Here is a 57,671-nt window from a genome sequence, read left to right as displayed (position 1 = left end):
GTTCGGGGGTGACGGCGCGGATGCGCTCGGGCCATTGCTCGATGTCCTCGACGCTCCGACCGGTGGCGAGCGCACTGCCATAGATCTGGGCCATGTTCTGCTGGGCATCGCGCGCAAAGATCAGGCCGCGGCGAAAGCGCGCCTTGGCGCGGTCGAGCTCGTCGACGCTGATGCCGTCGGTAATCAGCCGGGTCAGTTCGGCGTCCATCGCGGCTTCGACTTCGGCCAGGGTGTGCTCGCCCTGTGGCGCGCCATAGATGGAAAAGCCGCTGGGGTCATAGGCGCCGCCATCATAGCCGGCGCCGGCCTGGGCGGCGGTGCCGGATTTGACCACCACCTCCTGATAGAACCGGCTGCGACTGCTGCCACCAAGAATCTCGGCGAGCAGATCAAGCGCTTCGGCTTCGCCGGGCTCGGCGGTGCGGTAGGTCGGCACGACCCAGGCGCACAGGAAGCTGGGCAGACCGACGCGCGGATCGTGCAGGGTGACGCTGGCGCTGGTGTTGCGCTCGGGTTCGGACGGACGGACGCGCGGCGGCAGATCGGGGCCACGCTCGACCTGGCCATAGCTTTGCTCGGCCAGGGTCTTGACGGTGGCCGGCTCCACATCGCCGGCGACGACCAGCACCGCATTGTTGGGCGCGTAGTACTGCTCGTAGAAGCTGGCCGCGTCGGCGCGGTTGAGCTGCTCCATTTCGTGCATCCAGCCAATGGTGGGAATGCCATAGGGGTGGTTCTGGTAAAGCGTGGCGGTGAACTCTTCGGTGAGCAGCGACTGGGCGCTGCTCTCGACGCGCTGGCGCCGTTCTTCGAGCACCACATCGCGCTCGGCGCCGATAACCGCATCGGTCAGCACCAGGCCACGCATGCGGTCGGCCTCAAAATCCATCATGCTGGCCAGCGCGTCGGGCGGCACGGTTTCAAAATAGGCGGTGACGTCGGCGGTGGTGAAGGCATTCAGATTGCCGCCCAGGGCGGTGACGGTGGCGTCGAGCTCGCCGGCCGGAAAGCGTTCGGTGCCCTTGAACATCAGATGTTCGAAGAAATGGGCAATGCCCGATTTACCCGCCGGTTCATCGGCGCTGCCGACCTTGTACCAGACCATGTGGGTGACCACCGGGGCGCGATGATCGGGGATCACCACGACCTCAAGCCCGTTATCGAGCACGAAGTGTTCGACGGCATTTTGTGGTGGCGGGGTGTCGAGCGCCAGTGCCGGCTGCAGCAGCAGTGCGGCGCCGCTGAACGCCAGGGCAAATTTGATGGTCATCGGCAGGTTCCCGGGATTGGATGGCGCAAGAGGTAGACCAGATGCCACCGAAACGGGAAGCACTTCTCTGTCAACGCGGCGAGGTAAGGGGAAGGATGCGGCGAGAGTACGGCAGCCGGTTGCCCAAAGGGGCGCCATCACCTACATACGGGCCCAAACCTGTTCTTGCCGAGGATCATGCTGCATGGCACGCCAATTCATCTATCACATGGACGGAATGTCCAAAGCCTATGCCGGCGGCAAGAAGGTTTTGGACAATATCCATCTCTCCTTCTACCCCGATGCCAAGATCGGTGTGCTCGGCCCCAATGGCTCGGGTAAATCGACCCTGCTCAAGATCATGGCCGGCATCGACAAGGAATTCCAGGGCGAAGCCTGGGTCGCGCAGGGCGCCAAGGTTGGCTATCTGAGCCAGGAGCCCGAGCTGGACCCGGCGCTGAACGTGCTGGGCAATGTGATGACCGGCGTCAAGGAGAAGAAGGACGTCGTCGATCGCTACAACGACCTGATGATGAACTATTCGGACGAGACCGCCGACGAGGCCAGCAAGCTGCAGGACCAGATCGACGCCGAGAATCTGTGGGATCTGGAAAGCCAGGTCGAAGTGGCCATGGAAGCGCTGGGCTGCCCGCCCGGTGATGCCGATGTCACCAAGCTGTCGGGTGGCGAGCGTCGCCGCGTGGCGCTATGCGCGCTGCTGCTGAGCAAGCCCGACCTGCTGCTGCTTGACGAACCCACCAACCATCTGGATGCCGAGACTACCGCCTGGCTGGAACGCCATCTGCGCGAGTTCGCCGGCGCCGTGCTGATCATCACCCATGATCGCTATTTCCTCGACAATGTGACGGGCTGGATTCTCGAGCTCGATCGCGGTCGTGGCGTGCCTTATGAAGGCAATTACTCGGCATACCTGACGGCCAAGGCCAAGCGCTATGCACAGGAAAAGAGTGAAGACGCGGCACGCGCCAAGGTGCTGGAGCGCGAGCGCGAATGGATGGGGCAATCGCCACAGGCGCGCCAGTCCAAGTCCAAGGCGCGCCTGAAGTCCTATGAAGAGCTGGTCAAGATCAACGAGGCCCGCACCCAGTCGGGCACGGCGCAGATCATTATTCCGGCCGGCGAGCGGCTGGGCCAGAACGTCATCGACATCGAGGGGGTCAGCAAGTCCTACGGCGATCGCCTGCTGATCGACAATCTCAGCTTCAAGGTGCCGCCGGGCGGCATTGTCGGGATCATCGGGCCCAATGGCGCGGGCAAGACCACGCTGTTCCGCATGATGACCGGGCAGGAAACCCCTGACAGCGGCACCATCACCGTCGCCGACACGGTCAAGCTGGGCTATGTCGACCAGAGCCGCGACACCCTCAACCCCAACAAGACGGTGTGGGAAGAGATCTCGGAAGGCGACGAAGTGCTGCTGCTGGGCAAGCGCGAAGTCAATTCGCGCGCCTATACCTCCTCGTTCAACTTCAAGGGCGGCGACCAGCAACAGAAGGTGGGCAATCTCTCGGGCGGGCAGCGCAACCGCGTGCACCTGGCCAAGATGCTGAAGAGCGGCGCCAATGTGCTGCTGCTTGACGAACCGACCAACGATCTGGACACCGAAACCCTCGCCGCGCTGGAAGAGGCGCTCGAGGAATTCGCCGGCTGCGCCGTGATCATCAGCCATGACCGGATGTTCCTCGACCGGCTGGCCACCCATATGCTGGCGTTTGAAGGCAACAGCCATGTGGAATGGTTCGAAGGCAATTTCGCCGACTATGAGGCCGACAAGATCCGGCGCCTGGGCGCGGACGCGGTCAATCCAAAGCGCGCGACATACAAGCCGCTGACGCGGTAGGATAACGGGCGGGCAATCAGCCCGCCCTTTTTGCTGTGGGGGCAGTATGAAATCTCTGGTGATGGGTTCGGCCCTGATTTGGGGGCTGTGGGCCGGCGTGGCGCAGGCTGAGCCGGCGCAGTGTTCGGTGAACGGCTTCGACACGTTCGAGTGTGATGTGGCGCGTGATGGCGGTGGGCTGACCTTTGCGCTGCCGGACGGACGGGTGTTTGCCTTTGCGCTGGTCGGCGCGAGCGAAGGCATGGGCTATCTAGGCGCCGCCGATGCACTTTATCCGCAGGAATTGGGCGCGATGACGCCGGCGGCAGGTGCGCCGGGCTGCTGGGTTGGCGGCAAGGACGGCTTTGCCTTCTGCGTGCAGGTTGCCCAGTAATGGACATGGATGTGCCAGAGGCCTTCGAGCCGTTTTCGCTTGAGGTCGGCGGCGCCACGCTGGCCGGGTTCGAGATCGGCGAGGGTCTGCCGGTGGTGTTTTTGCACGCCGGGGTCTGCGACAAGCGGATGTGGCTCAGCCAGATGCAGTCGGTGGCCGATGCGGGCTGGCACGCCATCGCCTATGACCGACGCGGTTATGGCGAGACGCAGAGCGCCGACGTCGCATTCCACCATGGCCGGGATCTCGAGGCGCTGCTGGAGGCCTTCGGGATTCACGCTGCGGTGCTGGTGGGCTGTTCGATGGGCGGCGGGCTGGCCATCGATTTCGCGCTGCGCCACCCCGGCCGGGTGATCGGGCTGGTGCTGATCGGCACCTCGGTGAGCGGGGCGCCATGGGATGCCACCGAAGCGGAATCGATGATCGAGGCGGCTGAAGAGGATGCCTTCGAGCGCGGTGACAACGACATGCTCAACAGGGTGCAGGCGCATGAATGGCTCGATGGGCCACGGGCGCAAAGCGGCCGGGTAAGCGGGGCGGCACGGGCGCTGTTTCTGGACATGAACGCGCTGGCGCTGAACAAGCCGGCCCTGACGCAGGAACAACCCATGGCCGACGCCTGGCACCGCGTTGCCGAACTGGCGGCCCCCAGCCTGCTGCTGGTGGGGGATCAGGATTTCACCGCGATCATCGACCGGCACGAACAGCTGAGCGAAGAAATGCCGAACGCCTTTGCGGCGGTTCTGGAAAATGTGGCGCATATTCCCAGCATCGAACGCCCCATTCTGGTCAACGCGATGCTGTTGCAGTTTCTCGATGCCATCGCGGGCGGTGGCGATGACGAAAATGACGAGGAATCAGAGGGTTAAAGACCAAGAATCGCGGCCATTCGCAGCAAATTCAAACCCTGATTCAACATATTGAGGCGCCGATTCAACTAGCGGCAGAGTTGAATCGGCTTTTTTGGATAAGATATTGATTTAAAAGCAGGATCAGACGGCGATAACGCCGTCGAGATGCTTGGCCAGCTGTGCGGTGGGCGTGTTGGTCAGGTCCTTGTCCAGTTCGGCCAAAATGGTCTTTCTGACATTGGGCGAGATGGCCTTGCGAATGTCACCCAGGGCAATGGGGGCGGCCACAATGATCAGCCGGTCAAAGGCGCCATCCTGGTGTTGACGATCGATATGCTCGGCCAGCGACTTGACGAATTCGGTCTCGCGGTGCTCCACCGGATCGGTCCGCGGTTCCATGGCACTGCGACCTGAGCCTGTGGACGCGAAGCTGCGACCGGGCCGGTCAGACACCAGGTCCTGCGCCTGCAGTGGAGTGATGGCCCATTCAAGTCCCTTAACCTGCTGCAGTCCCTTGCCCGGACCGGTGTTTTCCAGGACGCGTGCTTGTGCGCCATTCGCGATCAAAATCCAGGTGATCGTCTTCTTCATGGTGGACTCCTGCTGCTGGTTCGTCAGATTGGCACAGTGCCCGACGACGCTGCGGATAGCGCCCTCGTCCTGTGAAGGTCGGCTGCATTCAATTGCTTTGCAAGATGGCAGAATCACAAAGTCTGCTTGGCCAGCACAGAGATGCGCTGATATCAGGGGCAAGCATCGCGCCTGATGCGGAGTTCCGTCCATGTCATTACCCGAATCCGCCCCACAGGCCATTGGGCCGGCGCCCATTGCCGCCCCGGCGACCCTATCGATCCATGATGGCCGCAACGGGGCGCTGGCTGCGTTGGCGACCTATACGCTGTGGGGTTTTCTGCCGCTGCTGTTCTGGCAGGTCGAGGCTGCAGGCGCGCTGATGATCGTGGCCGAGCGCACGGTCTGGTCGTTGCTGCTGCTGGGTGTCATCCTGCTGTTCAGAAGTGGCTACGGCCCGGTGCTGGCGCTGTTCCGCGATCGGCGCCGGGCGCTGGGGACGCTGCTCTCGGCAGTGCTGCTGGCGGGCAATTGGCTGCTTTATGTGTGGGCGGTGGAAACGGGCCAGGTGCTGGAAGTCAGCTTTGGCTATTTCATCAATCCGATGGTCAGCGTGGCGATGGGCATGGTGCTGCTGGGGGAGCGGCAGAACCGGCTGCAGACCGTGGCAATCGTGATGGCGTTGGTGGCCATTCTCATTCAGGCGATTGGACTGGGCAATGTGCCGTTCATCGCGCTGGGTCTGGCGCTGTCATTCGGCTTTTACGGCTATTTCCGCAAGACCGCGCAACTGGGTCCGGCCAGCGGGCTGTTCGTCGAAACGGCCATGCTGACTCCATTGGCGCTGGGGTTCATGATCTACACCTTCGCGACGACGGGGCCGGGCATTCATGCCGATCCCTATTATCTGACGCTGCTGATCCTGACCGGACCGGCGACGGCCATCCCGCTGCTGCTGTTCGCGTTTGCCGTGCGGCGGCTGCGGCTGACGACAATGGGGATGTTCCAGTATCTGGCGCCCTCAATCCAGTTCCTGTTGGCCATCTATGTGTTTGGCGAGCAGTTGAACGGCTTGCGGCTGGTCAGCTTCGCCCTGATCTGGCTGTCGCTGATGGTGTTCAGCTATGACAGTTTTACGCGGCGCAAGCGTTCCGTCGTGGCGCCGGTGGCCTGAAGGGAGGGCGCCGTAAGCCGGGCGGGATGGGCACTGACGGGCGTCGTTACAATTTGAATCAATTGCGCATGCGCATTTTCAGGGCCCGCAGCATCATGGCAGTGCATCGTGAGTGTCCAAGTTACGGCAGAAGCCGGGAGAATGAGCATGAGCGAGCTTGACGAGGGACAGCGGGCGTTTTCCAGCTTTCGTGCCTTAAATGGCGAGGCCAGCCATTCGGAACGCGAGCAGTTATTCCGCAATATGGCCGAGCTGTTCACCTATGTGTCAGATCGTTGCGATGACGAGCAGGTGGCCCAATATGACGAGGTCTTGTGCCAGCTTGCCGAATTCGTCGAGGTCGAGACGCGGGCCCATGTAGCCTCGCTGCTGGCCCAGCTCGACCGGGCGCCCGGGACAGTGGTGGTCAAGCTGGCCAATGACGATATCGAGGTCGCCAGGCCGCTGCTGCAGTTCTCCAATGTGCTGTCCGATGACGATCTGATCGACATCATTACCCACCAGAGTGACCTGCATCGCGAGGCGATTGCCAGCCGCTTTACCGTTGCGGGGCGGGTTGGCGAGGCCATTGTCGACCATGGCGAGACCGGTTCGGTGGTGCGTCTGGTGCGCAATGCCAAGGCCGAGCTGCCCAGGGCAACGCTGGAAAAGCTGGTTGAACGCGGGACCAAGGACGCCGATATTGCCGCCGACCTGCGGGGTCGCATCGACATCGACTGGCGTTCGCTGCGCGGCGAAATCGACGATGTGGCCAGCAAGGTGCTCGAAACACTGGGCCAGCCAAATCGCGGGGTTGATCCGGTCACCGCCGGCAAGGTCAATGCCGTCGTCTATAACCGCATGCGCAACCGTGCCGGCTTCTCCGCCAATGAGTGGAAGGTGGCCTATAATCAGGTCAAGGCGCTGAGCGATCGCAAGCAACTCGATGAACGGGCGCTGGCGCGTTTTGCCCGCTTTGGCTACGGCCACCACGCAGCAGCAGCGCTGACGGTTCGCCTGCAGGTCAAGCCGGAAGTGTTCGTCAAATGGCTGGCGGGGCAGGACTATGTTGCCGCGACCGTGGCGCTGAAGGCGGCAGGGCTGAGCCCCGATCTGTTCGAGGCCATTTTTGCCACCATGCCGTGGCGCGACATGCCGACGCCTGAGGATATCAAGATGGTGGCGAGTCGGTTTGCCGCCCTTGAGCAGGAAGAAGCCACCGGGATCTTCGAGCTGTGGCGGGCCCATTCGTTCCGCAAGCGGGCCGTGACTGAAGATCGCCTGGCCGCCAACGGCTGACGCTGGCGACAGTTTTGACGGCAATACGCCACCCTCGGGTCCATCCGGGGGTGGCGTTTTTTGTCGCTGGTCCCACGGGCGGGCAAGTTCTTGCTGGACCTGAAGATCAAAGTAGATATAAAGATGTCTTTATATGATGTGTGGAGATCGAATTGGCTGAATTGACCGAATTGGTGAGTGTGCTCAAGGCAGCGGGTGAGGGGACCCGCGTGCGCCTGTTGGCACTGCTGGCTGATGGCGATCACTCGGTCAAGGATCTCACCGAGATTCTGGGACAGAGCCAGCCGCGCGTTTCGCGCCATCTCAAGCTCCTGGCCGATGCTGGCCTGGTGCGGCGCAACGCCGAGGGGGCCTGGGCCTATTACGGCCTGATGCAGCAGGGCGATGGCGCCGAGCTGGCACAGTGGTTGATTGCCCGGCTTGATGACAGCGATACCGATCGGCGTTGCGACATCGCCCGACAGAGCGCCGTGCGGGCCCAGCAACAGGCACAGGCGAGCGAATATTTCGCCACGGTGGCCAGCAGCTGGGACTTGCTGAAGACGCTGCAGGTGCCCGAAGAGGCGGTGGAAGCAGCGGTGCTGGCAGCGCTGGGCGGCCGCAAAGTCGATACGCTGATCGATCTGGGCACCGGCACCGGGCGCATGCTCGAACTGCTGGCCGGATCGTACACGCGCGGCATCGGGCTGGATTCCAGCCGGGAAATGCTGGCGGTGGCCCGGGCGCGACTGGTCAGTTCCGGGATTGGCCATGCCCAGGTACGGCTGGGCGATATTGGTGATCTGGATGTGTCGATGGGGCCGGCTGAGGTGATCGTCATTCACCAGGTGCTGCATTATTTCGACGATCCGGGCCGTATGCTGGCACAGGCGCGCCGGCTGCTGGCGCCTGGTGGCGACATGCTGATCGTCGACTTTGCCCCGCATGAACTTGAGTTCTTGCGCAGCGAACATGCCCATCGCCGGCTCGGCCTGTCGCGGGCGCAGATGAGCAACTGGGCCGAAGCCGCCGGGCTGACGGTGCAGGCCGTCGCAGAATTTCCCAGTGAGAATAGTGAACGTGGTTTGACGGTCTGCCTGTGGCGCCTCAGCGACAAGATCAAAACGGAGCAGAATTGATGATCGACGATATTGCCCGCACCAGCCGGCTGACGGCAGACCAGCGTCCCGAGCTGCAGATTTCGTTCGAATTTTTTCCGCCCAAGACCGACGCGATGGAGGAAAAGTTCTGGGACAGCGTGCACAAGCTGGCCCCGCTCAAGCCGCGTTTTGTGTCGGTGACCTATGGCGCTGGCGGCACGACGCGCGAGCGGACGCTGCGCATGGTCAGTTCGATCAAGGCGCAGACGGGCGTGGATGCGGCGGCGCATCTGACCTGTGTCGGGGCGACGCGTGATGAGGTCGATGCAGTGGTGCGCGGCTATCAGGATGCCGGGATCAACCGCATCGTGGCGCTGCGTGGCGACCCGCCAGAGGGGGTTGGCCAGCCGTTCACGCCCCATCCCGAGGGCTATCAGAACGCTGCCGACCTGGTGGCGGGCATCAAGCGGATTGGCGATTTCGACATCTCGGTGGCCGCCTATCCGGAAAAGCATCCGCAAAGCGAGAGTTGGGCCGTCGAGATCGACAATCTCAAGCGCAAGCTCGATGCCGGGGCGGACCGCGCCATTACGCAGATGTTCTTCTCCAATAGTGACTATCTGCGCTATGTGGAGCGGGCGCGGGCGGCGGGTATTACCGCGCCGATCGTGCCGGGCATCCAGCCGATCCACAGTTTCAAGCAGATCGCCAGTTTTGCCGGTCGGTGCGGCACGTCGATCCCGGCCTGGCTGGCCGAGCGTTTCGCAGGGCTGGATGACGAGCCCGAAACCCATGCGCTGGTGGCGTCGGCGGTGGCGGCAGAGCAGGTCACCGAACTGCTCGACGCGGGGGTGACCGAATTTCACATCTATACCCACAACCGCTCGCCACTGGCGCTGGCCCTGGCGCGTATCCTGGGTCGGCGGACCGACCATGAGTACGGGCGCCTGCTGCCATTGCGGAGCGGTGCAGCCGGTTCTGACCATGGCACCGCGCAGCTTCAGCGACAGGCTGGATGAGCAGGTCGCGCGATTAACCTTGTGTTCACCATAATCTGGTGGCATCAGCGCTCGACCCTTAAGACTGGACGCCCAAACGGCGTCATTCAGCTTCGGTTCAGCTGACGGGTGGCAATGCTGGCATACGGGCCAGCTTCATAAAATGGCCATGAAAATCGCGCTTCTTCGCTGCCGGGGCGAAGCCAATACGGGACGTCACAGCATGAAGATTGATCGTCGCATTACCAATGGTCTGGCCTGGGCCGGGGCTGTTCTGGTCGTCGGGGTGCCGCTGGCCGATATCGTGTCGGGCCAGATGATGGGCGACCGGGCCGACGCGCGGCCGGCGCAGGTCGCCATGATGGAGCCGATTGCTGCAGTCGCCCCGGTGCCGGTGGCACTGAGCCAACGCCCTGCCGCGCCACAGCCCAAGCCCGCCGCCACCGCTGTGGCAGCGCAGCCGATCGCGCCGAGCAAGCCGGCGCCCAGTGTGGCGCCAGTGACCGCTGCGCCCGCTGTTGCCGCCGCGCCGGCCGCCACAACGCCGCCAAGAGCTACTGCCGCCGCGCCACAGGGTGATGTGGTGGACAACTATCTCAAGGCCGGCAAGCCATTGCCCAGCTACATCACCAATGGCGGCGCCGATGCGGTTGCCGTGGCGCAACCGCCTGTGGCCCCGGTGCAGACCACCGTGATCGATCCGGTGACTGTCGCCGCGTTGACGCCCGCCGAGACCGCGCCCGCCAGCATCGCGCCCATGCCGATGCCGCTCTCGATGCGGCCGCAGCCCGTGCTGATTGTCGAGGACACGGCGCGCACGCGGACCATTGACGTGGTGCCCGACGTCAACCCCCGCTCCAGTGCCGCGGTGACCTATAACGACCTGCAGGATTGGGAAAGCGGACCGCTGTCGGAATTTCTCGCCAGTCGGCAGGGTTCGGGGCAGGTCGCCGCCGACTATGATGCGGACGGGTTCTATCTCGATGAGGGTCCCAATGGGGCGCCGCGCCGGGGCCGGCTGATTGGTCCGGCTGACCCATGGTTCATTCCATTTGGCGATTGAGGTAGACCGGCCATGCGCGCAGGGCGGTGGACCGGGCGCGCCGGAGTGGCTATCGTTACTGTACGTATTGCGCGAAATTTCGCCCTGGCGCATCGTTCCCGAAAGGCACTGCTCCAGTGTTCATGTGCATGCGCAAGCCTGAAGAAAAATCCGAAATGTGGCAGCGACTCTCCGAGTTTGTCGGATCGTTCAGCCAGCGCACGGGCCTGGCTGGCTCGCTGGTCAATGCGCTTGATCCGGACAATTGGCTGCCTGGCGGACGGGACGCGGCGTTTACGCTGGCGCTGATCGCGCTGGCTGCCAAAATGGCCGTGGCTGACGGCGTCGTGACGGCCTCCGAGGAACGCGCTTTCCGCGCCACCGTCGAAATTGCGGCGGGCAATGAAGAAGCGGTGACACGGGTCTTCAATCTGGCCAAGCAGGATGTGGCCGGGTTTGACGCCTATGCGCGCAAGGTCAGCCGGTTTTTTGCCGACAGCCCGGAAACGCTTGAGCATGTGCTCGACAGCCTGTTCTTTATCGCCACGGCCGACAGCATGGTGCATCCAGCCGAGCTGGATTATCTCCGCTCGGTCAGCGAAATCTTCGGTTTTGACGAGGTGCGCTTCGAGCAGATGGCCAGCCAGCATGTGCAGCTGGAGGCCGGCGTCGACCCCTATGCGGTGCTGGGCCTGGCGCCCAATGCCCCCGATCAGGAGGTCAAGCGCGTCTATCGTCTGCTGGTGGCCGAGCATCATCCGGACCGCCTGATTGCCCGTGGCGTGCCCGAAGAGCTGATTGATGTGGCAACGGCGCGCATGAAGGCGATCAACCTGGCCTATCAGGCGGTGATCCGGCCGGTCCGGCAACCCCTGCTGGGTTCGGTGTAGCGCAGCGCTTGACGGCGTACCCGATAGCTCTCTACATCAGTCGGCCAGTTGACCGGGTGACCGCTGGCAGTGGGGTAACCTGCTGCTGGAGGAAAGTCCGGGCTCCATCGAAACACGGTGCCGGTTAATGGCCGGCGAGGGCGACCTCAGGGAAAGTGCCACAGAAAGGAAACCGCCCCGGCATGCCGGGGTAAGGGTGAAAGGGTGCGGTAAGAGCGCACCGGGTGTCCAGCAATGGAGACCGCACGGTAAACCCCACCGGGAGCAAGACCAAATAGGGATGACGCGGGACTTCGGTCCCAGCCGGTTTTGAGGCCAGATCATCCGGGTTGGTTGCACGAGGCGTCTGGCAACAGGCGTCGCAGATGAATGGTCACCACGTCGCGGCAACGCGGCCCTACAGAACCCGGCTTACAGGTCAACTGGCGTTTACCTTGCGGATTATTCATGTGCTGGCTGCATGGGCGGTAGCGGTACGGGCCCTTGCATCAGGGGGGGAGGGCCGATACACCGTGCGCTCCGCATTCCGCCGACCCTACGGCGGGCACCCGCCTATGGAGTTCAGTACGCGTGATGCCCCTGGCTACCCCATTCTATCTGATCGACGAGACCGCGCTGGCGGCCAATCTGGCGCGAATTGACGAGTTGCGGGCGGCATCGGGCGCCAAATGCGTGCTGGCGCTGAAGGCCTTTGCCACCTGGTCGACCTTTGCCCAGATCGCGCCGCACATGGATGGCAGCACCTCGTCCTCGCTGTATGAAGTACAGTTGGGCCGGGAGAAGTTTGGCGGGGAAACCCATGCCTATTCGGTGGCCTATGCCGATGGTGAAATCGATGCGGTGATCGCCAATGCCGACAAGATCATCTTCAATTCGGTCAACCAGCTGGAGCGCTTTGGCGACAAGGCGAGCCATCTGCCGATCGGCCTGCGGATCAATCCGGGCGTCAGCCATTCCCATTTCGACCTGGCCGATCCGGCGCGACCATTCAGCCGGCTGGGCGAGATCGATCTGGCGCGCATTGAAAGCGTGATGGACCGGGTGTCGGGCCTGATGCTGCACTGCAATTGCGAGAATGACTCAGTGGAGTCATTTTCGGCGCTGCTCGACGAGATCGAGGCGCGGGTGGGTGGACTGCTGGCAAGAGTGGATTGGGTCAGCCTGGGCGGCGGCATTCTTTTCACCCAGCCGGACTACCCACTTGCGGTGCTGGCGGCGCGGTTGAAGGCCTTTGCCGAGAAATTCGGTGTGCAGGTCTATCTCGAACCAGGCAATACCGTGGTCAGCAATACCACCACGCTGGAGGTCAGCGTGCTCGACATCATCGACAACGAGAAATCGATCGCCATTGTCGACAGCGCCGTTGAAGCCCATATGCTTGACCTGCTGGTCTATCGCGAGAGCGCAGCGATTGCGCCGGATGCGGGGCCGCATCGCTATGTGGTGGCGGGCAAATCATGTCTCGCCGGTGACGTGTTCGGCGAGTTTTCCTTCCCCGAACCGCTGGCGGTTGGCGATCGGATTTCGCTACTTGATGCGGGTGGCTACACCATGGTCAAGAAAAACTGGTTCAATGGCGTGGGAATGCCTACAATCGCCATTCGTCGCAAAAACGGCAGTATCGAGAGCATTCGCGCGTTCGACTATGCTGACTACGTCGCCAGCCTCTCCTGATAGAGCGCTGATCCATCCCCCTGAACAGGTGTTTCGTGTCAATTGAAAAAGAACGTTCTGATTATCGGTGCCGGAGGTGTGGCGCAGGTCGCCGCCTTTAAGTCAGCCATGCACAATGATGTGCTCGGCGACATCCATATTGCGTCGCGCACCATGAGCAAATGCGAGGCGATCATTGGCGCCATTCTGCACAAGAAGGTGCTCAAGCGCCCCGGCGTGCTGGCGGCCCATCAACTGGACGCGCTCGACGTCGCTGCCACCAAGGCGCTGATCGAGCATACCGGCAGCCAGATCGTCATCAATGCCGGCTCGGCCTTTCTCAATATGAGCGTGCTGGCTGCCTGTATCGAGACCGGTGCGGCCTATATCGACACCGCTATTCACGAAGAACCCGGCAAGATCTGCGAGACGCCGCCCTGGTATGGCAATTACGAGTGGAAGCACCGTGATACCTGCGAGCGCAAGGGCGTTACCGCCATTCTGGGCGCCGGGTTCGATCCGGGCGTGGTCAATGCCTATGCGGCCCTGGCGGCGCGGCACTATTTCGACTCCATCGCCAGCATCGATATTATCGACGTCAATGCGGGCAGCCATGGGCGGTATTTTGCCACCAATTTTGACCCCGAAATCAATTTCCGCGAATTCACCGGCACGGTGTGGAGCTGGCAGGATCGCCAGTGGACCGCCAATGCCATGTTCGAGGTGGACCGCACCGATGATCTGCCGGTCGTGGGCAGTCAAAAGACCTATCTGACCGGCCATGACGAGATTCACTCGCTTTCGGCCAATCTCGATGTGCCCGATATCCGCTTCTGGATGGGGTTTGGCGACCACTACATCAATGTGTTCACCGTGCTCAACAAGCTCGGCCTGCTCTCGGAACAACCGGTCATCACGGCCGAGGGCGTCGAGATCGTGCCGCTCAAGGTGGTCAAGGCGGTCTTGCCCGATCCGGTGTCACTGGCACCCCACTATAGCGGCAAGACCTTTATCGGCGATCTGATCGTGGGTCAGCGCGACGGCGAAACGGTCGAATTGCTGATCTACAATATCTGCGACCATGAAGAGACCTTTGCCGAAACCAATAGCCAGGCGATTTCCTATACGGCCGGGGTGCCGGTGGTGGCTGCGGCAATCCTGATCGCCAAGGGCATGTGGGACTGCCACCAGATGGCCAATATCGAAGAACTGCCGCCGCTGCCGTTCATCGAGCTGATCGGCCAGATGGGCTTGCCCACCCGCCTGCGCGACGCCAGGGGCGACCGGGCGTTCGATCCGGCCGAGTTCCGCAGTGAGCTGCAGCAGGCCAAGACCCGGGCGTAAGCGCGAGCGGCAATGAGATGGCGGCCGGGGGAGACCCCGGCTGTTTTTTTGGTTTCAGGCCAGGAGTTTTTCTTCGTCCAGAGGTTTGTCCGCAGAGTGGACGCGAACGCTACCGCGCGCCTTGCCGCTTGGCCGCATCTCGATATCAATGTCCCAGCCCAGGGCGGCGACGAATTTCATCAGGCGCTCGACGCTGAAGCCGGCAATCCGACCGCGCGTCAGGTTGGAGATTTTGGCCTGGTCGATCTCCAACACGTCAGCGGCCTCGACCTGCGTCATGTCACGCTCGGTGATGGCGCGCGATATCTGCCGCGCGATGAGAAGCTTGATACGTTCCTCGGGCGAGAGCTCAAGGCCCAGGTCCGCGAATACGTCACCTGTCCCAAAGGTAACGATGCCCTCTGTCTGCTTATCCTGACGGTTTTTCATGCTGGTTCTCCTGTATCCTTCGGCGCCGAAGTTCATCGTTGACGCGTTCGGCGTCCTTGAGGCGCTTGCGCACCAGATCCATTTCCTTGGCCGGCGTGGCGATGCCGGCCTTTGATTTCTTCTGAAAGCAGTGCAACACGAAAACTGCTTCGCTCAGGCGGACGGTATAGACCGCGCGGTAGGTATTGCCGTCAGCATTGGCAGCGACTTCCAGGACGCCTGCACCTCCGAAGCCGACAAGTGGCGTTGCATGTAGCGATTTTTCGCCGTGGTCGGCCTGGTGCAGGGCAAAACCAACCTCACGCAGGACATTGGTCGGGAAGGTTTTCAGGTCAGCAAGGCTGGATCCGACAAAGTGTGTGGGCTTCATGTGGAAATGCCCTCAAAACGCGTCTGACCAGAGGTGTCATTACTTTCCATCTCCAGACCAGCTCGGCGCCTGAGATACATTCAGGCCCCATTCGTACAATATGCCAGTTTTGGCATAAGCCTGCAATAGTTGATTTTGTCAGTGCCATGCTTCTCCCAAATTCCCCCACCAACCCCCACATGGGAAACAGAATCTTAAACGTCGTGATGCAATGTAGGGGCAAGTTTACGAACCGGCATGTTGCGCTGGTAGCGGAGTAGTGACCTTTATGGGCAAGCGTTCCATGCCCGAAACCAGTGAGCAGGCTGGCCCGCATCGCCCCGTCCTGCTGGGCGAGGTTCTGGCTACCTTTGCTCCGCTTGACGGCAAGCGCATTGTCGACGGCACCTTTGGCGCCGGGGGTTATTCGCGCGCCCTGCTGGAGGCGGGGGCCACCGTCATCGGCATTGACCGTGATCCCAGCGTGCGACCGTTTGCCGATGCGCTGGCTGCCGAATTCGGCGACCGCTTTATTTTCGTCCCCGGCACCTTTTCCGAACTGGACACGCTGGCCGCGGCGCATGCGCCGATTGACGGGGTGGTGCTCGATATCGGGGTGTCCTCGATGCAGCTCGACCAGGCCGAGCGCGGCTTTTCCTTCATGCGCGACGGGCCACTCGACATGCGGATGAGCGGGGCGGGCGAGAGCGCCGCCGATCTGGTCAATGGATTGGAAACCGAGCAATTGGCCAATCTGCTCTATGCCTTTGGCGAGGAGCGGAAATCGCGCCGCATTGCCCAGTTCATCACGGCGGCGCGCGAGACGGCACCGATCCAGAGCACGCTGGAGCTGGCGCGCATCATCGAAAAGGCCATTGGCCGCAAACCCGGCGACGCCCATCCGGCGACCCGCTCGTTCCAGGCGCTGCGCATTGCGGTCAATGCCGAGTTCGAGCAATTGGTCGGCGCGCTGTTTGCCGCCGAGCGCCTGCTGGGCGAGGGCGGCCGCCTGGCGGTGGTGAGCTTCCATTCGCTGGAAGACCGTATCGTCAAGCGCTTCCTTGATCCCGACAAGGGCGGCCCGGCCCAGTCGCGACACCTGCCGCAAGTGGTGGGCGAGCCGCGGCGCTGGGTCGAGGTGGCCAAGGCGCGCAAGTCCGGCGCGGCTGAACTGGGGCGCAATCCGCGCGCCCGCTCGGCCATCCTGCGCGCCGCGACGCGCTCGGCAATCGAGGCGCGGCCGGTGAGCCTGAGTGGTCTGAGCGTGCCCAAGGTGCGCGAAGCATGATCCGCAACCTCAACATCATTTTGATCTTTACCAGCGTGCTGATGCTGGCCGGGGTCTACACGCTCAAATTCGCCATTGAGAACACCGCCAATGAACGCGCGGCGCTGATTGCCCAGATCGACAGCCAGCAGGGCACTCTGTCCCTGCTGAAGGCCGACGAGGCGGTGCTCAGCCAGCCGGGCCATATCGCCCCGATCGTCGAGCGGCATGCGATGGCGCTGGATATTGCTCCGGTGCGCCAGGAGCAGTTCGGCTCGTTTGCCGATTTGCCGATGCGGCCGGCCAAGCCGAACAGCGCGGCGATGGATTCCCTGTTTACCGCGCTGGAGGCGGGTATCGACCCGATCGATGCGATCCTGGAACTGGAGGGGATCGAGTAATGGCCATCACCGCAGACGGACACGCCCCGACCATAGCACTGGATGGCGCCCGCAAGGTGCGCGGCAATCTCACCCAGGCGCGCATCCGCTGGATGATCCTGGCGCTGGTGCTGGGCTTTGGCCTGGTGGGCGGGCGGCTGGTGCAATTGGGGCTGGTTGAAACCGACTCCGCCATTGAAGGCCAGGCGCGTGATGTGATTACCGCGACGCGACCGCCGATCCTGGACCGCAATGGCCTGGAAATGGCCGTCGACATCCGCGTGCCATCGCTGTTTGCCGAGCCGCGTCGCATCATCGATGTGCCGGAAGCCGTACGCAAATTGCGCACCGTGCTGCCCGATCTGAGCGCGGACTGGCTGCGCGAGCGGCTGACCGGCGAGCAGGGCTTCGTCTGGGTGCAACGCGAACTCAGCCCGGCCATTCAGGAGCGGGTGATGCGGCTGGGCATTCCCGGCATTGACTTCATCACCGAGTCCAAGCGCTTCTATCCGGGCATGAATGAGGCCTCCCATATTCTGGGGTCGACCAATATCGACAATCGCGGCATTGCCGGCATCGAGCGGCACATGGATGGCGAAGACATTGCGCTGCTGCAGGATCTGGGGCTGGCGCGCGGCAATGCGCTCACTCCGGTGGATCTGAGCGTGGACATGCGCGTGCAACATGTGATGCACGAGCAACTGGTTGACGCCTTGCAGCGCTATTCAGCGATTGCGGCGGCGGGGGTGATGCTGGACATCCATACCGGGGAAGTCATCGCGCTGGCGTCGCTGCCCGATTTTGATCCCAACCAGCCGGCCACCGCGCTGGTCAAGGACAGTTTCAACCGGATCACGGCAGGCATTTTCGAGCCGGGCTCAATCTTCAAGACCGTCACCATGGCCGGCGCGCTCGACAGCGGCGCGGTCAGGATCACCGACAGTTTTGATGCGCGGTTCGGGATTCGGTTCGGCCGCTACACGATCGACGATTTTCATGGCAAGCACCGCATTCTGAGCCTGCCGGAAGTGTACAAATACTCCTCCAATATCGGCACGATCCGCGTCATGCAGGCCATGGGCAAGGACAATTTCCGCGCTTTCCTGACCCGTATCGGGTTGGACACCCGCGTGCCGTTCGAACTGCCGGAAATGCGGCTGCCGACGGTGCCCAAGGAACTGTCCGAGGTTGGCGCCGCCACGGCTTCGTTTGGCCATGGGCTGTCGGTGTCGCCGCTGCATATGGTCACGGCCTATGCGGCCTTTGTGAACGGCGGCAATTATATTGCTCCCACGCTCTACAAGCGTGACCTTGCGACGGCGCAGGCGCAGTATCGCCGCGTTATCAGCCCCCAAGCCAGCGATGAAGTCCGCTATCTGATGCGGCTGAACGCGCTCGAGGGCTCGGGCTCGCAAATGAACAAGGCGGCGCTGGGCTACCGCGTTGGCGGCAAGACCGGCACGGCCGAAAAAGTGGTCGATGGGCGCTATTCGTCCAGCAAGGTCACCAATTTCTTCGGCTCGGCTTTTCCTCTTGATAACCCCCGTTATGCGATGATCATCATGGTAGACGAGCCCAAGGCCGAAAATGCACAACAGGGCACCACCGCTGGCTGGAATGCCGGCACCGTTACTGGCCGTATCGTGCAGCGTGTCGCTCCCATGCTGGGCGTTGCTCCTGATTTTGCCGAAATTCTCGATGAAAACCTTGTTCCTCCCGCCATCCGATAGATCGATCCAGAAGGGTTTGTCCCCGTGTCAATAAGCGTAACGCAACTGCTCGAAGGCTCCGGCGCCCGCCCCAAAAAGGGTCTGGGTGCAGTCTTTGGCCTCAATTCGGACAGCCGGCGCATTGAGCCGGGTGACATCTTTTTTGCCCTGCCGGGCGCCAAGGTGCATGGCAACCAGTTTGTCGCCGAGGCCGTCCGGCGCGGCGCGCTGGCGATCATCAGCGATGTGGCTCCGGTGGGCGATCCTGGGGTGCCGGTCATTATCGTCAAGGATGTGCGGGCTTCCTATGCCAGGGCCGCCTCGCGCGTGTTTGAACCGCAGCCCGAAATTACCGTGGCGGTCACCGGCACCAATGGCAAGACCTCGGTGGCCTCGTTCGTGCGCCAGATTTGGAGCCATGCCGGGGTCCCCGGCGCCAGCATCGGCACGCTGGGCGTGGAGACGGCGACGCGACTGATCGAGGGCATGCACACCACGCCGGATTCGCGGACGCTGCACCAGTCGATGCGGGCGCTCAAGGCGCAGGGGATTGATCACGTGGCGATCGAAGCGTCGAGCCATGGACTTGACCAGCGCCGGCTCGACGGCATGCATTTTGAAGCGGTGGCCTTCACCAATCTGAGCCGGGATCATCTCGACTATCACGCCGATATGGATGCCTATCGCGATGCCAAGCTGCGGCTGTTCACCGATCTGCTGGTGGATAGCGGCCCGGCAGTGGTCAATGTTGATGACCCCGAATACGAGCCCTTCATGTTTGCCGCCCTCAGCGCGGGCGCAACCCTGCTGACCGTGGGCCGTGAAGGCGCCTATATCGAAGTGCTTTCAATCGAGCCCGAAGGCTATGGGCAGCGCGTCGAAGTGCGCCATGTCGGGGAAAAACTCAGCTTCCATCTGCCGCTGACCGGCGAATTTCAGGTGTCCAACGCCATTGTGGCGGCGGCGCTCGCCATGTCGACGGGCGTCGACAAATCCGATGCCTTCCCGGCCCTGAGCGAACTGGTGGGCGCCAAGGGGCGGCTTGAACTGGTGGCCGAGCATAATGGCGCGGCGATCTTTATCGATTATTCGCACAAGCCGGTGGCGCTGGAAGCCGCGCTGGCGGCGCTGCGACCCTATGCCAAAGGCAAGCTGCATGTGGTGTTCGGCGCTGGCGGCGACCGCGACAAGGGCAAGCGACCCATGATGGGCGAAGTTGCCGCGCGCATGGCCGATGTGGTCATCGTCACCGATGACAATCCACGCACTGAAGATGCCAATGCCATCCGGGCGGAAATCATGGCGACAGCCAAGGGCGCTACCGAGATCGGCGACCGCCGCGAGGCCATTACCACGGCGATCAAGGCGCTGAAGAAAGGTGATGTCCTACTGATTGCCGGCAAGGGCCACGAGGATTACCAGATCGTGGGCACCACCAAGCATCATTTCTCCGACCATGAGGTCGTGGCTGCGGCAATCAAGGGGTAGGATTATTGCCACGCGCTCGATTTGACACCCGCCCCCTGGCGGGGAGGGTTGGGGAGGGGAGCTCGCGCGCTCTGACCATGGTGCGTGACCGCCACCCCCTCGCAACCTCCCCCGTCGAGGGGGAGGTGCTGCATCGCGTGCCTGGACGGATCTGATGACGCAGCCCCTCTACACCATTGCCGAGATCCTTGCCGCCACGGGTGGGAGCACGGACCTTGTGCCGGCCACGCCTATCGGTTCGATCTCCATTGATTCCCGCGAATTGGGGCCCGACGCGCTGTTTGTCGCCATCAAGGGCGACCGGTTTGATGGGCATGATTTCGTTGAGCAGGCGCTGGCGAATGGCGCGGTCGCCGCGCTGGTGAGCCGGGGCCGTGGCGACAGGCGCATTGTGGTGGAAAATGCGCTGGACGGTTTGCGCGATCTGGCGCGGGCGGCCCGGGCGCGCAGCCGCGCCGTCATCGTGGGCGTGACGGGCAGCGTGGGCAAGACCACAACCAAGGAAGCCATCCGGGTGGTGTTCGAGGCGGCAGGGGAAACCCATGCCTCGATCAAGAGCTTCAACAATCACTGGGGCGTGCCGCTGATGCTGGCGCGACTGCCCGAGGGTGCCCAGTTCGGGGTGTTTGAAATGGGCATGAGCGGGCCCGAGGAAATCCGCCCGCTGGCGCAATTGGTGCGGCCGCATATTACCGTCATTACCACGGTGGCCGCGGCGCATCTGGAAGCCTTCGGCTCGCTTGATGGCATTGCCCGCGCCAAGGCGGAGATCTTTGCCGGGCTGGAGCCGGGCGGCACGGCGGTGATCAATGCCGATCACCCGCAATTGGCGGTGCTGCTCGAGGAGGCGCTGGCCGCCGGGGTGAGCAATATCGTCACCTATGGCGAGGCACGCGGCACCGACTGGCAGATCCTTGATGTCGAGACGGCCGCCGACAGGAGCTTTGCCACCATTATCCACAACGACGTGCGTCACGGCCTGGTGCTGAATGTACCGGGCCGCCACATGGTGGCAAATGCGACGGCGGCGCTGGCCGTGGCCTATCAGGCCGGGGTCGAGATCGCGGTTGCCCTGCGGGCGCTGGCCGGCTTCGGGCTGCAGGCGGGCAGGGGCCTGCGGCAGGTTCTGGGGCCGGTCGACAAGCCGCTGCTGCTGATTGATGAAAGCTACAATGCCAATACCGCTTCGATGAAAGCGGCGCTCGACGTCTTCACCACCCAGGTGGCGCCGCAGGGCCGAAAGGTGGTGGTGCTGGGCGATATGCTGGAGCTCGGTGCGCAGTCGGCAGCACTGCATGCCAGTCTGGCTGATGCGGTGCGCGCCTCGGGCGCCGAGCAGATCTATCTGGTGGGCGAGGCCATGGGCGCCCTGGCCGAGGCGTTGGGGCGCGACCGCGTGAGTGCACACACAGCAACGGCGTCGGAGATGGCGCCCATACTGCGCAATAACCTTGCCTATGGCGACGCAGTTATGGTCAAAGGGTCCAACGGCGTGGGGCTGTCGACCATCATTGACCACATTGTCAAACAGTTCGCTCTCAACTGATCCCAGCCAACCAGGACCCTGCCTTTCATGTTGTATTTTCTCGGCCAGCTGGGTGACACGCTAACGGCCTTCAACGTCTTCCGCTACATCACCTTCCGCACGGCTGGTGCGGTGATAACGGCGATGTTCTTCGTGTTCATGTTCGGTCCGGGCATGATTGCCCTGCTGCGTCTGAAGCAGCAGACCGGGCAGCCGATCCGCGAAGATGGTCCGGCCGGACACCTGCTGACCAAGAAGGGCACGCCCACCATGGGCGGCCTGATGATCCTGTCGGGCGCGGTGATTTCGACCCTGCTGTGGGCCAATCTGGGCAATGGTTATGTCTGGGTGGTGCTGTTCGTCACGCTGGGCTTTGGCGCCATCGGCTTTTACGACGACTATCTCAAGGTCAAGCGCATGAGCCACAAGGGCTTTGGCGGCGGCCAGCGACTGCTGCTGGAAGCGGTGATCGCGGCCATCGCGGCCTTTGCCATTTCCCAGCTCAACTCGGGCGTCTACAGCAATTCGCTGCTGTTCCCCTTCGTCAAGGACCTGGCGCTCAACCTGGGCTATTTCTACATTCTGTTCGGCGGCTTTGTGGTGGTGGCGGCGGGCAATTCGGTGAATCTGACCGACGGGCTGGATGGGCTGGCCATCGTGCCGGTCATGGTGGCTGCCGCCTGTTTTGCGCTGATCGCCTATCTCGTGGGTAGCGTGAATTTCTCCGATTACCTGCTGCTCAATTACGTGCCCGGCACTGGCGAGCTGGCGGTGGTGTGTGGCGCTCTGATCGGGGCGGGGCTGGGATTTTTGTGGTTCAACGCCCCGCCGGCGCAGATTTTCATGGGCGATACCGGTTCGCTCGCCCTGGGCGGCGCGCTTGGCTCAATTGCCGTGGCGACCAAACACGAAATCGTGCTGGCGATTGTTGGCGGGCTGTTCGTGCTCGAAACCGTGTCGGTGATCGTGCAGGTGGTGTCGTTCCGCCTGACCGGCAAGCGGGTGTTCCGCATGGCGCCAATTCATCATCATTTTGAGCATCTTGGCTGGACCGAGAGCCAGGTGGTGATCCGCTTCTGGATCATCAGTTTCGTGCTGGCGCTGATCGGGTTGAGCACGCTCAAGTTGCGTTAGGGCGCGCCCCGGCACGATTTCGATGCCTCGGAGTTGCAAAACGCAAGAACGATTGGGAAATCGGTAACCATCGGCCTGCTACAATTGAATGTAGTTTGTATCGAGTAGCCGGCTTTTCCCATGATGTTTTCCCGTGCCGAAAAAACCCCCTTGGCGGAGTGGTGGTGGTCGATTGACCGGGAACTGCTGGGTGCGCTGGTCCTGCTGATGACCTGCGGCATGGTGCTCAGCTTTGCCGCCAGCCCGCCGGTGGCCGAGCGTATTGGCCTGTCGGAATGGCATTTCGTGCTGCGCCACGCCATGTTCTGCATCGTCGCCCTGCCGGTCATGCTGGTCACTTCCCTGCTCAACCATCGTCAGGCGCGCCTAGCGGTCCTCGTGACCCTGGTGGTCAGCGTGGTGTTGATGTGGGCCACCTTGCGCTTCGGCACCGAGGTCAAGGGCGCGCGGCGCTGGATTTCCTTTGCCGGGCAATCCGTGCAGCCTTCCGAATTTGTCAAGCCGGCCTTCGCCGTGCTCAGCGCCTGGCTGTTTTCGGAATCGATGATCCACCGCAACGTGCCGGGCAAGATCCTGGCGACGGCCATGATGCTGATTATTGTGGTCGGGCTGTTGCTGCAGCCCGATATCGGGCAGACGGCGCTGGTGTTGGGCACCTGGGCCGTGCTGCTGTTTCTCAGCGGCATTTCCTGGTTCATCATTTTTGGCCTGGCGGGTGTGGCCGGGGCGCTGCTGTTTGGCGCCTATCTGTTCTTCCCGCATTTTTCCAGGCGCATCGACACCTTTCTCAATCCCGATGGCGGCGGCAATACCTACCAGATCGACCGGGCGCTGCAGTCCCTGCTCGAGGGCGGCTGGTTTGGCCGGGGCCCGGGTGAATCACAGGCCAAGAAGCTGATCCCCGACGCCCATTCGGACTATGTGTTTTCGGCGGCTGCGGGCGAGTTCGGGATATTGTTCTGCCTGGTGCTGGTCGCGTTGATCGCCTTTATCGTCATTCGCGCCATGCTGGGGGCGCAGCGGCAGAGCAGTCTGTTCGCCCGCCTTGCTGCCTCCACATTGGCCATTCAGTTTGCCATGCAGTCCGGCATCAATCTGGCGGTGAATTTGAACCTGATCCCCCCCAAGGGCATGACGCTGCCCTTTGTCTCTTATGGCGGTACCTCGATGATTGCGGTGGCCTTCGGCATGGGACTGATGCTGGCCTTTACCCGTATCAAGCCCGAAGAGCGCATGGCCACCGGCCTGCCCAGCTTCAGAAGTGCCATCGCGCCGCTGGCACCAGCAGAATGACCAAGTTCATGCTGATGGCCGGGGGCTCGGGCGGACATCTGTTTCCGGCCATGGCGCTGGCGCAGGAACTGATGCGGCGCGGCCATGCCGTGGAACTGATGACCGACCATCGGGTCGACAGCTATGGCGGCGATTTCCCGGCCGCGGCGATCCACGTCGTGCCATCGGCCACGCCCTCGCTGCGCAATCCGATCAAGTTCGTCACCGGCGGGATTACCATTCTGCGCGGCATTGCCGTGGCGTTCGGCCTGCTCAACAAGAGCAAGCCCGATTGCGTAATCGGCTTTGGCGGCTATCCGACCTTTCCGCCCTTCGTGGCCGCCAGCCTGCTGGGCATTCCGGGCATTCTGCACGAGCAGAACGCGGTGATGGGGCGGGCCAACCGGGCGCTGGCGCGGTTTGCCGATATGCTTGCGCTGAGCTTTGCCAACACCCGATTTGCCGATGGACAAGCGCTGGAGCAGGTGCTGACCGGCAATCCGGTGCGCGACCAGGTTCGGGCGGCCGCGCGTGCCCCCTATCCGGCACTGAGCAAGACCGGGCCAATCCGTATCGTGGTGTTCGGCGGCAGCCAGGGCGCCAAGGCGATCTCCGATATCGTGCCAGTGGCGATTGCCGGCCTGCCCGAGACGCTGCGACCCCGGCTGCAGATCGTGCAGCAGTGCCGCGCCGAGGATCTCGATCGCGTGGCCGAGGTCTATCGCCGCGCCAAGATCAATGTTGAACTGGCGGCGTTCTTTACCGACCTGCCCGAGCGCATGGCGCAGGCTCACCTAGTAATCGGGCGCTCGGGCGCCTCGACCATTGCCGAACTGACCGTGCTGGGGCGCCCGGCCATTCTGGTGCCCTTGCCGGGCGCCATTGATGCCGATCAGAAGAACAATGCCATGGTGATGGCGGCAGCCGGTGGCGGCTGGGTGGCCGAGCAGGCCACGCTGTCGCCGCAATCGCTTGGCAGTCGGCTCACGGAACTGTTAACGGATCCCGCATCACTCCGCACTGCCGCAGAAGCCGCCCGTTCACTGGGCCAACCGCGCGCGGTCGAGAAACTGGCGGATCTCGCCGAAATGCTCTCGGGCAAGAACCTATTGGAAGACGCGCGATGAAAATGCCTCGCAATATCGGCCCCGTCCACTTCATCGGCATTGGTGGCATCGGCATGAGCGGCATCGCCGAAATCTTGCACAATCAGGGCTATACCGTGCAGGGCTCGGATGCGGCGGTGAACCCCAATGTGCAGCGCCTGCGCGATATGGGCATCAGCGTGATGATCGGCCAGAGCGGCGACAATCTGGGCGCCGCCGAAGTGGTGGTGGTGTCCTCGGCGATCAAGCGCGACAATCCCGAACTGGTGGCGGCGCGCGCCCGACAGCTGCCGATTGTGCGCCGGGCCGAAATGCTGGCCGAAATCATGCGCTTCAAGACTGCCATTGCGATTGGCGGCACGCATGGCAAGACGACGACCACCACGCTGGTGGCGGCGCTGCTCGACGCCGGCAATCTTGATCCGACGGTGATCAATGGCGGCATCATCAACGCCTATGGCACCAATGCGCGGCTGGGTGCCGGGGAATGGATGGTGGTGGAAGCCGACGAGAGCGACGGCACCTTTGTCAAATTGCCCGCCGACGTCGCTGTCATCACCAATATTGATCCCGAGCATCTGGACCACTATGGCAGCTTTGAGGGCGTGCGGAAGGCGTTTCACCAGTTCGTCGAGAACGTGCCGTTTTATGGCTTTGCCGTGATGTGCCTCGATCACCCCGAAGTGCAGGCGCTGGTGGGTGAGATCAAGGATCGCCGGGTCATCACCTATGGGCAGAACCCGCAGGCCGATGTGCGGCTGGTGGATCTGGAAACCATTGATGGCGTCAGCCATTTCGCAGTGGAAATCCGCGACCGTATCCGCATGACGCAATTGCGGATCGACGGGCTGGAACTGCCGATGCCGGGGGTGCACAATGCGCTCAACGCCACGGCGGCCATCGCGGTGGCCGACCAGTTGCATGTGCCCGCCGAGGCCATTCGCCTGGGGCTCAAGGGCTTTACCGGCGTCAAGCGCCGCTTTACCCGTACGGGCGTGGTCGGCGGCATTACCATCATTGACGACTATGGCCATCACCCGGTGGAAATTGGCGCGGCACTCAAGGCCGCGCGCGAATCCACCCGGCGCGACGTGATCGCCGTGGTGCAGCCGCACCGCTATACGCGCCTGCGCGATCTGTTCGACGACTTCTCGGCCTGCTTTAACGACGCCGATACGGTCATCGTCGCTCCAGTCTATGCGGCGGGCGAACAGGCTATCGAAGGCGTCAGCCATGAAGAACTGGTCAGCCGCATTCTGGCGCGCGGACACCGCGATGCGCGGGTGATTGACCGGCCCGAGGCGCTGGCGCCGCTGCTGGCCAGCCGCGCCGCCGATGGCGACTATGTCGTGTGTCTAGGGGCAGGCAATATTACCCAGTGGGCGGCGGCGCTGCCGGGGGAACTGGCCGCGCTGCTCGGCGAGGACGTTCCGTGAGCTATCCCGACCTCATTGCGCAATTACAGCCCTGGATTGGCGAGGTGCGCGGTCGGTTGATCCCCAATCAGCCGCTGAGCGAGATCACCTGGTTCCGCGTTGGCGGGCCGGCGCAGCTGTTGTTCACGCCCGCCGATGAGGCCGATCTGGCGTTTTTCCTGAAGAACCTGCCCGCCGATATCCGCGTCACGGTGATTGGTCTGGGCTCGAACCTGCTGATCCGCGATGGCGGGCTGGATGGCGTGGTGATCCGGCTCTCGGGCAAGGGGTTCGGCCAGATCGAGCTCCTGGACAATCACCAGATCCGCGCCGGCGTGGCGGTGCCCGACGTCAGGGTGGCGACTGCGGCGGCCGAAGCGGGCATTGACGGGCTGAGCTTTTACCGGGGCATTCCCGGCGGCATTGGCGGGGCGCTGTACATGAATGCAGGCTGCTATGGCACCGAGACGCGCGACCGCATGGTTGAGCTGCGTGCCGTGACGCGGCAGGGCGAGATCATTACGCTGTCCAATGCCGAGATGGATTATCATTATCGCCACTCGAATGGACCGCGCGGCGCGGTATTTGTTTCGGCGGTGTATCAGGGCTTTGCCGGTGAGCCCGAGGAAATCCTCGGCCAGATGCGCGAGATTACCGAAAAGCGCGAAGCCAGCCAGCCGACCAAATCCAGGACGGGCGGCTCCACCTTCAAGAACCCCGAGGGCCATTCGAGCTGGAAGCTGATCGATGCGGCCGGGTGCCGCGGGCTGCGGGTGGGCGGCGCGCAGATGAGTGAACTGCACGCCAATTTCCTGCTCAATGTCGATGACGCCAGCGCGCACGACATTGAAACGCTGGGCGAGACGGTGCGCAACAAGGTTCGTGCGACCTCCGGCATTGCATTGCAGTGGGAAATCCGCCGCATGGGGCATTTCCTGCCGGGCAAGCAAGTACGCGAATTTCTGGATGGCGACGTCTTTACGGGGGCAGTGTGATGGTTTCGGACATCGCGCCCCCCACCCTCACTCCCTCCCCACAAGGGGGAGGGAAGCCTGCTCCGGGATTGCAACAAGCACCTGAGTCTGCGGCTCCCTCGTCTCCCTCCCCCTTGTGGGGAGGGATCAAGGGTGGGGGGTCTTTCTTGGCCAACACAGATCGGACGACCCCATGAGCAAGCACGTCGCCGTCCTGATGGGCGGCTGGTCCAATGAACGGCCGGTTTCGCTGAGTTCGGGCCGGGAGTGCGCTGCGGCGCTGCGCCGGGCGGGCTACGAGGTCACCGAAGTCGATGTCGGGCGTGACATCGCCAATGTGCTCAGCGAGCTGAAACCCGATGTGGCGTTCAATGCGCTGCATGGGCCGTTTGGCGAGAGCGGCATGATGCAGGGGGTGCTCGAACTGCTGGGCATTCCCTATACCCATTCGGGCGTGCTGGCCTCGGCCCTGGCCATGGACAAGCACCAGGCCAAGATCGTGATGAAGGCGGCAGGCGTGCCGGTAACCGATCACGTCATCGTGTCCAGAGGCGAAGCCGGGCGCGGCCATGTCATGGCGCCGCCCTATGTGATCAAGCCGATTGCCGACGGGTCGAGTTTTGGCGTGTTCATCGTCAAGTCCGGCACCAGTCATCCGCCGCAGGAAATCCTGCGCGAAGACTGGAATTCGGGCGAACAGCTGATGGTGGAGCGCTACATCCCGGGGCGCGAGCTGACCTGTTCGGTGATGGGCGATGTGGCGCTGGGCGTCACCGAAATCGTGATCGAGGCGGGCTTCTACAACTACGAAGCCAAATATGCCAAGGGCGGCTCGACCCACATCATTCCGGCGCAGCTGAAACCGAAAATTTACGACAAAGTGCAACAGTTGAGCCTTGCCGCCCATGCGGCACTCGGTTGCCGTGGCGTGACGCGCTGCGACTTCCGCTACAATGATGCGGCGGGCGAAGATGGCGAACTGGTCTGTCTGGAAATCAATACCCAGCCGGGCATGACCGAAACCTCGCTGGTGCCAGAGCAGGCTTTGCACGCCGGACACTCGTTTGAAGAACTGGTCGCCTGGATGGTGGAGGACGCGAGTTGCAACAGGTAAAGAGCGAGACGTTTCTCGCTGGAGCGCGGATTGTCGATCCCCGTGCATTGCCTGTGCCGGTCCGGTCGCCCCGCCGCAAACTGGCCAATAATCTCGGTCGGGTCTGGGTCTTGCACCACACGCTGATCAGGCGCGGGCTGCTCATTGCCGGATTGGTTGCCAGTGTCGCCACGCTGACCCAATTGCGCGAACCGATCGCCGGGGGGGCGATGGGCCTCGTCGGAGTGGTGCAGAACCGCTTCGCCGATGCCGGCATGGCGATTGGCGAGATTTCCATTACCGGCCAGACACTGACCAGTGAACAGGCCATTTTTGACGCCCTGGGCGTTGAACCGCACACGTCCACGGTCGGGTTCGACGTCGAGGCCGCCCGCCAGCGCATTGCCGAACTGCCCGCCATTGCCTCGGTCAGCGTGCGCAAGGGTTTTCCGGGCGACGTGCTGGTCTCGGTCACCGAAAAGCTGCCGGTGGCCCGCTGGCGCGTTGATGGCATCACCTTTGTGGTCGATGACAGCGGCGAGCAGATTGGCGAAGATCACGGCGCCTATGGCGACCTGCCGCTGGTGGTGGGGGATGGCGCCAATGACGACGCCCTGGTGATGATAAGGGCGCTCGACCAATATCCCACCCTCAAGGACGGTCTGGTGGCGCTGTCGCGCATCGCCGATCGGCGCTGGGACATGATCTATGATAGCGGCCTGCGCGTGCAATTGCCCGAATTGGGGGTTGCCGGTGCGCTGCGCCATCTCGTGAGTTACCAGGCCGATTATCAATTGCTGGACCGGGACGTGACCATTGTCGACCTGCGCGTCGCGGGCCTGGTGGCGGTGCGTCCGACCAAGACCGAAGAGGAACTGGCCAAGGACGAGGAAGAGCGGCAAGCCGCCATTCTCGAACGGGCCCGTTCGCCTGAGCCCTATCCGCTCCCGCCACGCAATCTACCCTCCGAAACCCTCCCCCAACCGAACATTCCGCAATGATGACCGATGCCATGACCTCCCGGTTGCGCCCCGTGCAACCCGGCAAGACGACGCTGGTGGCCGTGCTCGACATTGGCTCGACCAAGGTGTGCTGCGTGATTGCGCGGTTGACCCCGCGCCCCGAGGGCAAGGCGCTCAAGGGCCGGACGCACCAGGCGCAGGTGATCGGCTTTGGCTATGGCCCCTCGGCGGGCGTCAAGAGCGGCGTGGTCACCGATATCGAAAAGGCCGAGCAGACCATCCGCTCGGTGGTGGGCATGGCCGAGCGTTCTGCCGGGCTGACGCTGGAAACCGTGATCGTCAATGTCACGGCGGGCCGGCTGGGCTCGGAGACATTTTCGGCCGCCGTGTCGCTGGACGGGCAGGAGGTTGAAGAGGCCGATATCCGCCGCGTGCTGCGGGCGGTCAATGAACGCTCGGTGCGGCCGGAGCGCTCGATCATTCACGCGTTGCCGATCGGTTACGCGATTGACGGCCAGAAGGGCATTCGCGACCCCAAGGGGATGGTGGGCGACAAGCTGGGCGTCGACGTCGCCGTGGTCAGCTCGGAAACCCTGGCGATGCGCAATCTCGAGCTGGTACTGCATCGCTGCCATTTGCAGATCGAGGCGCTGATCGCCACCCCCTATGCCTCGGGTCTGGCCACGCTGGTGGATGACGAAGCCAAGCTGGGCGTGGCCTGCATCGATTTTGGTGGCGCCACCACCACGGTTTCGGTCTTCAATGAAGGTCATCTGGTCTATGTCGACGCCATTGCCATTGGCGGCCATCATCTGACACTCGACATTGCCCGCCAGCTCTCGGTCAGCGTGGCTGATGCCGAGCGGCTCAAGACCTTTTACGGCTCGGTGCTGCCCGGGCAGGCCGACGAGCGCGACCTGATCCCGATCCAGCCGGTGGGCGCCAGCCATGACGAGGCGCCGGGGCAGGTGGCCCGTTCGGTGCTGACCCGCATCATGCGGCCGCGCATCGAGGAAATTCTGACGGCCATTCGCGACCGCATGCAGGCTACCGGCATGATGGATGTCTGCGGACGGCGCTTTGTGATGACCGGCGGGGCCAGCGAAATGACCGGGCTGACCGAAGTGGCCCGCCGCACGCTGGCGCGCAATGTGCGCATGGGGCGGCCAATGGGCATTGCCGGCCTGCCTGAAATGGCCAAGGGCGCTGCCTTCGCCACCGTGGCGGGCATGCTGATCTATCCGCAGGTCTGCGCCAAGGAATATGCCGAACCACGCAACAGCCGCAAGCTGATCGGCACTGACGGCTACTTTGCCCGCGTCGGCAACTGGTTGCGCACCAGCTTCTAAAGCACTTTACCGTTTCGCTGAAACGGCGACCTGCTCCGGGTCTTTGGTTGGTCGCCTTTGCTGAAAACGTTCTAGCCACGCAGATCGCGGATGCCCCAGACCAGCAGCGTCGCGCCCAAGGCGCCGAAGGCCAGCCCGAACGCGGCCTCAATGCCACGCCAGAAGCGGCTATAGGTGCGCATCGCCATGCCGGTGGAGAACAACAGGCCGTAGGCGCCGTAGATGATCATCGCCGACAGCGCCACGAGTGGGCCGAAGGCCAGGACCTGAATTTTGCTCAGGCCCGCACCGAACAGAAACGTGGCCAGGGCCGACCACATCAGGACGGCCTTGGGGTTGGTCATCACCACGAAGAAGCCACGGCGCCAAGCCGCAAGATCATTCAGCGGCGCTGTGGTCCCGGTCACGGCGGTGGCCCCGCCGGAAAAGATGGTCCGCAGTGACTTGCCGGCGATGAACACCAGATACAACCCGCCGGCGAATTTGAGCGCGGTCAGCAGCAGCGGGAAGGCGGCGAACAGCGCGCCCAGCCCGAATGAGACTGCTGCGGCCCAGACCAGGGTGCCGGTGCCAATGCCGGTCACCACCAGCAATGCCGCCTTGCGCCCCTGTCCCAGAGCGACGGCTGCCACAGCCATCATATTGGGGCCCGGCGACGCCTGGGCGAGGGCGACGCCGATCCAGGCGGCAAGAAAGGCTTCGAGCATGGGGATGACTCAGGTGGGCGAGACGATCAGCCTAGCGCAGCCTCAATCCCCCGCCAATCGTCATGTGCGGCCTTACCCGCCAGCATAGGCCTTCTGCAAAGCTGCGACGTCGAGCTTGCGCATCTGCAGCATGGCTTGCGTGGCGCGTTGGGCGCCCGCCTTGTCGGGGCCAAGAACGGTGTCATACATCTGTCTGGGCACAACCTGCCAGGAAAGGCCAAAGCGGTCCTTGCACCAGCCGCACATGCTTTCCTCGCCACCATTGTCGACGAAGCTGCTCCAGAAATAGTCGATCTCGGCCTGATCGGCGCAGTCGATCATGAAGCTGACCGCCTCGGTGAAAGGATAGCGCCAGTCGGGGCCGCCATTGAGCAGCATGAATTTGTGCCCTTCCAGCTCGATGATGGCGGTAAAGGCGGGCCCATCAGGGCCCTGATGGGTAATTTCGAGCACCTTCGCCGACTTGAAAGTGCTGGTGTAAAACGTGATCGCCTCGTCAATGCGCTCATCGAACCACAGGCAAGGCATGATTTTGGTCATGGTCTTTCTCCGTGCTGCCGCCAGGCCCGATGCCTGGGTATCGGTCACACAGCCACGACGAGCCAGTAGAGGCCTGTTCGACATCCTCTGTGGCTGCGGACCCGTTTGGTTAATGGCGGCTCAATCGGTAACCGATTGGAGTCGCATTTTGCGATCACGTTAACACTGGTGAGACAATTGTTAGGGGCCGGTTAACGTTTGGGAGGGTAAATCTTTACCAACCACGCCACTATGAGGCCCTTCATGACTATCAACCTCACCATCCCCGATATCCAGGAGCTCAAGCCTCGCATCACCGTATTCGGTGTTGGCGGTGGTGGCGGCAATGCCGTCAACAACATGATTGAATCCGGGCTTGATGGCGTAGATTTCGTCGTCGCCAATACCGATGCGCAGGCCCTGGCCCTGTCCAAGGCGCAGCGCATCATCCAGCTCGGCGTCGGCGTTACCGAGGGCCTGGGCGCTGGCTCGCACCCCGAAGTTGGCCGCGCGGCCGCCGAAGAGAGCTGGGACGAGATCAATGATCACCTTTCCGGCTCGCACATGGTGTTCATCACCTGCGGCATGGGCGGTGGTACCGGTACCGGCGCTGCGCCCGTTGTGGCTCGGGCAGCGCGCGAACAAGGCATTCTGACCGTTGGCGTGGTCACCAAGCCGTTCAATTTCGAAGGCAACCGGCGGACGCGTCTGGCTGATGATGGCATTGATGAGCTGCATCGTCATGTTGATACGCTGATCGTCATCCCGAACCAGAACCTGTTCCGGGTCGCCAATGAGAAGACCACCTTTGCCGACGCATTCGCGATGGCCGACCAGGTGCTGTTCTCGGGCGTTGCCTGCATTACCGATCTGATGGTCAAGGAAGGCCTGATCAATCTCGACTTCGCCGACGTGCGCGCCGTGATGCGCGGCATGGGCAAGGCGATGATGGGTACCGGCGAAGCATCGGGCGAAGACCGGGCGCGCCACGCTGCCGAAGCTGCCATTGCCAATCCGCTGCTCGACGATGTGTCGATGCAGGGCGCACGGGGCCTGCTGATCTCCATCACCGGCGGCCCTGACCTGACCCTGTACGAAGTCGACGAAGCGGCCAGCCGTATCCGCGAGGAAGTCGATCCCGACTGCAATATCATCCTGGGCGCCACCTATGATCCGAGCCTGACCGGCACGATCCGCGTCTCCGTTGTCGCCACTGGCACCGACGCCACCATGGTGCAGGCGCTCGAACCCGCCAAGCCGCATGCTTCGCGTACGCCACTCGAAGTGCGCCGCCATGTGCCCGTCGAGCCGAGCCAGCCCAGCATTGCGCGTGCTGCTGTCGTCTCGCCAACTGCGGTGACCGAGCAGATCGAGCAGCAGGTCGAATCGGCCGTTGCCGAAGCCTTCTCGTTTGAAACCTTCACGCCAAGCGCGTCGGTTCAGGACGATGATGGCGTCATGGTCGAGCCCTATATCCCGGCGGCGTCTGTGGCACCGCAGGACGATGACGAGCTGACCATGGCTGACGACTCACCTGTACCCAGCGCTTATGTGCCTTCCCATGCCGTCCGTCCCGAGGGTCAGCGCCGTATGCCGCGCACCGAGGAACTGCCTGCTGTTGCGCGGCGGACACAGGACGCAGCGGAACGTGTGGATGCCGAGCCGCGCAATGCACGGGCTCTCTTCAAGCGTTTGGCCTCCAATGTTGGCCTGAATCTGGGTCAGCCTCATGTGGCTGACAGGCAGGAGGCGCCGCAATTCGCCGCTGATGACAATGCTGCCCGTAGCGCCATAGAGGCAGGCGGCACAAGGACTTCCCGCGTTGCCGCGCCAGCCGAAGGTGCCCATGGCGGCCTCGATGCGCATGGTCGCCAGCCGTCCTCGGCGCCGCAGAAAGAGAGCCTCGAGATTCCGGCATTCCTGCGCAAGCACGGTTAATTGGCTGGGCACAGATACTGAAACATTGCTCGGTGCGGCTTTCGCACCGAGTTTTTTTTGGCTAGTACAAACCTCGGGCGAATGGGCTGGGGTCGGAGTATTTCGAGTATGCAGAAATTGAATACGCGCCAGCGTACCCTCGCGGCCGCCATCGACTTCTCTGGCTACGGGGTACATAGCGGGCAACCGGTCAATCTGACGATCGGGCCAGCGCCGGCCGATAGTGGTTATGTCATTAGCCGCACGCTCGAAAACGGCACCACAACGGCGCCGGTCAAGGTGCATTTTTCGCGGGTCAGCCGCACCACGCTTTGCACCACGCTTGATCTGGGCGACAGCGTCAGCGTCGCCACCATTGAACATGTGACCTCGGCGCTCAGCGGCATGGGCGTCGACAATGCGCTGATTACCATTGATGGCAGCGAATGCCCCATTCTGGATGGCAGTGCGCGCCCCTATGCCGAGGCCATCCTCAAGGTGGGCCTGGAAATTCAGCCGGCGCAGCGCAAATTCCTCAAAATCATGCGGGCCGTGACGGTACGCAACAATGACGCCTTTGCGGCGCTCGAACCCTATAATGGCCGCTCGCTCGATCTCGAAATCGACTTTGACAGCAAGGTCATCGGTCGCCAGCGCATGATCTTCGACTGGACGCCGCGTCGCTATTACGACGATGTGTCGCGCGCCCGCACCTTTGGCTTTGCCCGTGACGCCAAGATCCTGCGTCAGGCCGGCTACGCGCTGGGCTCCAGCCTGGATAATTCCATCACCGTGCACGAGAATCGCGTGCTCAACCCCGGTGGGCTGCGCTACGAGGACGAGTTTGTGCGGCACAAGCTGCTGGATGCCATTGGCGATCTGTCGCTGGGTGGCCTGCCGATCTGGGGCCGGTTCCGCTCCTACAAGGGCGGTCACGGGTTGAACGCGCATGTGTTGGCCGGTCTCTTCTCCAGTGAGGCCAATTATGAGATAGTGGACGCAGAAGATCTGCCGCTCGAGTTTCAGGCATTTGATGAGCAGCCCGAAGGTTTGGCGGTCAATCACTATTTGCGGTCCGTGCGCTAGGCTCGACAGGGGCGCCGCGCGCCACAGTTTTGATCCAATTTCTCAATAGGCCGCAAGCAGTGCGGTTTTCCTATGAAAGACGGGGCAGTTCGTGACAGTTGATGTTTTCGGTGGTTTCACCAGCCGGGCCGCCCGGTTCCTGACGATTGCGCTGGTCGCGGTCGTGCTGGCTGGCTGCTCGCTGTTCGGGCCCAGCAAGGTCAAGGATGAGCCGATCATTCCGGCCCAGACGCTGTACCAGAAGGCGCTGGACGATATGGACCGGCAATATTACGCCACCGCCATCAAGTCCTTGCAGCAATTGGACCGGCAGCATCCGCGCGATCCGCTGACGGAAAAATCCAAGCTGATGCAGGTGTTCGCCAATTACCGCGCCAACAAGCTTGATGACGCCATTCTGGCGGCGGACCGCTATCTGGCGGTTTACCCCAATGGCAAGGACGCGCCCTATGTGATGTATCTCAAGGCAAATTCCTACTTTGCCCAGATCAAGGACATCACCCGCGACCAGCAACTTTCGGCCGATGCGATCGATACCTATCGGCTGCTGATTTCCAACTATCCCAAATCCGATTACGCCGAGGACGCCAGGGAAAAGCTGCTGGTGGCCTATGACCAGCTGGCCGGCAAGGAAATGTCGGTGGGACGCTACTATCTGGGCAATGGCCAGTACACCGCAGCGATCAACCGCTTCCGCGTCGTGGTGGAGACTTGGCAGACCTCGACCCATATCGAGGAGGCGTTGTACCGCCTGACCGAGGCCTATCTGCTGCTGGGCCTGACCAATGAGGCCATGACGTCGGCTGCCGTGCTGGGTCACAATTATCCGAACAGCAGCTGGTACCAGAAGGCGTTTGCCTTGCTGGGCAAGCAGGGTCTGGCGCCGACCGTCAATAGTGGCAGCTGGATGGCCGGGCTGCGCAAGTAGCCGCTGCAAGATTTTGTTGCTAGTTTGTTCTGGGGCGCTATGATGCGCCCCAGTTCGTTTGTGGAACGCAACGGACCCGGCATCACCGGCGGACCCGCGGCCATCGCCTTCCTGTGCGAAAGCGCGATTCGTGGTTTCGCGGGAGGGCTGCCGGGATGGTAACGTGCGGTGTAACGGGTTGGCAGGCGCTACCCCTCACGCAATCTGGGATGTAACTGCGCATGCTGAACGCGCTCTCGGTTCGCAACATCGTCCTGATCGACCAGCTTGATCTGGCCCTCGACGGCGGCATGACCGTGCTGACGGGGGAGACCGGGGCCGGCAAATCCATTCTGCTCGATGCCCTGACGCTGGCGCTGGGCGGGCGTGGTGACGCGTCACTGGTGCGCAGCGGCCAGCAGAGCGGGCAGGTGGTGGCGGTGCTGCAACTGGCGGCCGATCATCCGGCCCGCGCAGCCCTGCGCGACAATGCCATCCCCGATGACGAGGATATCATTCTGCGCCGCGTGCAGTTTGCCGATGGCCGCACCCGCGCCTTTATCAATGACCAGCCGGTGTCGGCGGCACTGCTGCAGCGTGTCGGCAGCCAGATCGTGGAAATTCACGGCCAGCACGATGATCGTGCTTTGGTCGATGCGGCGACCCATCGCGCCGCGCTGGATGCGTTTGGCGAGCTGGAGGCCGGCGTGGTGCAACTGCGCGATGCCTGGGAGGCGCTCAGCGAGGCCAGCGCAGCCGTGGCCGAGCAACAGGCCCAGGTCGCCGAGGCACTGGCCGCCGAGGACTATGCCCGCCATACGGTGGACGAACTGTCCAAGATCAAGCCGCAGCCGGGCGAAGAGGATGAGCTGGCGGCGCGGCGCACGCATTTGCAACAGGTGGAGCGTTCGGCATCCGATGTCGGCGAGATCGACGAGATGCTCAACGGTCCCAGCGCGCCGGCCCCGGCGCTGGCCAGCCTGATGCGGCGGCTGATGCGCAAGATCGATGGCGGCGCCAGCCTGTTCCAGCCGATTGTCGACAGCATCGACACCGCGCTGACCAGCCTTGATCACACCAGCGACACGCTCGAGGCGCTGAAGCGCGAGATGGCCTATGATCCGGCCGAGCTTGAAGATGTCGAGGAGCGGCTGTTCGCGCTGCGTGCGCTGGCCCGCAAGCACCAGACCAGCTGTGACGGACTGGCCGACGTGCTGGCCAAATACAGCGCCGATCTTGAAACCCTGCAGAGTGGCGAAGCGCGGCTGGTGGCGCTGGAAGCGGCGCAGGCCAAGGCGCTGGCGCGCTATCGCGCACTGGCCGAAACGCTGAGCGCCGGCCGCGCCAAGGCCGCCAAGGCGCTGGGCCAGGCGGTCGGGATGGAATTGCCCGAGCTCAAGCTGGGCGCGGCAAAGTTCATCGTCGACCACCAGATCGATACCAGCCGCATTGCCGCCACCGGCTTTGACCAGATCGCCTTTCACGTGCAGACCAATCCGGGCACTGCTGCCGGTCCCTTGCTCAAGGTGGCCTCGGGCGGCGAGCTCAGCCGGTTCCTGTTGGCGCTCAAGGTGGTGCTGGCTGACCGGGGCTCGGCGCCGGTGCTGATCTTTGACGAAATCGACACCGGGGTGGGCGGCGCGGTGGCCGATGCCATTGGCCGCCGTCTGGCGCGGCTGGCGGGCAAGGTGCAGGTGCTGGCCGTTACCCACGCGCCGCAGGTCGCCGCCCGCGCCCAGCGCCATCTGCTGATCGAAAAACAGATGGTCAAGGAAGGCGCCTTCATGCGTACCCACGTCAAGCCGCTCGACAGCGCCGCCCGCCAGGAAGAGGTGGCCCGCATGCTGGCCGGGGCGCAGGTGACCGACGAGGCGCGTGCGGCGGCAAGCAAGCTGCTGAGTGAAGTGGGGTAGGCCCCCACCTAACCTCCCCCTGAAGGGGGAGGGATAGATCGGGTGTGGGGCGGGATGGTGCCAGATCCACCGCCCGAATTCCTCCCCCTTCAGGGGGAGGCGAGGTGGGGGTATGCTCCTCAAACTGTTACAATGTTCTGCTTCCCGAGTATCCCCATGACCGACCTGTCCAACAAACCCGTCGATACCCTCAGCCCACCCGAGGCCCGGGCCGAGCTGGAGCGGCTGGCGGCGGCCATGGCCGAGGCCGATATCGCCTATCACCAGAAAGATGCGCCCGAGATCAGCGACGCCGATTATGACGCGCTGCGTCGCCGCAATGAGGCGATCGAGCAGCGGTTTCCGGCGCTGGTGCTGCCAGACGGCCCATCGGCAGCCGTGGGCGCTGCTCCGGCCGAGGGCTTTGCCAAGGTCAGGCACGGCATCCCCATGCTCAGCCTGGGCAATGCGTTCGATGACGCCGACGTCGCTGATTTCGTGGCGCGGGGGCGGAAGTTCTTCGAGAAGGAATTTGCGCGCGATCCCGATTTCAAACTCTATTTCACCGCCGAGCCCAAGATTGACGGGCTGTCGGCCTCGCTGCGCTACGAGAACGGCGTTTTCGTGCGCGGGGCGACGCGCGGCGATGGTACTGAAGGCGAGGACATCACCGAGAACCTCAAGACCATCAAGGACATCCCCAAAGAGCTCAAGGGCTCGGGCTGGCCAGCGGTGATCGAGATCCGCGGCGAGGTCTATATGAGCCACGCCGAGTTCCAGCGGCTCAAGGCGCAGTCGGCCAAGTTTGGCGGGCAGGATTACGTCAATCCGCGCAATACTGCGGCCGGTTCGCTGCGGCAGAAAAACCCCGAGATTACCGCCAGCCGGAATTTGAACTTCTTCGCCTATGCCTGGGGAATCTCGGAGAATGCAGCTGGCCAGCCGCAACCGCCGGCAGCGACCCAGGGCGAAGCGGTGGAGAAATTCAAGCAATGGGGGTTTGTCACCACGCCGCTGATGATCCGCACCGACAGCATTGAGGCGCTGCTGGCGCATTATCGTGCCATCGAAGCGCAGCGCGCCACGCTGGGTTATGACATTGATGGCGTGGTCTACAAGCTCGACGATCTGGCGCTGCAGCAGCGCTGGGGCTTCGTCGCCCGGGCGCCGCGCTGGGCGATTGCCCACAAATTTCCGGCCGAGCAGGCCACCACGATCTTGACCGGTATCGACATTCAGGTCGGCCGCACCGGCGCGCTGACGCCGGTGGCGCGGCTGGCGCCGGTGACGGTGGGCGGGGTGGTGGTGGAGAATGCCACGCTGCACAATGAGGATTACATCAAGGGGTTGGGCAATGATGGCGCGCCGATCCGCAATGGCGTCGATCTGCGCATTGGCGACACCGTCATCGTCCAGCGGGCTGGCGACGTCATTCCGCAGATCGTTGATGTGGTGCTGGACAAGCGCCCCGCCGATGCCAAACCCTTCGTGTTCCCCGAAACCTGCCCGGTGTGTGGCTCGCCAGCCATTCGCGAGGTCAATGAGAAGACCGGCAAGGTGGACTCCAAGCGCCGTTGCACCGGCGAGCTGGTCTGTCCGGCCCAGGCAATCGAAAAGCTCAAGCATTTCGTGGCGCGCGACGCCATGGATATCGACGGGTTGGGCGACCGGCAGGTGACCCAGTTCTACGAGGAGGGGCGCATCGCCCGACCGGCCGATATCTTCACGCTGAGGGCCCGCGACGAGCGGTCGGTGAAAAAGCTCAAGGATGTGGATGGCTTTGGCGCCACTTCGGTCAGGAAGCTGTTTGACGCGATCGAGGCCCGGCGGGAACCGGAGCTGGATCGTTTCATCTACGCGCTGGGTATCCGCCATGTCGGAGAGACCACGGCGGCACTGCTGGCCAAGACCTTCACCACCATGGAGGCCTTTCGCGACACCGCCTCGGCGGCGGCGCATGCCGAGGGCGACAAGCACGCCGTCTTTCCCCAGATCAACGGCATTGGCGATACGGTGCGCTCGTCGGTCATGGCGTTTTTTGCCAATGACCGCAACATTGAAGCACTGGACGATCTGCTGGCCGAGGTGCATCCCAAGCCTTATGTGGTCACAATTGCTGCCGATAGTGCGGTGGCAGGCAAGACGGTGGTGTTCACCGGTTCGCTGGAGCGGATGACCCGCTCGGAGGCCAAGGCGATGGCCGAACGGTTAGGCGCCAAGGTGGCCGGGTCGATCTCGGCGGCCACCGATATTCTGGTGGCGGGGCCGGGCGCCGGGTCCAAGCTGAAAAAGGCTGAAGAGCTCGGTGTCGAGGTGATCAGCGAAGATGAATGGTTCGAGCGCGTCGGCTAAGCGCCCAGACGCCGTCAGGGAGAACGGGATGCGATTATTGGGTGTTTTGGCAGCAGCCGTGTTGCTGCCGGTGACGGTGCAGGCCAGTGAGACGGGCGAGTTGCTGGCCAGCCATCTCTACGCGGGCAGCATCGGCGCGGGGCAGGCGGCGCTGGCCGCTGGCAAGGACGCGGGCGAGCCCGAAGCCTGCTTTGGCTGGGCCATGCTGGGTCTGGCAGGGGCGCTGGAAGGGCTGGCGCAGGATTTCTATCGCTATGGCGGTACGGCGCCCGACACGCCGGCAGCGGCAATGCTGCTGGGCATCGGCGAGGCAGAGCCGCCGGTAGTGCTCAATCCGGCGCCCGAAGCGCTGCGCTATCCGGCCCTGCGCACCGTGCTGGCCGATTTCCGCAGCGACCTCGCAGCGGCCCAGGCGGCGTTCGTCTGTGGTGGCGCCGATGGTGCCGATTATGTGCTGCCGATCGACCTGCTCAAGGCCAGGCTCGACTTCAATGGCGATGGCACCACGGCGCCGGAAGAAACCCTGGCCACGGTGCTGTTGCCCCTGCTCGGTCAGGATTTTGTACCGGACACAGCCATCGCGCCCATGGGCAAGACCAAGCGCAAGGGGCCGCCGGTGCAGGATGGCACGCTCGGCTTTGATCCGGCCGATGCCATCTGGCTGGCCGGCTACACCAAACTGGTGGGCGCACAGCTGGACTGGCTGATGGCCCATGATTTCGAGGATTTCTTCAACGCCTATCTGCATCGGGTATTTCCCCAGGCAGGTCTGCCCATGCAAGGCATGGATGGGGTGGGCAGCCTGGTCATGGATCCCGACAGCGATGCGTCGATCGCCGATATCATTGCGGGCATTCACACGCTGAATTTCTCGGTGATCGACAAAGCCCTGCTGGCCAGCATTCCCGATCAGCTCAAGCAGGTCACGGCGCTGTCGCGGCGCAACTGGGAGCTGATCCTGGCCGAGACCGATGATGACCGCGAGGTCATTCCCAATCCGGACCAGACCAGCCTGCTCGATGGCATGCCGGTGACGGCGGCGGGCGTTGCCGCCTGGCGGGAGACGCTCGACGTGCTCGACCAGATCATCGATGGCCAATTGCTGATTCCGCATTGGCGCTTTGCCCAGGGCTTTGATCTCAAGGCCTATTTCGACAGTGCCGAGCGCACCGATCTGGTGATGTTGTTGGCCGGACAGGACGCCCTGCCGTTTCTCAAGGACGGCCCGATTGCCGATGCGGAGAGCTTTGCTGCGGGCAATGCGGCGTTTGGCGACGCGTTCCCCAACTACGCCTTCTGGTTCAACTGAGTTTAATGCCGGGGCGGCTGGCGACACGCCGCCCTGTCAAACCTTCCCCATTTGGCTGTGTCTGTTGCGACAGGCCTCACTTAGGCCGCCCACCCGGAGATGACGAATGCGTCTTGTTGCCCTTATTGCCGGAATGGTGCTGGCCCTGACCGGTCTGGCTGCAGCCCAGACCTATGACACTCCAGAGGCCCTGCTCGAGGACTTCTATGCCCCCTATTTTACCGGCGAGTTCTACGACGATGAAGCCCCTTTCCGCTCAGCGGCTCTGCAGGCGCTCCATGACAATGACGCCGAAATCACCCCGCCGGGGGAAATGGGCGCCATCAGTTTCGATCCCTATGTCGACGGCCAGGATTTTGATCTCACCGAATTCCAGATCGGCACGCCCACCATTGTTGGCGCTGAGGCGATTGTGGATGTCAGCTTCCGCAATTTCGGCGAGCCGCGCAGCCTCACCTTTGAACTGGTGAACGAAAATGGCTGGAAGATCGACGACGTGGTCTCGGGCAATCCGGAAAACCAGTATCGCCTGAGCGAGATCTTTGCTGCCGCCGCCGGCAACTGAGCCTGCCAGATTGCCAAATGGTAATCGCCTGCCGCAGTTTGGCCATGGCACGATCACAGTCGCGCCATGGCCGGGCACTAGCGTTTTGCCATCATGTAGGGAGACGGGGCATGCAACAAACTGGAGCAATGCTGGTGCTGGCGGGGCTGCTGCTGAGCGGCCCGGCGCTGGGCGCCGAGCGCTATGGCGATCCCAAGGCGCTGGTGAGCGCCATCTATGCCGAATACCAGCCGGGGGCGCATGCCAGCGCCCCCAACAGCTTTTATTCGCAGCGTCTTCAGGGAATCTACGAGCAGGCGGTGGAAAACAACGTCTTTGCCGATGATGCCGCCGTCACCGGCGCGCCCTTCGTGGCGGCGCAGATGTTCAACCCGTTCCTGCCCGATGCCAGCGCGCTACTGTTCGACCTCAGCGTCGGCGAGGCCACCATCAGTGGCGACCGCGCCATCATCAATGTCAGCTACCACAATTTCGACCATCCACGCCTGCTGGCCATTGCCACGGTGCGCGAGGCGGATGGCTGGAAGGTCGACGATGTCGCGGCCCTGGGCCCCGACGACCACTGGCTGCTGAGCTGGGCGCTGACCTATGATCCGCTGGGATTCTAAAGCGCTGCCGTGGCCGCCTTGAGCCATGACCGCACCGGGCCGTCGAGCTTGGGGCCGATCTCGTCGTACACCCGCTGATGATACGCATTGAGCCAGTTGCGTTCGGCCGGGCTGAGCAGGGCGGGTTCGATCAGCCGGGTGTCGATGGGGGCCAGGGTGAGCGTTTCGAACTCCAGATAGTCGGGGAAATCGGTGCTCGCGCGCACCGTGATCAGATTTTCGATGCGGATGCCGTATTCGCCAGCCTTGTAATAGCCGGGCTCGTTGGAAAGCACATTGCCCTCCTCAAGCGGGGTGGGGTAGCGCGACGAAATGCCGATGGGGCCCTCGTGGACGCCCAGATAGGCGCCCACGCCGTGGCCGGTGCCGTGACTATAGGTGACGCCATCCTGCCAGAGGAACTGGCGCGCCAGAACATCAAGCTGGGCGCCGCTGGTGCCCTGGGGGAAGCGTGCGGTGGAGATGGCGATCATGCCCTTGAGCACGCGGGTGAAGCGGTCGCGCTGTTCGGGGGTCGATGAACCGGTCGAGAGGGTCCGGGTGATATCGGTGGTGCCCGATAGATATTGCGCGCCGCTATCGAGCAGCATGAGTTCGCCGGGCTTGAGGGTACGATCAGTCTTGGTTGTCACCCGGTAGTGCACAATGGCGCCATTGGGGCCGGCGCCGGAAATGGTGTCAAAACTGGCGTCAACGCAGCTCTCCTCCTGGCGCCGGAAGGCTTCAAGAGCGGTGACGATACCGATTTCGGTCAGTTCGCCCTGTGGGGCATTGGCGTCAAACCAGGCGAGGAATTTGGCCAGTGCGACGCCGTCCAGCATGTGCGCTTCGCGCATGCCGGCCAGTTCGGCCTCGTTCTTCCTGGCCTTCGGCAGCAGCACAGGGTCAGCCTTTTCGATCAGCCGGGCGCCAGCTTCGGTCAAGGTGGTGGCGATGGCCTGGGGCACGCTCGCGGGATCGATCAACACCGCTTTATCGACTGCGCCGAGTGCCGCCAGATCGCTGGTGAAGCTGGCCGTACTGGCGATTTTGGCGACGCCCGCAAGGGCCGTGGTGAGTTCATCGGTGATCCTGGCCGGATCGAGATAGAGCGTCGGCTGACCGGTCTGCGGCACGATGGCAAAGCCCAGCACAAAGGGGGTATTGGGCACGTCGCGACCGCGCATGTTGAGCAGCCAGCAGATCGATTCGGGCAGGGTCAGCACCGCGGCATCGGCCTTGTCAGAGCGCAAACTGGTCTGGATGGCGCTGATCTTGTCGCCTGCGGTCTGGCCGGCGCGGTTGTGGCCGAGAAACTCGATGGCGCTGACTGGAGCGCCGGGGCGGTCCGCCCAGACGGTGTCGACCAGATTGGCGTGGGGTACCACTTTGCAGTGATCGGCAAGCTGGCGGGTCAGGTTACGCACTTCGCCGGGCGTGTGCAGCCAGGGATCATAGGCCAGCGTGCCGCCCTTGGGCACGAAATCGGCCAGTTCGGTGCCATAGCCACCTTGCCCCCAGGCCCGCACCGAGACCAGCGCGGTATCGGTCTGGGTGGGCGCCTGCAGGGTGTAGCGGCTATCGACAAACAGCCCGGCGTTGTCGGGACCGACAATGGCGAAACCGGCCGAGCCGGTGAAGCCGGTGAGATAGGCCAGCCGCGCGTCGCCCGGCGGTACCGACTCGCCGCGATGGGCATCGGCGCGGGGAACCAGAAACGCATCGACCCCGGCCTTGGCCATGGCGTGCCGCAGGGCCGCCAGACGGGGGGCGACATTGGCGGGATCGGCCTTTTCCTCAAAGCTCTGGAACAGGGCGGGCGGGAAGGCGGCGAGGGTCATATAACGGTGTCCTTGGACGGGAGGTGCGCTGGGCTCATGGCTGACCTGACCGATCAGCCCATAGCATATCGCAGGAGAAGGCCTACCTTAGTGTCACAACACAGGAGAGCAACCATGGCCAATGAGAAGAATTTCTTCGCCCGCGCAGTAGACGCAATGATTGCCGGTCGCGAACTCACCGCGAAGCGCTATGTCGCCGAGTTTGAGCGCACCTATGGCAAGACCAACCGCCCGTTAACAAAGCGGTAATCGGTCCTGCCAAACTTGCAGGGCTGCTGTGCCGATATGGGTCTAACTGACACGCTCGGTTTGGCCTAGACAGCTCAGGACGATGGCAACAGACCACGCGTCCAAGTGCATGGAGATGACGATGACCGAGAGCATGAACGATTTTCGCAAGACACTGGGTTCGGTAATCGATGCCCGTGGTCGCGAATCGAACCGCCAGGTCAGCTATCGCATGCAGCATCAGCTGATCGGCGCCTTCACCAAGCGCCCATAAGGCCGCAAGATTTCATCGCAGAGTATGTCGATCCCCGGGGCCCGCTTCGGGGATTTTGCTTGTCTGGGATCTGTCGGCTCGCCTGGCTGTGGCGCTACCCATTGCGGAGCCACAACCACCGACCGTCACCCTCTCAGGGTCAAGCCCCCAGGGTCATGCGGTGGACGCTCACACCAAGGCCGTCAACGCCCGTTCGGGGACGCTGAATGGTTAACAGTCTGCTAACCAGTAAACCCTCTCGGGGGCGAGAAATCGAATGGCCTGCTACTTCATTTCCAGCATCAGCGTGGTCCATTCCTTGCGCTGCAGCGTCTGGGTCAGGGTCATGCCCTGACGGGCATAGGCGTTGATCACGCCACGCGCCTGATGCTCCAGAATCCCGGACAGAACAATGCTCGCGCCCTTTTGCGCCGCCTTGCCGACCGAGGGCGCCAGCGCCATTAGCGGGCCGGCCAGGATATTGGCGACGATCAGGTCATAGGGGCCGTTTTGCGTTATTGTGGACTGGGTTAGCCCCGTGGCCTCGACAGCAACGATCAGCGTGCCGACGCCGTTCTGCTCGGCATTGGCGATGGTGGTGGTGACCGAAATCGGATCGATATCGCTGGCAATCACCGGGGTTTTGGTGCGCTTGGCCAGGGCAATGGCCAGCACGCCGGTGCCGGTGCCGACATCGATCATGTGGCGCGGCTTGCGGCGCTTGAGCAGCAGGTTGATGGCCTCGAGGCACCCGGTGGTGGTCTCGTGGTGGCCAGTGCCAAAGGCCTGCGCCGCGTCGATCCGTATTGCCGTCAGCCCGCTGGGCACGGGTCCGGTTTCGTGGCTGCCATAGACATAAAAGCCGCCGGCCGTCACCGGGGCCAGGCCCTCCAGCGATCTGGCCACCCAGTTGATTTCGGGATCAATCCGGGACACTGAAAATTCCACTTCAATGCCAAGGGTTTGGCGTGCCAGCTCAACAAAGGCTGCAAGGTCGGGCGGGCTGTCACAGGCCGCCTCGAAGTACCATTGGCCGGTGTCTTCATTCTCGTGTGCCGAGGCGGTCAGCGCCAGATCGTCGCGCTCCATCACCGCATCGACCAGTTCATAGGCCTGATCCTTGGTGAGCGGGGCAGAGAGCTGATCGACGGACATGGCGGTTTCCTCAGGTTTCGCGCCTTGTTGCGCCATCGGCCCGCGGGCGTCAATGCGAACTTGTCCCCGGGTCCTCTTGGGTGCCTGAACAGAGGGGTAGTGGATCGCCGCTCACCCCTTGGTAACAAAACTCTCCAGCACCTTCTTGCGCCCGGCCTTTTCGAAATCGATGGTCAGCTTGTTGCCCTCGATGGCGGCGATGGCGCCGTAGCCGAATTTGAGGTGGAAGACGCGTTCGCCGAAGGTGAAGGCGGATTTGTCGTTGCCGATATCAACGGAGCGGGCGACCAGATCGCCGTCAATGGTCATTGGGCCGGCGCTCTTGCGACTAGCCTGCTGGGCGCGGGCGCGCTGCCAGCCGGGGGTTTCGTAGACGCTCTCGAAGGGGTCAGCCTTGTTGAAGCGGCTGGAGGCCCCCCCGCCATAGCCATAGCCGCCATAGGAGGAGCCGGTATCGGTGACTTCCACCGCGTCGGCGGGCAGTTCATCGAGAAAGCGGGATGGAATGGCCGATTGCCAGAGGCCATTGATGCGGCGGTTCTGCGCAACTGACAGCCGGGCGCGCTTGCGGGCGCGGGTAATGCCGACATAGGCGAGGCGCCGCTCTTCCTCGAGGCCAGCGCGGCCGCTTTCGTCCATGGTGCGCTGGCTGGGGAACAGGCCTTCTTCCCAGCCGGGCAGGAAGACCGTGTCAAATTCGAGGCCCTTGGCGGAATGCAGCGTCATGATCGAGACGGCGTCTTCGGCTTCTAAAGTATCGCGATCCATAACGAGCGAAATATGTTCGAGGAAGCTGCCCAGGGTGTCGAACTCCTCCATGGAACGCACAAGTTCCTTGAGGTTTTCAAGGCGCCCTGGCGAGTCGGGGGATTTGTCAGCCTGCCACATGGCGGTGTAGCCGCTTTCGTCCAGGATCTGCGCGGCGAGTTCCCAATGGGGAATGCCAGAGCGAATAGTCCGAAGTTCTTTTTCTTCCGGCATTTCCTCGCGTTGAAGCTGCGCCGACCAGTGGTCGAATTGGCCGATCAACTCGCGCAGGGTAGTGCGTTGCTTAGGCTTGAGCTCCTCGGTTTCGAGCAGCATGCGGGTTGCAGCGAGCAGCGATACCTCCGCCGAGCGCGAGGCGTTGTAGAGCATCTGCACGGTCGAATCGCCCAACCCACGCTTGGGTACGTTGACGATGCGTTCGAAGCTCAATCCGTCGGATGGATTTGAGACCACGCGCAGGTAAGCGATGGCGTCACGGATTTCCTTGCGCTCGTAGAATTTCGGTCCGCCGATGACGCGGTAATTGAGGCCCATCGTAATGAAGCGCTCTTCGAAGGAGCGCATCTGGTGCGCGGCACGGACGAGAATGGCCATAGAATTGAGAGCTTCGCCTGCCCGTTGGTAGTTCTCGATCTCGTCGCCTACGGTGCGCGCCTCTTCCTCGCTGTCCCACACGGAGGTGACTGAAAGAGGTTCGCCTTTTTCGCCAACATCAGTGTACAAAGTCTTGCCTAGGCGGCCTTCGTTGAAAGCGATGATGCTGGAGGCAGCCTTGAGGATATTGCCGGTCGAGCGGTAATTACGCTCGAGCTTGATCACCTTGGCGCCGGGAAAGTCCTTTTCAAAGCGCAGGATATTGTCGACCTCGGCGCCGCGCCAGCCATAGATCGACTGGTCGTCGTCGCCCACGACACATAAGTTGGCGGCAGAAGCCGGCTTGCCCTGCGCCAGCAGTCGCAGCCACAGATACTGCGCGACGCTTGTGTCCTGGTATTCGTCCACCAAAATGTATTTGAAGCGGTTATGATAGTCTGCCAGCACGTCGGGGTATTCGCGGAACAGGCGGATATTTTCGAGCAGTAGGTCGCCAAAATCGGCTGCGTTGAGTACTTTAAGGCGGGCTTGGTAGGCAGCATAGAGCGCCGCGCCGCGGCCGTTTGCGAAGCCTGCGCTTTCAGCGGGCGATACATCCTTTGGGAAAAGACCTCTATTTTTCCAACTATCAATCAGCGGCGCCAAGTGTTTCGCCTGCCAACGCTTTTCGTCGATGTTCTCGGCGTCGATCAGTTGTTTCATCAACCGGATTTGATCGTCGGTGCCGAGAATGGTGAAATCGGACTTGAGGTCGACAAGCGGGGCATGGCGACGCAGGATGCGCGCGCCGATGAAGTGAAAAGTGCCGAGCCATGGCATGCTCTCGACATCAGCACCGACAAGGCGACCGATGCGCTCCTTCATTTCCCGGGCTGCCTTGTTGGTGAATGTCACAGACAGGATTTCGGACGGCCAGGCGCGCTTGGTATTTAGGATATGAGCGATGCGGGTGGTCAAGACGCGCGTCTTGCCGGTCCCGGCGCCGGCCAGTACCAGGAGCGGCCCATCAAGGCTCTCGACCGCGTCGCGCTGTTCGGCATTCAGGCCCTCGAGATAGTCAGGCACCTGGCTGCGCTTGAACTGGCCGGTTATGGCCCCGGCTGTCGGGCGGGCGGGGGGGTGAGATTCACCGGACATAGAAGGCCTTTCCATCGCTGCGCGCCGGTCCGGGCGCTGCAGCGCGGCGATTGACGAATCTTGATTTGTTCTCCTGCGAATATAGGGACGGGCAGGGGACTTGTATAGAACGGGGGGCCGTCACCGATCTGTCATGTTGACGTCATGGAAGTGTAGCCCGGCCAGCTTATGGCACCCCCCTAGCATTCAACGGGGGATCATCCATGTCGCAGACCAAACTTCTCGTCGCACTGACGGCCACGCTGCTGGCCACCACGGCCAGTGCCGGCGCCGCCGAATACTTCAACCGCATTGCCAGCTTCCCGGTGGCGCTGAACAATCCGGACGCCGAAGAGACCTCGGCAGAGATCATCACCGTCTCGGAAGACGGCATGACGCTGATCTATTCCGACAGCCCAGGCGGCGGCATCGGCTTTATCGACATCACCGATCCCAAGGCACCGGCTGCCAAGGGCTTCCTGTCGCTGGACGGCGAGCCCACCACGGTCGTGGTCATCGGCGACAAGCTGTTTTCGGGCGTCAATACCTCCGAGAGCTTCGTCGAACCATCGGGCAATCTCTCCACCATCGACCTGGCCAGCCAGACGATCGAGGCCAGCTGCGAGATCGGCGGCCAGCCTGACTCTGTGGCGCGCAACGCCGACGGTAGCCTGATCGCCATCGCCATCGAGAACGAGCGCGACGAAGACCTCAATGACGGCGAAATTCCGCAGATGCCGGCCGGCTCGCTGGCGCTGCTCAATGTCGTCGACGGCGCCGTGGATTGCGACAGCCTCAAAATCGTCGACCTGACCGGTCTGGCCGAGATTGCTGGCGACGATCCCGAGCCGGAATATGTGTCGATCAACAGCCTCAACGAGGTCGTGGTGTCGCTGCAGGAAAACAATCACTTCGTCATCGTCGACGGCAATAGCGGCGAAGTGACTGCCCATTTCAGCGCTGGCGCGGTCGATCTCGAGAATATCGACGTGCTCGACAATGGCTCGCTGGACTTTACCGGTGCGCAGGCCGGCGTGTTGCGTGAACCCGACTCGGTCAAGTGGATCGACGACGAGCGTTTCGCCGTCGCCAATGAAGGCGACTACAATGGCGGCTCGCGCAGCTTCTCGATCTTCTCGAAAACCGGCGAAGTGCTCTATGAAAGCGGCGCCGATCTGGAAATGAAGGCGGCCCAGCTGGGCCATTATCCGGACAAGCGGTCCGATGCCAAGGGCGTGGAGCCCGAGGGCATGGACGTCGCGACCTTTGGCGAGAACACCTATATCTTTGTCGGTCTCGAACGCGCCTCGCTGGTCGGGGTCTACAAGGATACCGGTGCCGAGCCTGAATTCGTGCAGGCGCTGCCATCGGGCGTTGGTCCTGAAGGCGGGGTCGCCATACCGTCGCGCAATCTCTTCATCACGGCCAATGAGAACGACCTGGGCGCCGATGGCGCAGCCCGCTCCCATGTCATGATCTATGAGCTGGCCGAAGCCGAGGCTCCGAGCTATCCGCACATCATGAGCGACCTTGATGCCGATGGCCGCCCACTGGGCTGGGTCGCCATGTCGGGTCTGGTTGCCGATGCCGAAAAGCCCGGCATGCTGTTTGGCGTGTCCGACAGCTTCCTGGGCAATCAGCCGGCGATCTACACTATTGATGCGACCACCCAGCCGGCCCGTATCACGGCCAAGACGATTGTGACCCGCAATGGCAACCCTGCCCAGAAGCTCGATCTTGAAGGCATTGCCCTTGATGGCGAAGGCGGGTTCTGGCTGGCTTCGGAAGGCCGCAGCGACCGGTTGATCCCGCATGCGCTCTACCGCGTCGATGCGGATGGCGAAATCGCCAAGGAAGTGCCGTTCCCGGCTGAACTGCTGGCCGAGGAAATCCGCTTTGGCGCCGAAGGCGTCACCGTGGTCGGCACCGGCGACGAGACCACGCTGTGGATCGCCATGCAGCGCGAGTGGAAGAACGACGCCAAGGGCGTGGTCAAGCTGGTGTCCTACAATCCCGCTTCTGGCGAATGGGGTGCCGTCAACTATCCGCTTGAGGCCCCCGCCGAAGGCGGCTGGGTCGGCCTTTCGGAAATTACCGCGCATGGCGAGCTGGTCTATATCGTCGAACGTGACAACCAGATTGGCAGCAAGGCCGTGCTCAAGGCGCTCTATAGTGTGCCGGTTGCCGAACTGGTGCCGGGGGCCCTGGGTGGCGAACTGACCACGGTCACCAAGACGCTGGTACGCGACTTCGTGCCGGACCTGACCTCGACCGGCGGCTATGTGCTCGACAAGGTCGAAGGCTTTGCCATCGACGCCAGCGGCGAAGGCTTTGCCGTGACCGACAATGACGGCGTCGACGACAGCTCGGGCGAGACCATGTTCTGGTCGATCGGCGCGCTGTAACGTCTCGATCAAGGCACTAGCGGATGGCCGGTCCTGCGGGACCGGCCATTGGTCGTCGTGGATAGTGTGAATCCGAGGAAATGGCAGCGGGGTGGGTTCTGGCGTGTATTCAGTAGCGCGGCGGGGTTGCGCCCGGGCGGCGCTTGCCTACACTCTGGCGCTTCAATCCGGATGACCCACGCGCTGTGCTGAACCGCATCTACATCATTGTTGGCATGCTGGCGATCATCGTGCTCAGCAGCGCGTTTATCGCGCCCTATCTGATCCACTGGGCAGATTATCGCAGCCGCATGGAGGCGCTGGCGACTGGTGTTCTCGGCACGCCGGTGACCATTCGCGGCGAGATCGCGTTCGCCCTGCTGCCGCAGCCGCGGCTGAACTTCAGCGATGTGCTGGTGGGCTCGTCCGAAGAGCCGGCGGCAACGGTGGACAGCGTTGAGGTCGAGTTCTCGCTGATGGACTTTCTGCGCGACAATTACGATGTGACCCGGCTGGTGCTGCGCGGGCCGGTAATTGACTTCAGCATTGATGAAAGCGGCCTGTTCGGCAGTGGCGTCAGCGTGGCGGCGGCAGGGGGTGGCGTCGCCCTGGCCCAAGCCAGCATTGTCGATGGCACGATCCGCCTGATGGATCGGCGGCTGGATCGCAATTTCGTGGCCAGTGATATTGATGGTGAATTGCGACTGTCGAGCTTTGCAGGGCCGTTTCAGTTCCAAGGGAGCGGGGTCTATCGCAATGAGCGCTATGGGTTGCGGCTGAATTCGTCGCAGGTCGATAGCGCAGGAGTGACCCGGGTGTCGGCCTTCGTGCAGCCGGATAACGGGGCGTTTTCGCTGAGTACTGAAGGCCTGTTGACCCCCGGGATCGCGCCGAAATTCGATGGTACGATGACCTATCGGCAGACCCCGCCGATCGCTGACAAGGCCGACGACATCCGCGGTGATCTGGTGCTGGAGAGCAAGGTGGTCGGCTCGACCGATCGCATCGTGCTCACCGGCTATACGCTGCAGCCGGACCAGAACCGGGCGGGCACGCGCCTGACGGGCGCCGCGAGCATCCAACTGGGCGCGCGGCTGAGCTTTGACGCCGTGGTCTCGGGTGGGGTGTTTTCGTTGCCGCCGCGCGATGCCAAGGAAGATGCTAGCGCCAAGCCCTATGAGGCGGTGCGGCTGCTGGCGGAACTGCCCGCACCGCTGATCCCGGCCCTGCCGGGGCGGGTCGGGATCGATCTGGCCGAAGTGGGACTGCGCGGCTTCGCGCTGCGCGATGTGCGGCTGGACGCCAGCACAGATGGCCAGGTGTGGACAATCGAGCAGTTCATCGGCCAGCTGCCGGGTGAGACGATGGTGCGGGCAGCAGGCGAGTTGACCGGCGAGGCCGATCATCCGGCGTTCCGTGGCCAGTTCAGTCTGAGCAGCGCCCGGCTGGACGGTCTGGCCCACCTCTGGCGCAAGCCGGGTGAGGACAATGCGCTATTCAACCAGGCCGGGGCGCTGGCCGGCAAGGTGATGTTGACCGGCGATGCCCTGCGGGTGAGCGAAGGCCAGCTGACGCTGAACGGGGCGGCGCATGGCGTCGAGCTGCGGTTGGGGTTTGGTGAGGAGAAGCGGCTTGATGTGGTGGGGCAATTTGCCGATCTCGGCGCCCAGGGGAGCGCCGTGCTGGCGGCGCTGCTGCCCAATGGCATGGCCGAGCCGCGCTTTGGCATCAGCTTTCCCGAAGGCAGTTTTTCGCTGACCGGTCAGAATGCGCGGGTGCTGGGCCATGACGGCTCGGCGCTGGTGGCAGAGGGGCAGTGGAGTGCAACGGCGCTGAGCTTCACGCGGCTATCGGCAGGCGATTGGGGCGGGCTGGGATTTGACGCCACGCTGCAGGCCAGCGGCACAATGGCAGCCCCCGAATTATCCGGCTCCGGGCGGGTGCGGATCGATGCTGCCACGGCGCCAGCGCTGGCGGGGCTGTATGATCTGGCGGGTACGCCGCCGGAATGGCGGGAATTTCTGGCCCGTTCGGCACCGGCAGAGGTGCTGCTCGATCTGACGCCGGGTGAGGGCGGCGATGCACAGGTGCTGACTGTTGACGGCACGGCGGGCGCGGCCAAGCTGGATTTGCGGGCAGAACTTGATGGTGGTCTGGCCCGCCTGGCCGTCGCGCCCTTGCGACTGACGGCGACGCTGGAAACCGACGATTCAGTGGCGCTGAGCGAACAGCTTGGCCTGGGGCCGGTGCCGCTGTTCCAAGACGATGCCATGATGGTCAGCCTGAGGCTGGAAGGCGCGCCCGGCAACAGCCTGGACAGCCGGATCAATCTCAGCGCGGGCGATGAATTTGTCGGCTTTTCGGGCAATCTGGTCACCAGTGAGGCTGGCGAGGTGCAGGGTACCGGCTGGCTCGAAATCGCCTTGGCCGACGCCGGCGGATTGGCGCAGATCATTGGCGCGCCGGGGATCGGCCTGCCACCGGCCAGTGCCGAGGCCAAGCTGCACTTTGAAGGCGGGCGTCTGGCGCGGTTGACCGAAATTGCGGGACGCTCGGGCGAGAGCGCGTTCAGCGGTGCATTGAGCCTGACAGGCAGCAGCGACGGGGCTGCGGTGAGCGGCGCGATCGACCTTGGATCTGTCTCGGTGGAGGGGTTGGCAACGACATTGCTTGGCCGGGCGGGCATGGTCAGTGGTGATGGGGTTTGGCCGGAGGGGCCGATCAGCATTGGCGAAGAGGCGCGGACGACGCGGGGCACGGTGGCGGTGACAGCGCAAGCGGTGACCGCTGCTGGCAGCGAGCGATTGGGTGCTACCAGCTTTGAGCTGGTCTGGGACGAAACGCGACTGCGGCTGGCCCGGTTTGAGGCGGTACTGGGAGCGGGTACGGCCAATCTCGACCTGACGGTGTGCTGCGCGGGTCCCTTGAGCGACAAGACGGTGAGCGGGCGGCTGAGCCTTGCGGATGTCGCCATCGCAGCAGTCGCGCCGCCGGCGGTGACGCGGGCAATGGCGGGAACGCTGACCGGCGGTGTGCAGGTCAACGCGACGGGTGCCAGCCTGGCCGAAATGGCCAAGGTGCTGGCCGGCGAAGGCAATGTCACGCTGGCCGATTTTGTGGTGGCGCAGATGTCGCCCGCCGTGTTCCCCACGCTGGCCGGGTTGGAAGACGCCCTGAACATGAGTGCAGATGATCTGCGGGCGGTTATCGGGCTGGGGCTGGAGCAGGGCGATTTCGTTGCGCCCAAAGCCGCCGGGGCCTTCACCATTGCCGGGGGCGTGCTGCGCCTGACCAATTTCATTGTCGAGGGGGCGGGCGCCCGTCTGGCCGGCGATCTCAATCTCGATCTCGGCACGCTTGGCCTGAGTGGTGATTTTGCCCTGATGCCAAGCGGACTTGCCGATGACAATGGACTGATCAGGAGCGAGACCGCACGGATTTTCAACCGGATCAGCGGCACGTTGTTGGCGCCGGTATCGCGGCTTGATCTCGACGAAATCGTGGCCGCCATCCAGGTACGGGCCAATGAGCTGGAAGTGGATCGTCTCGAAGCCCTGCGGGCTGAGGACGCCGCGCGGCAGCGCGCTGCGGCTGAAGCGCGCAACCGGTTGATCGATGAACAACGGCAGCGCGCAGCGGCAGAGGCTGCACGCCTCGCAGAAGAGGCCGCGGCTGCGGAAGCGGCGCGGGCGGCCGCTGAAGCTGCAGCGCAACAGCCCAGCGAGGCGGACAGGCAGCGGCAGGAGCAAGAAGTGCAGCGACAGCAGCAGCCAGACCCGGGCGACAACCCGGTGATTGATGGGCCAATCGACCTGACGCTGCCGCCAGCGTCGCTATTTTAGGGGTGGGTTTCTGGGGCCGTCTTGGCCTGATACCAGCCGAGCACGGCCAAGCGCGCCGCGGATGACAGGTTGGTAGTCTGTCGATTGGCGTCGATGGAGCAGATCAGGGCGGTCATGGTTTGCCCGGTTTCGGCGGCCATCTGTTCAAGCGCCGCCCAGAACTCGGGCTCGAGTGCAATCGAGGTGCGGTGCCCGGCGATGGACAGGGATCGTTTGTCCATCAGCGGGGGTCAGGGCTTCTTGCGGAATGCGTCGAGGCTGACGACCTTTTCGCCGGACTTTTCCTCGTCGCCGCTGTCCTCGCCTGCGGCGGATTCAACTGCGTTGTCGTCGGCGTCTTCGACCTCATCGGCCCCCGGCGCAGTCTGCGGATCAAACTGCAGGCCGAACTGTACCGATGGATCAAAGAAGCCTTTGACCGCCGAAAAGGGGATCACCAGCGTTTCGGGGATGCCGTCAAATGACAGGCCGACCTCGAAACCAGTCTCGGTCACCCTGAGGTCCCAATACTGATTCTGGATGACGATGGTCATTTCCTTTTCATACTGGCCGAGCAATTTCTCGCTCAGGCGCACACCCGGCGCGCGGGTGAGGAAGGAAATGAAGAAGTGATGCTCGCCCGGCAGGCCGGTCTTGGCGACTTCAGCCAGTACCTTGCGCACGACGCCGCGCAGGGCTTCCTGAGCGAGAATATCGTAGCGCATGTGGTCTTCGGCCATGGTCACCCTTCCGGTGCAGAGAGATAGAATCCCGAACAGCCCATATCAGCCTTACGTTCCATGAGAATTCAAGGATTAAAGGTGCTAACTGCCCAGCAAATGAATGAAAGTGCAGGCTTCTGTTGCCAGGTGCCTGCGAACCCCGCCTGTCACCCGGCTAGGAGTGGAGGACTTAGTTTCCCAATGCTAGCACTGCTTACGCAGCGAGAGCGACTGGAGCCTTATGGTTGTCATTTGCAACTATAAGTTTCGGACCGATAACGGTGGTACCTCACCGAGCAAAAGCACACCTTTTACACCCTCGTCGATCCTGTTTCGCCCCCATTGGCTGCCCCTAAGGGGAGTAGATGGTGGAGGCGCCGGGTACTGCCCCCGGGTCCGAATGGTTTATTACGATGACAATTTATCGCCATAGCTCTTGTGAGCAGTTTCTATATAGGCGCGGTACGGACGGTATGCAAATGCGTGGTGGGTGTTTTTTGTGGCCAGCGCCGCCGTCTGGCAGGAAAATGGGCATATCGCGAGCGGGTTAACCCCGCATCGTGCTTGTGCAAGCAATTGCCCGTTGGTAGCTTTGACTCGATGGTTTCCACCTCTGCAAGCGCAAGGTGGATGAAAAGGGAACACGGTGCGGCGTATCCATCAGGAGCCAAGACCGTGGCTGCCCCCGCAACTGTAAACGGTTTGCGGCACGCAAGATGCCACTGACGCCATGTCGGGAAGGCGCGTGCCGATTATCCGTGAGCCAGGAGACCTGCCATCACCGCGAGCGCGTCCGCGCTCATTGATCACAGCATGCCGCACGGTGGGTGCGGAGAGGAGACATCATGCATATCGAACCAGGCATCGTCGACGGTGCCAAAATCACGCTGAGCTATGCCACTGCCGCCGGATCTTTCGGTCTGGCCGCAAAAATGGCGCTGGATACCATCCACAGGGACGGGGCAACCGCACTGGCCCTGCGCACCTTGGCCACCACGGCGCTGGTGTTCAGCTTCTTCGAGGTCTTTCCGCATCATGCCGTGGGCGTCTCGGAAGTCCATCTCATCCTGGGCTCCACCCTGTTCCTGATTTTTGGCGCTGGCGCGGCCGGGCTTGGTCTTGCCATGGGGTTACTGTTGCAGGGTCTGTTCTTTGCGCCCTTCGATCTGCCGCAATATGGGATGAACGTCACGACGCTGATCGTGCCGCTGTTTGCCATGACATTCCTGGCCAAACGCATCATCCCCGAGGCGACTGCCTACAAGGATGTGGGCTATGGTCAGGCGCTGATGCTGTCGAGCGCCTATCAGGGGGGCACCGTGGCATGGGTGGCCTTCTGGTCGCTCTATGGCGGCGGGCTTGGTGCGCAAAACCTGGCCGCTACCGCCAGCTTTGGCGCCGCCTATCTGCTCGTGATCGTACTTGAACCGTTGATCGATCTGGCAGTGCTTGGCCTGGCCAAACTCTCTGGTCGCCAGCGCGGGACATCGCTGTTGCAGGGGCGGTTGTTTCAGGCCGCCGTTTAGCCGCTTTTTGGCAGCCCCACCGGGGCTGCCATTCAATCTGGTATGGCCAGGTGGCTATGCGTTTGTCGCCAGCGCTGCATTGAAGGCTCGCATGACAATGGGCCATTTTTCGTCGGTGCAGTCTGTTCGAGGCGTAGCCGCGCGGCGTCGCGCCAGGGGCGAATTTAATATAGAATGGCGCGTGCAAATCCTGGTGAGGCTGGCATGGCAAACAACGCGACTGACAAACTGGTTCATGCGGCGGAGCGCTTTCTCGGCAAGGGCGAGACGGCGCTTGATGAGCGCGAGCGGCGGGTGCTGCAGCGGGCTCTGGGCCAACATACCCTGGCCGAGGATGCCAGCGAGTTGTTCGACGAGGGCGCTACCTTTGGGCAGCGACTGGCTGATGGCGTGGCCAGTTTCGGCGGCTCCTGGACATTTCTGATTATTTTCGGCGCGTCGCTGCTGACCTGGGTGGCCGCCAATCTGGCGTGGCGCGGCGAAGCGCCCGATCCCTATCCCTTCATCTTTCTCAACCTGGTGCTGTCGATGCTGGCAGCGGTGCAGGCGCCGGTGATCATGATGAGCCAGAACCGCCAGTCGGCCAAGGACCGCCTGGTCACCAGCCA

At 62.9% G+C, this 57,671-nt stretch carries 49 protein-coding genes, 2 other RNA genes and 1 riboswitch (2 of these 52 only partly in view); of the genes, 39 read left to right on the top strand and 12 right to left on the bottom strand.

Features of this window, described 5'->3' with window-relative positions:
* On the bottom strand, positions 1–1,270 hold the 5' portion of the coding sequence (locus ABFY71_RS06815; protein WP_347945259.1) for a M16 family metallopeptidase. Its footprint begins 86 nt before the window's first position; 1,270 of the gene's 1,356 nt are visible here — the first part of the coding sequence; the start codon lies at positions 1,268–1,270; its stop codon lies beyond the left edge, outside the window.
* Positions 1,271–1,454: 184 nt separating this feature from the next.
* Here ABFY71_RS06815 and ettA point away from each other — a divergent pair, with 184 nt between their 5' ends.
* From ettA to ABFY71_RS06800, 3 genes are read left to right on the top strand one after another with little or no spacing between them, the layout of a single operon-like run.
* Positions 1,455–3,110: an energy-dependent translational throttle protein EttA gene (gene ettA, locus ABFY71_RS06810; RefSeq protein ID WP_305582256.1), complete on the top strand. Its 1,656-nt coding sequence runs from the start codon at positions 1,455–1,457 to the stop codon at positions 3,108–3,110.
* A 46-nt stretch (positions 3,111–3,156) separates the two neighbouring features.
* The gene (locus ABFY71_RS06805; RefSeq protein ID WP_347945258.1) at positions 3,157–3,483 is read left to right on the top strand and encodes a hypothetical protein; all 327 of its coding nucleotides are present in this window, start codon (positions 3,157–3,159) and stop codon (positions 3,481–3,483) included.
* Positions 3,483–4,352, top strand: coding sequence for an alpha/beta fold hydrolase (locus tag ABFY71_RS06800; protein ID WP_347945257.1), 870 nt, complete (start codon positions 3,483–3,485; stop codon positions 4,350–4,352). Before ABFY71_RS06805 ends, ABFY71_RS06800 begins: the two co-directional genes overlap by 1 nt.
* Before the next feature lie 123 nt (positions 4,353–4,475).
* Here ABFY71_RS06800 and ABFY71_RS06795 read toward each other — a convergent pair whose 3' ends face one another.
* The gene (locus ABFY71_RS06795) at positions 4,476–4,925 is read right to left on the bottom strand and encodes a host attachment protein (RefSeq protein WP_347945256.1); all 450 of its coding nucleotides are present in this window, start codon (positions 4,923–4,925) and stop codon (positions 4,476–4,478) included.
* A 190-nt stretch (positions 4,926–5,115) separates the two neighbouring features.
* Here ABFY71_RS06795 and rarD point away from each other — a divergent pair, with 190 nt between their 5' ends.
* The 9 genes from rarD (at position 5,116) to ABFY71_RS06750 (ending at position 14,362) form a co-directional block, all read left to right on the top strand.
* Entirely contained in the window at positions 5,116–6,078 is a 963-nt protein-coding gene (gene rarD / locus ABFY71_RS06790) for an EamA family transporter RarD (RefSeq protein WP_347945255.1), read from the top strand.
* Between the two features lie 147 nt (positions 6,079–6,225).
* On the top strand, positions 6,226–7,356 hold the full coding sequence (locus ABFY71_RS06785) for a DUF2336 domain-containing protein (protein ID WP_347945254.1): 1,131 nt from the start codon (positions 6,226–6,228) through the stop codon (positions 7,354–7,356).
* A 152-nt stretch (positions 7,357–7,508) separates the two neighbouring features.
* Positions 7,509–8,474, top strand: a complete 966-nt coding sequence (locus tag ABFY71_RS06780) for an ArsR/SmtB family transcription factor (RefSeq protein ID WP_347945253.1) — start codon at positions 7,509–7,511, stop codon at positions 8,472–8,474.
* Positions 8,474–9,454, top strand: coding sequence for a methylenetetrahydrofolate reductase [NAD(P)H] (gene metF, locus ABFY71_RS06775; RefSeq protein WP_347945252.1), 981 nt, complete (start codon positions 8,474–8,476; stop codon positions 9,452–9,454). Before ABFY71_RS06780 ends, metF begins: the two co-directional genes overlap by 1 nt.
* A 202-nt stretch (positions 9,455–9,656) precedes the next feature.
* Positions 9,657–10,496 (top strand): hypothetical protein, encoded by an 840-nt coding sequence (locus ABFY71_RS06770; protein ID WP_347945251.1) that lies wholly within the window; start codon positions 9,657–9,659, stop codon positions 10,494–10,496.
* A gap of 155 nt (positions 10,497–10,651) precedes the next feature.
* Positions 10,652–11,365 carry a TerB family tellurite resistance protein gene (locus ABFY71_RS06765; RefSeq protein WP_347945250.1) on the top strand — a complete coding sequence of 238 codons (714 nt, stop codon included), beginning with the start codon at positions 10,652–10,654 and terminating at the stop codon, positions 11,363–11,365.
* Between the two features lie 44 nt (positions 11,366–11,409).
* Positions 11,410–11,795: RNase P RNA component class A (gene rnpB, locus ABFY71_RS06760), an RNA gene on the top strand.
* Between the two features lie 143 nt (positions 11,796–11,938).
* Positions 11,939–13,039: a carboxynorspermidine decarboxylase gene (locus tag ABFY71_RS06755; RefSeq protein ID WP_347945249.1), complete on the top strand. Its 1,101-nt coding sequence runs from the start codon at positions 11,939–11,941 to the stop codon at positions 13,037–13,039.
* A gap of 42 nt (positions 13,040–13,081) precedes the next feature.
* A complete protein-coding gene (locus ABFY71_RS06750; protein ID WP_347945248.1) occupies positions 13,082–14,362 on the top strand; it encodes a saccharopine dehydrogenase family protein in 1,281 nt (426 codons plus the stop codon).
* 54 nt (positions 14,363–14,416) lie between these two features.
* Here the strand turns inward: ABFY71_RS06750 and ABFY71_RS06745 are convergent, their stop codons facing one another.
* Complete coding sequence (locus ABFY71_RS06745; RefSeq protein ID WP_347945247.1) at positions 14,417–14,791, bottom strand: helix-turn-helix domain-containing protein; 375 nt, start codon at positions 14,789–14,791, stop codon at positions 14,417–14,419.
* Positions 14,772–15,161, bottom strand: coding sequence for a type II toxin-antitoxin system RelE/ParE family toxin (locus tag ABFY71_RS06740; RefSeq protein WP_347945246.1), 390 nt, complete (start codon positions 15,159–15,161; stop codon positions 14,772–14,774). Before ABFY71_RS06740 ends, ABFY71_RS06745 begins: the two co-directional genes overlap by 20 nt.
* A 268-nt stretch (positions 15,162–15,429) precedes the next feature.
* Here ABFY71_RS06740 and rsmH point away from each other — a divergent pair, with 268 nt between their 5' ends.
* From rsmH to ftsA, 13 genes are all read left to right on the top strand, one after another.
* A complete protein-coding gene (gene rsmH, locus ABFY71_RS06735; protein WP_347945245.1) occupies positions 15,430–16,428 on the top strand; it encodes a 16S rRNA (cytosine(1402)-N(4))-methyltransferase RsmH in 999 nt (332 codons plus the stop codon).
* Positions 16,425–16,808, top strand: a complete 384-nt coding sequence (ftsL, locus tag ABFY71_RS06730) for a cell division protein FtsL (RefSeq protein WP_347945244.1) — start codon at positions 16,425–16,427, stop codon at positions 16,806–16,808. Before rsmH ends, ftsL begins: the two co-directional genes overlap by 4 nt.
* Positions 16,808–18,517, top strand: coding sequence for a peptidoglycan D,D-transpeptidase FtsI family protein (locus tag ABFY71_RS06725; protein ID WP_347945243.1), 1,710 nt, complete (start codon positions 16,808–16,810; stop codon positions 18,515–18,517). The genes ftsL and ABFY71_RS06725 overlap by 1 nt, the downstream gene beginning before the upstream one ends.
* Positions 18,518–18,547: 30 nt before the next feature.
* The gene (locus ABFY71_RS06720; RefSeq protein ID WP_431021512.1) at positions 18,548–19,984 is read left to right on the top strand and encodes a UDP-N-acetylmuramoyl-L-alanyl-D-glutamate--2,6-diaminopimelate ligase; all 1,437 of its coding nucleotides are present in this window, start codon (positions 18,548–18,550) and stop codon (positions 19,982–19,984) included.
* A gap of 154 nt (positions 19,985–20,138) precedes the next feature.
* On the top strand, positions 20,139–21,530 hold the full coding sequence (locus ABFY71_RS06715; RefSeq protein WP_347945240.1) for a UDP-N-acetylmuramoyl-tripeptide--D-alanyl-D-alanine ligase: 1,392 nt from the start codon (positions 20,139–20,141) through the stop codon (positions 21,528–21,530).
* A gap of 27 nt (positions 21,531–21,557) precedes the next feature.
* Positions 21,558–22,643: a phospho-N-acetylmuramoyl-pentapeptide-transferase gene (gene mraY, locus ABFY71_RS06710; RefSeq protein ID WP_305580559.1), complete on the top strand. Its 1,086-nt coding sequence runs from the start codon at positions 21,558–21,560 to the stop codon at positions 22,641–22,643.
* A gap of 123 nt (positions 22,644–22,766) precedes the next feature.
* Entirely contained in the window at positions 22,767–23,936 is a 1,170-nt protein-coding gene (locus tag ABFY71_RS06705) for an FtsW/RodA/SpoVE family cell cycle protein (protein ID WP_305580565.1), read from the top strand.
* On the top strand, positions 23,933–25,042 hold the full coding sequence (gene murG, locus ABFY71_RS06700; protein WP_347945239.1) for an undecaprenyldiphospho-muramoylpentapeptide beta-N-acetylglucosaminyltransferase: 1,110 nt from the start codon (positions 23,933–23,935) through the stop codon (positions 25,040–25,042). The genes ABFY71_RS06705 and murG overlap by 4 nt, the downstream gene beginning before the upstream one ends.
* A complete protein-coding gene (gene murC, locus ABFY71_RS06695) occupies positions 25,039–26,457 on the top strand; it encodes a UDP-N-acetylmuramate--L-alanine ligase (RefSeq protein WP_347945238.1) in 1,419 nt (472 codons plus the stop codon). The genes murG and murC overlap by 4 nt, the downstream gene beginning before the upstream one ends.
* Positions 26,454–27,431: a UDP-N-acetylmuramate dehydrogenase gene (gene murB, locus ABFY71_RS06690; RefSeq protein ID WP_347945237.1), complete on the top strand. Its 978-nt coding sequence runs from the start codon at positions 26,454–26,456 to the stop codon at positions 27,429–27,431. Before murC ends, murB begins: the two co-directional genes overlap by 4 nt.
* A 172-nt stretch (positions 27,432–27,603) precedes the next feature.
* Positions 27,604–28,524: a D-alanine--D-alanine ligase gene (locus ABFY71_RS06685; RefSeq protein ID WP_347945236.1), complete on the top strand. Its 921-nt coding sequence runs from the start codon at positions 27,604–27,606 to the stop codon at positions 28,522–28,524.
* Positions 28,512–29,504, top strand: a complete 993-nt coding sequence (locus ABFY71_RS06680; RefSeq protein ID WP_347945235.1) for a cell division protein FtsQ/DivIB — start codon at positions 28,512–28,514, stop codon at positions 29,502–29,504. The genes ABFY71_RS06685 and ABFY71_RS06680 overlap by 13 nt, the downstream gene beginning before the upstream one ends.
* Positions 29,501–30,814, top strand: a complete 1,314-nt coding sequence (gene ftsA, locus ABFY71_RS06675; protein ID WP_347945234.1) for a cell division protein FtsA — start codon at positions 29,501–29,503, stop codon at positions 30,812–30,814. The genes ABFY71_RS06680 and ftsA overlap by 4 nt, the downstream gene beginning before the upstream one ends.
* A gap of 71 nt (positions 30,815–30,885) precedes the next feature.
* Here the strand turns inward: ftsA and ABFY71_RS06670 are convergent, their stop codons facing one another.
* A complete protein-coding gene (locus ABFY71_RS06670; RefSeq protein WP_347945233.1) occupies positions 30,886–31,521 on the bottom strand; it encodes a LysE family translocator in 636 nt (211 codons plus the stop codon).
* A gap of 72 nt (positions 31,522–31,593) precedes the next feature.
* Positions 31,594–32,061 carry a VOC family protein gene (locus ABFY71_RS06665; protein WP_347945232.1) on the bottom strand — a complete coding sequence of 156 codons (468 nt, stop codon included), beginning with the start codon at positions 32,059–32,061 and terminating at the stop codon, positions 31,594–31,596.
* A gap of 243 nt (positions 32,062–32,304) precedes the next feature.
* Between ABFY71_RS06665 and ftsZ the strand changes: the two genes are divergently transcribed.
* From ftsZ to ABFY71_RS06625, 8 genes are all read left to right on the top strand, one after another.
* A complete protein-coding gene (gene ftsZ / locus ABFY71_RS06660; RefSeq protein ID WP_347945231.1) occupies positions 32,305–33,978 on the top strand; it encodes a cell division protein FtsZ in 1,674 nt (557 codons plus the stop codon).
* Between the two features lie 108 nt (positions 33,979–34,086).
* Positions 34,087–35,043 (top strand): UDP-3-O-acyl-N-acetylglucosamine deacetylase, encoded by a 957-nt coding sequence (gene lpxC, locus ABFY71_RS06655; RefSeq protein WP_305577815.1) that lies wholly within the window; start codon positions 34,087–34,089, stop codon positions 35,041–35,043.
* 91 nt (positions 35,044–35,134) lie between these two features.
* Positions 35,135–35,971 (top strand): outer membrane protein assembly factor BamD, encoded by an 837-nt coding sequence (locus tag ABFY71_RS06650; protein ID WP_305577817.1) that lies wholly within the window; start codon positions 35,135–35,137, stop codon positions 35,969–35,971.
* Between the two features lie 221 nt (positions 35,972–36,192).
* The gene (gene recN, locus ABFY71_RS06645) at positions 36,193–37,863 is read left to right on the top strand and encodes a DNA repair protein RecN (protein ID WP_347945230.1); all 1,671 of its coding nucleotides are present in this window, start codon (positions 36,193–36,195) and stop codon (positions 37,861–37,863) included.
* Between the two features lie 165 nt (positions 37,864–38,028).
* Complete coding sequence (gene ligA, locus ABFY71_RS06640; RefSeq protein ID WP_347945330.1) at positions 38,029–40,194, top strand: NAD-dependent DNA ligase LigA; 2,166 nt, start codon at positions 38,029–38,031, stop codon at positions 40,192–40,194.
* Positions 40,195–40,222: 28 nt separating this feature from the next.
* Complete coding sequence (locus ABFY71_RS06635; protein WP_347945229.1) at positions 40,223–41,503, top strand: hypothetical protein; 1,281 nt, start codon at positions 40,223–40,225, stop codon at positions 41,501–41,503.
* Positions 41,504–41,609: 106 nt separating this feature from the next.
* Positions 41,610–42,068, top strand: a complete 459-nt coding sequence (locus ABFY71_RS06630; RefSeq protein WP_347945228.1) for a DUF3828 domain-containing protein — start codon at positions 41,610–41,612, stop codon at positions 42,066–42,068.
* Positions 42,069–42,178: 110 nt separating this feature from the next.
* Entirely contained in the window at positions 42,179–42,676 is a 498-nt protein-coding gene (locus tag ABFY71_RS06625) for a hypothetical protein (protein ID WP_347945227.1), read from the top strand.
* Here the strand turns inward: ABFY71_RS06625 and ABFY71_RS06620 are convergent.
* Positions 42,673–44,496, bottom strand: coding sequence for an aminopeptidase P family protein (locus tag ABFY71_RS06620; RefSeq protein WP_347945226.1), 1,824 nt, complete (start codon positions 44,494–44,496; stop codon positions 42,673–42,675). The genes ABFY71_RS06625 and ABFY71_RS06620 overlap by 4 nt on opposite strands.
* A 114-nt stretch (positions 44,497–44,610) precedes the next feature.
* On the opposite strand from ABFY71_RS06620, the gene ABFY71_RS06615 reads away from it, so the two are divergent.
* Together ABFY71_RS06615 and ABFY71_RS06610 are read left to right on the top strand one after the other, a co-directional pair.
* Positions 44,611–44,745, top strand: a complete 135-nt coding sequence (locus ABFY71_RS06615; RefSeq protein ID WP_305577828.1) for a hypothetical protein — start codon at positions 44,611–44,613, stop codon at positions 44,743–44,745.
* Between the two features lie 121 nt (positions 44,746–44,866).
* On the top strand, positions 44,867–44,998 hold the full coding sequence (locus ABFY71_RS06610) for a hypothetical protein (protein ID WP_305577830.1): 132 nt from the start codon (positions 44,867–44,869) through the stop codon (positions 44,996–44,998).
* A 264-nt stretch (positions 44,999–45,262) separates the two neighbouring features.
* Here the strand turns inward: ABFY71_RS06610 and ABFY71_RS06605 are convergent, their stop codons facing one another.
* Both ABFY71_RS06605 and ABFY71_RS06600 read right to left on the bottom strand, forming a co-directional pair.
* Positions 45,263–46,132, bottom strand: a complete 870-nt coding sequence (locus tag ABFY71_RS06605) for a 50S ribosomal protein L11 methyltransferase (RefSeq protein WP_347945225.1) — start codon at positions 46,130–46,132, stop codon at positions 45,263–45,265.
* 111 nt (positions 46,133–46,243) lie between these two features.
* Positions 46,244–48,631 (bottom strand): ATP-dependent helicase, encoded by a 2,388-nt coding sequence (locus ABFY71_RS06600; RefSeq protein ID WP_347945224.1) that lies wholly within the window; start codon positions 48,629–48,631, stop codon positions 46,244–46,246.
* 203 nt (positions 48,632–48,834) lie between these two features.
* On the opposite strand from ABFY71_RS06600, the gene ABFY71_RS06595 reads away from it, so the two are divergent.
* Together ABFY71_RS06595 and ABFY71_RS06590 are read left to right on the top strand one after the other, a co-directional pair.
* Positions 48,835–51,015: an esterase-like activity of phytase family protein gene (locus tag ABFY71_RS06595; RefSeq protein WP_347945222.1), complete on the top strand. Its 2,181-nt coding sequence runs from the start codon at positions 48,835–48,837 to the stop codon at positions 51,013–51,015.
* Positions 51,016–51,158: 143 nt separating this feature from the next.
* On the top strand, positions 51,159–54,836 hold the full coding sequence (locus ABFY71_RS06590; RefSeq protein ID WP_347945220.1) for an AsmA family protein: 3,678 nt from the start codon (positions 51,159–51,161) through the stop codon (positions 54,834–54,836).
* Here the strand turns inward: ABFY71_RS06590 and ABFY71_RS06585 are convergent.
* The 3 genes from ABFY71_RS06585 to ssrA form a co-directional block, all read right to left on the bottom strand.
* Complete coding sequence (locus ABFY71_RS06585) at positions 54,833–55,057, bottom strand: ribbon-helix-helix domain-containing protein (RefSeq protein WP_305581453.1); 225 nt, start codon at positions 55,055–55,057, stop codon at positions 54,833–54,835. The genes ABFY71_RS06590 and ABFY71_RS06585 overlap by 4 nt on opposite strands.
* Before the next feature lie 9 nt (positions 55,058–55,066).
* Positions 55,067–55,555 (bottom strand): SspB family protein, encoded by a 489-nt coding sequence (locus tag ABFY71_RS06580; protein WP_347945219.1) that lies wholly within the window; start codon positions 55,553–55,555, stop codon positions 55,067–55,069.
* Positions 55,556–55,663: 108 nt separating this feature from the next.
* Positions 55,664–56,020: a transfer-messenger RNA gene (gene ssrA / locus ABFY71_RS06575) on the bottom strand.
* A 101-nt stretch (positions 56,021–56,121) separates the two neighbouring features.
* Positions 56,122–56,331: riboswitch (cobalamin riboswitch) on the top strand.
* 51 nt (positions 56,332–56,382) lie between these two features.
* Here ssrA and ABFY71_RS06570 point away from each other — a divergent pair.
* Positions 56,383–57,063, top strand: a complete 681-nt coding sequence (locus ABFY71_RS06570; protein WP_305581449.1) for an energy-coupling factor ABC transporter permease — start codon at positions 56,383–56,385, stop codon at positions 57,061–57,063.
* A 204-nt stretch (positions 57,064–57,267) separates the two neighbouring features.
* On the top strand, positions 57,268–57,671 hold the 5' portion of the coding sequence (locus ABFY71_RS06565) for a DUF1003 domain-containing protein (RefSeq protein WP_347945218.1). It continues 172 nt past the right edge of the window; the window shows 404 of its 576 coding nt (coding positions 1–404); the start codon lies at positions 57,268–57,270; its stop codon lies beyond the right edge, outside the window.

Origin of the sequence: Devosia alba, from assembly GCF_039938915.1 — a bacterium.
Classification (GTDB): domain Bacteria; phylum Pseudomonadota; class Alphaproteobacteria; order Rhizobiales; family Devosiaceae; genus Devosia; species Devosia alba.
The sequence above is the reverse complement of the archived record's forward strand: the minus strand, read 5'-3'. Positions and strand labels throughout refer to the sequence as shown.

Excerpts from the sequence above, each read along its gene's own strand:
- ettA (WP_305582256.1), top strand. The coding sequence starts at position 1,455 with ATGGCACGCCAATTCATCTATCACATGGACGGAATGTCCAAAGCCTAT.
- ABFY71_RS06805 (WP_347945258.1), top strand. The coding sequence starts at position 3,157 with ATGAAATCTCTGGTGATGGGTTCGGCCCTGATTTGGGGGCTGTGGGCC.
- ABFY71_RS06800 (WP_347945257.1), top strand. The coding sequence starts at position 3,483 with ATGGACATGGATGTGCCAGAGGCCTTCGAGCCGTTTTCGCTTGAGGTC.
- ABFY71_RS06795 (WP_347945256.1), bottom strand. The coding sequence starts at position 4,925 with ATGAAGAAGACGATCACCTGGATTTTGATCGCGAATGGCGCACAAGCA.
- rarD (WP_347945255.1), top strand. The coding sequence starts at position 5,116 with ATGTCATTACCCGAATCCGCCCCACAGGCCATTGGGCCGGCGCCCATT.
- ABFY71_RS06785 (WP_347945254.1), top strand. The coding sequence starts at position 6,226 with ATGAGCGAGCTTGACGAGGGACAGCGGGCGTTTTCCAGCTTTCGTGCC.
- metF (WP_347945252.1), top strand. The coding sequence starts at position 8,474 with ATGATCGACGATATTGCCCGCACCAGCCGGCTGACGGCAGACCAGCGT.
- ABFY71_RS06770 (WP_347945251.1), top strand. The coding sequence starts at position 9,657 with ATGAAGATTGATCGTCGCATTACCAATGGTCTGGCCTGGGCCGGGGCT.
- ABFY71_RS06765 (WP_347945250.1), top strand. The coding sequence starts at position 10,652 with ATGTGGCAGCGACTCTCCGAGTTTGTCGGATCGTTCAGCCAGCGCACG.
- ABFY71_RS06755 (WP_347945249.1), top strand. The coding sequence starts at position 11,939 with ATGCCCCTGGCTACCCCATTCTATCTGATCGACGAGACCGCGCTGGCG.
- ABFY71_RS06745 (WP_347945247.1), bottom strand. The coding sequence starts at position 14,791 with ATGAAAAACCGTCAGGATAAGCAGACAGAGGGCATCGTTACCTTTGGG.
- ABFY71_RS06740 (WP_347945246.1), bottom strand. The coding sequence starts at position 15,161 with ATGAAGCCCACACACTTTGTCGGATCCAGCCTTGCTGACCTGAAAACC.
- rsmH (WP_347945245.1), top strand. The coding sequence starts at position 15,430 with ATGGGCAAGCGTTCCATGCCCGAAACCAGTGAGCAGGCTGGCCCGCAT.
- ftsL (WP_347945244.1), top strand. The coding sequence starts at position 16,425 with ATGATCCGCAACCTCAACATCATTTTGATCTTTACCAGCGTGCTGATG.
- ABFY71_RS06725 (WP_347945243.1), top strand. The coding sequence starts at position 16,808 with ATGGCCATCACCGCAGACGGACACGCCCCGACCATAGCACTGGATGGC.
- ABFY71_RS06715 (WP_347945240.1), top strand. The coding sequence starts at position 20,139 with ATGACGCAGCCCCTCTACACCATTGCCGAGATCCTTGCCGCCACGGGT.
- mraY (WP_305580559.1), top strand. The coding sequence starts at position 21,558 with ATGTTGTATTTTCTCGGCCAGCTGGGTGACACGCTAACGGCCTTCAAC.
- ABFY71_RS06705 (WP_305580565.1), top strand. The coding sequence starts at position 22,767 with ATGTTTTCCCGTGCCGAAAAAACCCCCTTGGCGGAGTGGTGGTGGTCG.
- murG (WP_347945239.1), top strand. The coding sequence starts at position 23,933 with ATGACCAAGTTCATGCTGATGGCCGGGGGCTCGGGCGGACATCTGTTT.
- murC (WP_347945238.1), top strand. The coding sequence starts at position 25,039 with ATGAAAATGCCTCGCAATATCGGCCCCGTCCACTTCATCGGCATTGGT.
- ABFY71_RS06685 (WP_347945236.1), top strand. The coding sequence starts at position 27,604 with ATGAGCAAGCACGTCGCCGTCCTGATGGGCGGCTGGTCCAATGAACGG.
- ftsA (WP_347945234.1), top strand. The coding sequence starts at position 29,501 with ATGATGACCGATGCCATGACCTCCCGGTTGCGCCCCGTGCAACCCGGC.
- ABFY71_RS06670 (WP_347945233.1), bottom strand. The coding sequence starts at position 31,521 with ATGCTCGAAGCCTTTCTTGCCGCCTGGATCGGCGTCGCCCTCGCCCAG.
- ABFY71_RS06665 (WP_347945232.1), bottom strand. The coding sequence starts at position 32,061 with ATGACCAAAATCATGCCTTGCCTGTGGTTCGATGAGCGCATTGACGAG.
- ftsZ (WP_347945231.1), top strand. The coding sequence starts at position 32,305 with ATGACTATCAACCTCACCATCCCCGATATCCAGGAGCTCAAGCCTCGC.
- lpxC (WP_305577815.1), top strand. The coding sequence starts at position 34,087 with ATGCAGAAATTGAATACGCGCCAGCGTACCCTCGCGGCCGCCATCGAC.
- recN (WP_347945230.1), top strand. The coding sequence starts at position 36,193 with ATGCTGAACGCGCTCTCGGTTCGCAACATCGTCCTGATCGACCAGCTT.
- ABFY71_RS06635 (WP_347945229.1), top strand. The coding sequence starts at position 40,223 with ATGCGATTATTGGGTGTTTTGGCAGCAGCCGTGTTGCTGCCGGTGACG.
- ABFY71_RS06630 (WP_347945228.1), top strand. The coding sequence starts at position 41,610 with ATGCGTCTTGTTGCCCTTATTGCCGGAATGGTGCTGGCCCTGACCGGT.
- ABFY71_RS06625 (WP_347945227.1), top strand. The coding sequence starts at position 42,179 with ATGCAACAAACTGGAGCAATGCTGGTGCTGGCGGGGCTGCTGCTGAGC.
- ABFY71_RS06620 (WP_347945226.1), bottom strand. The coding sequence starts at position 44,496 with ATGACCCTCGCCGCCTTCCCGCCCGCCCTGTTCCAGAGCTTTGAGGAA.
- ABFY71_RS06615 (WP_305577828.1), top strand. The coding sequence starts at position 44,611 with ATGGCCAATGAGAAGAATTTCTTCGCCCGCGCAGTAGACGCAATGATT.
- ABFY71_RS06610 (WP_305577830.1), top strand. The coding sequence starts at position 44,867 with ATGACCGAGAGCATGAACGATTTTCGCAAGACACTGGGTTCGGTAATC.
- ABFY71_RS06605 (WP_347945225.1), bottom strand. The coding sequence starts at position 46,132 with ATGTCCGTCGATCAGCTCTCTGCCCCGCTCACCAAGGATCAGGCCTAT.
- ABFY71_RS06600 (WP_347945224.1), bottom strand. The coding sequence starts at position 48,631 with ATGTCCGGTGAATCTCACCCCCCCGCCCGCCCGACAGCCGGGGCCATA.
- ABFY71_RS06595 (WP_347945222.1), top strand. The coding sequence starts at position 48,835 with ATGTCGCAGACCAAACTTCTCGTCGCACTGACGGCCACGCTGCTGGCC.
- ABFY71_RS06585 (WP_305581453.1), bottom strand. The coding sequence starts at position 55,057 with ATGGACAAACGATCCCTGTCCATCGCCGGGCACCGCACCTCGATTGCA.
- ABFY71_RS06580 (WP_347945219.1), bottom strand. The coding sequence starts at position 55,555 with ATGGCCGAAGACCACATGCGCTACGATATTCTCGCTCAGGAAGCCCTG.
- ABFY71_RS06570 (WP_305581449.1), top strand. The coding sequence starts at position 56,383 with ATGCATATCGAACCAGGCATCGTCGACGGTGCCAAAATCACGCTGAGC.